Origin of the sequence: Streptomyces neyagawaensis, assembly GCF_023516595.1 — a bacterium.
GTDB lineage: Bacteria > Actinomycetota > Actinomycetes > Streptomycetales > Streptomycetaceae > Streptomyces > Streptomyces neyagawaensis.
Genome location: NZ_JAMGBG010000087.1, coordinates 1 through 48088, shown reverse-complemented (window position 1 = coordinate 48088; position 48088 = coordinate 1). Strand labels below are relative to the sequence as shown.

Annotated in this window: 32 protein-coding genes, 1 other RNA gene and 5 pseudogenes; 30 read left to right on the top strand and 8 right to left on the bottom strand. The window is 70.7% G+C overall.

What is annotated here, in order from left to right; genetic code table 11:
- The 3 genes and pseudogenes from M8J73_RS30625 to M8J73_RS30615 all read left to right on the top strand — a co-directional run.
- A pseudogene (locus tag M8J73_RS30625) lies at positions 1-479 on the top strand (serine/threonine protein kinase); the annotation flags it as partial.
- Positions 480-769: 290 nt separating this feature from the next.
- On the top strand, positions 770-1876 hold the full coding sequence (gene prfB, locus M8J73_RS30620; protein WP_055540005.1) for a peptide chain release factor 2: 1107 nt from the start codon (positions 770-772) through the stop codon (positions 1874-1876).
- 332 nt (positions 1877-2208) lie between these two features.
- Positions 2209-3108: a hypothetical protein gene (locus tag M8J73_RS30615; RefSeq protein WP_055540004.1), complete on the top strand. Its 900-nt coding sequence runs from the start codon at positions 2209-2211 to the stop codon at positions 3106-3108.
- 128 nt (positions 3109-3236) lie between these two features.
- Here the strand turns inward: M8J73_RS30615 and M8J73_RS30610 are convergent, their stop codons facing one another.
- On the bottom strand, positions 3237-3431 hold the full coding sequence (locus M8J73_RS30610) for a hypothetical protein (RefSeq protein WP_055518486.1): 195 nt from the start codon (positions 3429-3431) through the stop codon (positions 3237-3239).
- A 263-nt stretch (positions 3432-3694) separates the two neighbouring features.
- Here M8J73_RS30610 and ftsE point away from each other — a divergent pair, with 263 nt between their 5' ends.
- The 8 genes from ftsE to M8J73_RS30570 all read left to right on the top strand — a co-directional run bounded on the left by ftsE (position 3695) and on the right by M8J73_RS30570 (position 11808).
- Complete coding sequence (gene ftsE / locus M8J73_RS30605) at positions 3695-4384, top strand: cell division ATP-binding protein FtsE (RefSeq protein WP_009320785.1); 690 nt, start codon at positions 3695-3697, stop codon at positions 4382-4384.
- Positions 4385-4427: 43 nt separating this feature from the next.
- Positions 4428-5339, top strand: a complete 912-nt coding sequence (ftsX, locus tag M8J73_RS30600; RefSeq protein WP_055540003.1) for a permease-like cell division protein FtsX — start codon at positions 4428-4430, stop codon at positions 5337-5339.
- Between the two features lie 147 nt (positions 5340-5486).
- On the top strand, positions 5487-6071 hold the full coding sequence (locus tag M8J73_RS30595) for a hypothetical protein (RefSeq protein WP_055540002.1): 585 nt from the start codon (positions 5487-5489) through the stop codon (positions 6069-6071).
- Positions 6072-6187: 116 nt separating this feature from the next.
- The gene (locus tag M8J73_RS30590; RefSeq protein ID WP_055540001.1) at positions 6188-7381 is read left to right on the top strand and encodes a S41 family peptidase; all 1194 of its coding nucleotides are present in this window, start codon (positions 6188-6190) and stop codon (positions 7379-7381) included.
- 58 nt (positions 7382-7439) lie between these two features.
- Entirely contained in the window at positions 7440-7979 is a 540-nt protein-coding gene (smpB, locus tag M8J73_RS30585) for an SsrA-binding protein SmpB (protein WP_055540000.1), read from the top strand.
- A gap of 125 nt (positions 7980-8104) precedes the next feature.
- Positions 8105-8507: a transfer-messenger RNA gene (gene ssrA / locus M8J73_RS30580) on the top strand.
- A gap of 597 nt (positions 8508-9104) precedes the next feature.
- Complete coding sequence (locus M8J73_RS30575) at positions 9105-11291, top strand: hypothetical protein (RefSeq protein WP_157873183.1); 2187 nt, start codon at positions 9105-9107, stop codon at positions 11289-11291.
- A gap of 55 nt (positions 11292-11346) precedes the next feature.
- Positions 11347-11808, top strand: a complete 462-nt coding sequence (locus M8J73_RS30570) for a hypothetical protein (RefSeq protein WP_055539999.1) — start codon at positions 11347-11349, stop codon at positions 11806-11808.
- Positions 11809-11912: 104 nt separating this feature from the next.
- Here M8J73_RS30570 and M8J73_RS30565 read toward each other — a convergent pair whose 3' ends face one another.
- From M8J73_RS30565 to M8J73_RS30555, 3 genes are read right to left on the bottom strand one after another with little or no spacing between them, the layout of a single operon-like run.
- Positions 11913-12926, bottom strand: coding sequence for a LacI family DNA-binding transcriptional regulator (locus M8J73_RS30565; protein WP_055539998.1), 1014 nt, complete (start codon positions 12924-12926; stop codon positions 11913-11915).
- Positions 12923-15202 carry an alpha-xylosidase gene (gene yicI, locus M8J73_RS30560; RefSeq protein WP_055539997.1) on the bottom strand — a complete coding sequence of 760 codons (2280 nt, stop codon included), beginning with the start codon at positions 15200-15202 and terminating at the stop codon, positions 12923-12925. The genes M8J73_RS30565 and yicI overlap by 4 nt, the downstream gene beginning before the upstream one ends.
- A 25-nt stretch (positions 15203-15227) precedes the next feature.
- Positions 15228-15371, bottom strand: coding sequence for a hypothetical protein (locus M8J73_RS30555; RefSeq protein ID WP_157873182.1), 144 nt, complete (start codon positions 15369-15371; stop codon positions 15228-15230).
- 161 nt (positions 15372-15532) lie between these two features.
- Between M8J73_RS30555 and M8J73_RS30550 the strand changes: the two are divergent.
- Positions 15533-15994, top strand: a pseudogene (locus M8J73_RS30550) (IS200/IS605 family accessory protein TnpB-related protein); the annotation flags it as partial.
- A 2-nt stretch (positions 15995-15996) separates the two neighbouring features.
- Here the strand turns inward: M8J73_RS30550 and M8J73_RS30545 are convergent.
- Positions 15997-16239 (bottom strand): annotated as a pseudogene (locus M8J73_RS30545) (carbohydrate ABC transporter permease); the annotation flags it as partial.
- Between the two features lie 180 nt (positions 16240-16419).
- Entirely contained in the window at positions 16420-17892 is a 1473-nt protein-coding gene (locus M8J73_RS30540; RefSeq protein WP_249829320.1) for an MFS transporter, read from the bottom strand.
- An 84-nt stretch (positions 17893-17976) separates the two neighbouring features.
- Between M8J73_RS30540 and M8J73_RS30535 the strand changes: the two genes are divergently transcribed.
- The 9 genes and pseudogenes from M8J73_RS30535 to M8J73_RS30495 form a co-directional block, all read left to right on the top strand.
- Positions 17977-18951 carry a LysR family transcriptional regulator gene (locus tag M8J73_RS30535; RefSeq protein WP_055540802.1) on the top strand — a complete coding sequence of 325 codons (975 nt, stop codon included), beginning with the start codon at positions 17977-17979 and terminating at the stop codon, positions 18949-18951.
- Positions 18952-19107: 156 nt separating this feature from the next.
- Positions 19108-20151, top strand: coding sequence for a hypothetical protein (locus M8J73_RS30530; protein ID WP_107424054.1), 1044 nt, complete (start codon positions 19108-19110; stop codon positions 20149-20151).
- Complete coding sequence (locus M8J73_RS30525) at positions 20151-22454, top strand: bifunctional polysaccharide deacetylase/glycosyltransferase family 2 protein (protein ID WP_055540801.1); 2304 nt, start codon at positions 20151-20153, stop codon at positions 22452-22454. Before M8J73_RS30530 ends, M8J73_RS30525 begins: the two co-directional genes overlap by 1 nt.
- Positions 22451-23632 (top strand): acyltransferase family protein, encoded by a 1182-nt coding sequence (locus tag M8J73_RS30520; protein WP_055540800.1) that lies wholly within the window; start codon positions 22451-22453, stop codon positions 23630-23632. Before M8J73_RS30525 ends, M8J73_RS30520 begins: the two co-directional genes overlap by 4 nt.
- Before the next feature lie 190 nt (positions 23633-23822).
- Entirely contained in the window at positions 23823-24662 is an 840-nt protein-coding gene (locus M8J73_RS30515) for a hypothetical protein (RefSeq protein ID WP_055540799.1), read from the top strand.
- Between the two features lie 105 nt (positions 24663-24767).
- Positions 24768-25184 carry an ATP-binding protein gene (locus M8J73_RS30510; protein WP_249829319.1) on the top strand — a complete coding sequence of 139 codons (417 nt, stop codon included), beginning with the start codon at positions 24768-24770 and terminating at the stop codon, positions 25182-25184.
- Between the two features lie 99 nt (positions 25185-25283).
- On the top strand, positions 25284-25553 hold the full coding sequence (locus M8J73_RS30505; RefSeq protein WP_055541444.1) for a hypothetical protein: 270 nt from the start codon (positions 25284-25286) through the stop codon (positions 25551-25553).
- Positions 25554-25583: 30 nt separating this feature from the next.
- On the top strand, positions 25584-25874 hold the full coding sequence (locus M8J73_RS30500) for a hypothetical protein (protein ID WP_055541443.1): 291 nt from the start codon (positions 25584-25586) through the stop codon (positions 25872-25874).
- A gap of 189 nt (positions 25875-26063) precedes the next feature.
- A pseudogene (locus tag M8J73_RS30495) lies at positions 26064-26543 on the top strand (GtrA family protein); the annotation flags it as partial.
- Between the two features lie 246 nt (positions 26544-26789).
- Here the strand turns inward: M8J73_RS30495 and M8J73_RS30490 are convergent.
- Positions 26790-28697, bottom strand: a complete 1908-nt coding sequence (locus M8J73_RS30490) for an acyl-CoA dehydrogenase family protein (protein ID WP_079055113.1) — start codon at positions 28695-28697, stop codon at positions 26790-26792.
- Between the two features lie 438 nt (positions 28698-29135).
- On the opposite strand from M8J73_RS30490, the gene M8J73_RS30485 reads away from it, so the two are divergent.
- The 3 genes from M8J73_RS30485 to M8J73_RS30475 all read left to right on the top strand — a co-directional run bounded on the left by M8J73_RS30485 (position 29136) and on the right by M8J73_RS30475 (position 32302).
- Positions 29136-29813, top strand: a complete 678-nt coding sequence (locus tag M8J73_RS30485) for a ScbR family autoregulator-binding transcription factor (RefSeq protein WP_055541442.1) — start codon at positions 29136-29138, stop codon at positions 29811-29813.
- 225 nt (positions 29814-30038) lie between these two features.
- Positions 30039-31268: a cytochrome P450 family protein gene (locus tag M8J73_RS30480; RefSeq protein WP_055541441.1), complete on the top strand. Its 1230-nt coding sequence runs from the start codon at positions 30039-30041 to the stop codon at positions 31266-31268.
- A gap of 368 nt (positions 31269-31636) precedes the next feature.
- Positions 31637-32302 carry a ScbR family autoregulator-binding transcription factor gene (locus M8J73_RS30475; protein ID WP_249829318.1) on the top strand — a complete coding sequence of 222 codons (666 nt, stop codon included), beginning with the start codon at positions 31637-31639 and terminating at the stop codon, positions 32300-32302.
- A gap of 342 nt (positions 32303-32644) precedes the next feature.
- Here M8J73_RS30475 and M8J73_RS30470 read toward each other — a convergent pair whose 3' ends face one another.
- Entirely contained in the window at positions 32645-33265 is a 621-nt protein-coding gene (locus M8J73_RS30470; protein ID WP_055538579.1) for a ScbR family autoregulator-binding transcription factor, read from the bottom strand.
- 509 nt (positions 33266-33774) lie between these two features.
- Here M8J73_RS30470 and M8J73_RS30465 point away from each other — a divergent pair.
- From M8J73_RS30465 to M8J73_RS30440, 6 genes and pseudogenes are all read left to right on the top strand, one after another.
- Positions 33775-34887, top strand: a complete 1113-nt coding sequence (locus M8J73_RS30465) for a ParB/RepB/Spo0J family partition protein (RefSeq protein WP_079054812.1) — start codon at positions 33775-33777, stop codon at positions 34885-34887.
- Between the two features lie 198 nt (positions 34888-35085).
- Positions 35086-35913 carry a thioesterase II family protein gene (locus M8J73_RS30460; protein WP_079054811.1) on the top strand — a complete coding sequence of 276 codons (828 nt, stop codon included), beginning with the start codon at positions 35086-35088 and terminating at the stop codon, positions 35911-35913.
- Positions 35910-39917, top strand: coding sequence for an SDR family NAD(P)-dependent oxidoreductase (locus M8J73_RS30455; RefSeq protein ID WP_055538578.1), 4008 nt, complete (start codon positions 35910-35912; stop codon positions 39915-39917). Before M8J73_RS30460 ends, M8J73_RS30455 begins: the two co-directional genes overlap by 4 nt.
- Positions 39914-40921: a condensation domain-containing protein gene (locus M8J73_RS30450; protein WP_249829317.1), complete on the top strand. Its 1008-nt coding sequence runs from the start codon at positions 39914-39916 to the stop codon at positions 40919-40921. Before M8J73_RS30455 ends, M8J73_RS30450 begins: the two co-directional genes overlap by 4 nt.
- A gap of 236 nt (positions 40922-41157) precedes the next feature.
- Positions 41158-44778: pseudogene (locus M8J73_RS30445) on the top strand (acyl carrier protein); the annotation flags it as partial.
- A gap of 6 nt (positions 44779-44784) precedes the next feature.
- Positions 44785-48088, top strand: a 3304-nt coding sequence (locus tag M8J73_RS30440) for a non-ribosomal peptide synthetase (protein ID WP_249829315.1), incomplete at its 3' end; no start/stop codon positions are given.

Sequence of the window (48088 nt, the reverse complement as noted above, 5' to 3'; positions counted from 1 at the left end):
CGGCCTCACGGCTGCGGGCGTCGGAGCTGGCGGCACGGCTGCGGGAGCAGCTGCCGCTGCTGGCCGGGATGCCGCCGCTGGACGTCGACGAGCCGGGCACGGAGGCGCAGGACGCGTACGAGGAGACGCCGGCGGAGGCGGCCGCCCCGCGGGAGCGGGTGCGGCGGGGTGCCGTGCCGCTGGTGCCGGGCGCGAAGCCGGACTCCAACCGGGACACCCACACGTCGATGCGGGTGCCGGCGCCCGACGAGCTGGCCGGGGGTGCGCACGGGACCGCGCGGGTGCCCCGGGCGGCGGGGGCGCCCCGGCCGGGGTCCGCGCGGAACCGGGCGACCGCCCGTCGCCGCCGGATCACGCTCGGCGCGGCGGCGGTCGCGCTGATCGCCGCGGTGGGGGTGGGGACGTGGGCGGTCACCTCCGGGGACGAGGAGGGCGGGGCACCGACCGACACGAAGAACTCAGCGCCGGGTTCTCCCTGACCGGGCGCCCGGTGGCTCGGGGGTGCGAGGGTCGTTGGCGGGTGCGGGTGGTGTGTGGTTTCTCGCGCAGTTCCCCGCGCCCCTGAAGGCTTGGGCCTGCGGCCCGGCCTTCATCAGGTGGCGCCGTTGAAAAGCACGGGGCGCGGCCCCGGCCGCTTTTCAGGGGCGCGGGGAACTGCGCGACCAGCCCCCACTCACCCGTACCCGCCAAAACCACCCGTACCCCCGAGCCATGAGGCGCTCGCGGCCACCCGGGAGGGATCCGTTGCCGTAGCCGTTACGCTGGGGGCGTGGCAGTCGTCGATGTATCCGAAGAGCTGAAGTCCCTCTCGTCGACCATGGAGTCGATCGAGGCCGTTTTGGACCTCGACAAGCTGAGGGCAGAGATCGCCGTGCTCGAGGAGCAGGCGGCCGCGCCGTCCCTGTGGGACAACCCGGACGAGGCGCAGAAGATCACCAGCAAGCTGAGCCACCTCCAGGCCGAGGTCAGGAAGGCGGACGCGCTCCGAGGTCGCATCGACGACCTCGCGGTCCTCTTCGAGATGGCCGAGGAGGAGGACGACCCGGACACCCGCGCCGAGGCCGAGGCGGAGCTCGCCTCCGTGAAGAAGGCCCTCGACGAGATGGAGGTCCGCACGCTTCTCTCCGGCGAGTACGACTCCCGTGAGGCGCTCGTCAACATCCGCGCCGAGGCCGGTGGCGTCGACGCCGCCGACTTCGCGGAGAAGCTCCAGCGGATGTATCTGCGCTGGGCCGAGCAGCACGGCTACAAGACGGAGATCTACGAGACGTCGTACGCCGAAGAGGCCGGCATCAAGTCGACCACCTTCGCCGTGCAGGTCCCCTACGCCTACGGCACCCTCTCCGTCGAGCAGGGCACGCACCGCCTCGTGCGCATCTCGCCCTTCGACAACCAGGGCCGCCGCCAGACCTCCTTCGCGGGCGTCGAGATCCTCCCCGTGGTCGAGCAGACCGACCACATCGAGATCGACGAGTCCGAACTGCGCGTGGACGTGTACCGGTCGTCCGGCCCCGGCGGCCAGGGTGTCAACACCACCGACTCGGCGGTGCGCCTCACCCACATCCCCACCGGCATCGTCGTCTCCTGCCAGAACGAGCGCTCGCAGATCCAGAACAAGGCGACCGCGATGAACGTCCTCCAGGCCAAGCTGCTGGAGCGCCGCCGGCAGGAGGAGCAGGCCAAGATGGACGCCCTCAAGGGCGACGGCGGCAACTCCTGGGGCAACCAGATGCGTTCCTACGTGCTGCACCCGTACCAGATGGTCAAGGACCTGCGTACGGAGCACGAGGTCGGCAACCCCGAGGCCGTGTTCAACGGCGAGATCGACGGCTTCCTCGAGGCCGGAATTCGCTGGCGCAAGCAGCAGGAGAAGTAAGAGGCGCGACCGCGCCCCAACCCCCGGACAATTTCAGCGCTTTGTCGATAAGGCAACTGCCATCCACGCGATGGCAGTTGCCTTGTCTGTTGGGGGATGTCTGGGTTTTACGTCACACTCACACGACGTTGTCGCGGTCAAATCCGATCAACAGGACATCGCGTACGCAACGACCTTGACGTTGCTTCGAAAACTGGGAAGGCTGACGCGTGGCATGCGCATTACTGGGACGCATGTGAACCGGGGGATCTTGCAGGCTACCGACTGCCCCCGCTGATCGCGGCCCCGGGCGCTGCTCCAATTACTGATGAGCTACTGGGGGTAGCAGCCATATGACGAAGAAGACGCGGATCCGCGTGGCGCGAATAGCCGCGGGTGCCGTGATCGCCGCCGGCGCGTCGCTGACCGCCGCGGGTGCCGCTTCCGCGCTCGACCTCGGCGTCGGTATCGGCGTCAACACCGGCAACGGCGTCTCCGCCGACGTCGGTGTCTCGGTCGACACCGAGGGTGACACGGACGGCACGTCCATCGGTGCCACGCAGGGCACGACCGGTACCGCGGGTACCACCGGCACGACCGGCACGACCGGTACGAGCGGTGACACCGGCACGACCGGTACGAGCGGTGACACCGGTACCACCGGTACGAGCGGTGACACGGGCACCACCGGCACGACGGGCACCACTGGTACCACCGGCACCACTGGTACGAGCGGTGACACCGGCACGACCGGTACCACGGGCACCACCGGCACGACGGGCACCACCGGCACCGACGGTGGCAACGGCAACTCCGGTGGTAACGGCAACTCGGGCGGCAATGGCAACTCGGGCGGTAACGGCAACTCCGGTGGTAACGGCAACTCGGGTGGTAACGGCAACTCGGGTGGCAACAGCTCCACCGGTGGCAACGGCAACTCCGGTGGCAACAGCTCCACCGGTGGTGACTCCACCTCGGGTGGCGGTTCCTCCACCACCGGCGGCGGTGACGCCACCTCCGGCGGTACCGAGCCCGACGGCGGCAACGACGAGGTCGTCCAGGAAGAGGGCTCCTCGCAGCTGACCGACACCGGCTCCGAGACCGAGGCTCAGGGCTCCGGGAGCGGTGAGCTGGCCGAGACGGGTGCCGCCGAGACCACGTTCCTGCTGGTCGGCGCCGCCACGATGATCGTCGGCGGTATCGGCTTCCGCCTGCTGCCCCGCCTGATGGGCGGTCGCGGCGCCGCCGCCTGATCCCTCGCGGTCACGCACGGCACCCCATACGTTCGAAGGCCCGGGGCGGCAAGCCCCGGGCCTTCGTCGTGTCCGGTCACGTCGGCGGGGCGCACCCGCCGGTCACTCATGCGTCCGCCGGCGTCACCCTAGGCGGTCGTCTGGTGTGCGAGCAGCGCCAGCGCCGTTATCAGGATCGCCAGGAGGGCGATCAGGGTCATCGGGCTCAGGCCCGCGAACGGATTCTCCTGCTGGAGCCGCTCGCGACTGGCCCGGCACACATGGCAGCGGCCCTCGGCGACGGGCGATGCGCAGTTCGCGCACACCAACCGGTCGTACGTCATGCGCCTCGCCCTCCTTGCAATGGCCTCACACACACCTCAACGCTTCGCGGAACCGGTGCGTTCCGCTGATTCGCCGGTCCCCTCCTACTCCACTGTGCCAGGTTCCCCCGGTGCGTGCGCGGGCGCCCGGAAAAGGGGCGGGTGCCGTTCGTCGCACGGCGCCGGAATCGCCGAGGTCACTCGGGCAGTTCCCCGCGCCCCTCACGAGGACGGGTAGCGGTACAGTCTCGACCATCCATTCCCCGACGGCCTGTGGTGCATCCGTGATCCGATTCGACAACGTGTCCAAGGTCTACCCGAAGCAGACCCGCCCCGCCCTCAGGGATGTGTCCCTGGAGGTCGAGAAGGGCGAGTTCGTGTTCCTCGTGGGGTCCTCCGGCTCCGGAAAGTCCACCTTCCTGCGGCTGATCCTCCGCGAGGAGCGGTGCAGCCAGGGTCAGGTGCATGTGCTGGGCAAGGATCTCGCGCGCCTGTCCAACTGGAAGGTGCCGCAGATGCGCCGCCAGCTGGGGACGGTGTTCCAGGACTTCCGGCTGCTGCCGAACAAGACGGTCGGCGAGAACGTCGCCTTCGCGCAGGAGGTCATCGGGAAGTCGCGTGGCGAGATCCGCAAGTCCGTGCCGCAGGTGCTGGAGCTGGTCGGCCTCGGCGGCAAGGAGGAGCGGATGCCGGGCGAGCTGTCCGGTGGTGAGCAGCAGCGCGTCGCCATCGCGCGGGCCTTCGTGAACCGGCCCAAGCTGCTGATCGCCGACGAGCCCACCGGCAACCTCGACCCGCAGACCTCCGTCGGCATCATGAAGCTGCTCGACCGGATCAACCGGACGGGTACGACCGTGGTCATGGCCACCCACGACCAGAACATCGTGGACCAGATGCGCAAGCGCGTCATCGAGCTGGAGAAGGGCCGTCTCGTCCGCGACCAGGCGCGCGGCGTCTACGGCTACCAGCACTGACCACTGCTCGACGACCGTCCACGGAAAGGCTTGACCAGACGCCATGCGCGCGCAGTTCGTCCTGTCGGAGATCGGTGTGGGTCTCCGCCGCAATCTCACGATGACTTTCGCGGTCGTCATCTCGGTGGCCCTCTCCCTCGCCCTGTTCGGCGGCTCCCTGCTGATGCGGGACCAGGTCAGCTCGATGAAGGGCTACTGGTACGACAAGGTCCAGGTGTCGATCTTCCTGTGCAACAAGGCGGACGCGGAGGCGGACGCCAACTGCTCCAAGGGCGCCGTCACCTCGGAGCAGAAGCAGCAGATCAAGAGCGACCTGGGCAAGCTCGACATCGTCGAGCAGGTCTACTACGAGTCGGCGGACCAGGCCTACAAGCACTACAAGGAGCAGTTCAAGGACTCCCCGCTGGCCGCGTCGCTCACCCCGGACCAGATGCAGGAGTCGTACCGGATCAAGCTGAAGGACCCGGAGAAGTACAAGGTGATCGACACCGCGTTCTCCGGGCGGGCCGGTGTCCAGTCGGTCGAGGACCAGCGGGACGTGCTGGAGAACCTGTTCAACCTGCTCGGCGGCATGAATGTCGCGGCGCTCGGGGTGATGGGTCTGATGCTGGTCGTGGCGCTGCTGCTGATCGTCAACACGGTGCGTGTCTCCGCGTTCAGCCGTCGGCGGGAGATCGGAATCATGCGGCTCGTGGGCGCGTCCGGTTTCTACATCCAGGCGCCGTTCATCATGGAGGCCGCGATCGCGGGCCTGATCGGCGCGGGCTTCGCCGGGACGCTGATCGTCGGCGGCAAGTACTTCCTGATCGACCAGTGGCTCGCGGAGAAGATCCCGCTGGTCAACTTCATCGGCTGGGACGTCGTGCTGACCAAGCTGCCGCTGGTCCTGGCGATCGGACTGCTCATGCCGGCCATGGCCGCGTTCGTTGCGCTACGGAAGTACCTCCGGGTCTGACGCCCGTTGCACGATCATGACGATCTAGGCACACGATGGCGATTACCTGCGCGAATCTTGATCGTTAAGCTCGTTCCGACCGATCGCGCTCCCGGCGGACCTCCGGTTCCCGGGAGCAATGACAGTGAACGAGGGGAACGAGCGATCATGTACGCACTCAACGGGGGCGCAGGCAAGCGGATGGCCGGTACGGTGGTGGCGACCGCCATCGGGGCGGCCCTGCTGCTGCCGGCCGTACCCGCCTCGGCCGCACCGGCCGCGCCGGCCGCGTCGACGGCTCCGGCCGTCGCCGCGAAGGGCGGCGAGTACAAGTACCACTACACGTACCGGGTCATCCGCAAGACGACGCCCGCCGAGGTGTCGTTCAAGAAGATGAACAAGATCATGAACGGTGTGTTCCCGATCAAGGGCATGCCGAAGACGGTCAAGAAGAATCAGAAGATCTGTCTGAAGATGGTCAAGGACTGCAACCCGGTGCGCGTCACCGCGGTCGGCAAGACCTACTTCACCCTCAAGTCGCTCCCCGGGCATCTGGAGGGGGCCGGCAAGATCATCACCTTCAAGCTGGTGAAGAAGAACGGCTACCTCGTCCTCGACGTGTCCGCCCACGGCCCCAAGGCCGTCTGGCAGAAGCACCCCATCACCGACAAGTCCAACCGGCTCTTCGCCAGGGGCATGTGGGGCGCGTACGCGGTGAACCTGGCCAAGGCCGCCGAGTACAACCTGGTGTGACCGGACGGGAAGAAGTGTGCCGCACGTCACGGCATATCTGATGGTGTGACGCACGCCAATGGGGCCGTACCGGCAAGGACCGCTACGGCCCCTCCCGTTGTCCTAGACTCGCCGACATGTCAGGCCGCGACCTGTTCTCCCAGCCCCGCCGCATCCGCCGCGGGGCGGCCCTGACATTGGTCTTCGCGAGCGTGCTCGCCACCGGCGCCGCGACCGGCTCCTTCGAGGACCCGTACCGCAAGGACGACGCCTCCGGCGCGCCCCGCTCCGCCCCGGCCGCCCGGCAGCAGGACGTGGCCGAGGCCGCCGCCGAGGCCATGGCCGAGGGCACCTCCCCCGTGGAGGCCGCCGAGCGGGCCGTCAGCCGCAGCGGCGACCGCTGGGGGGCGGTCTACTCCGAGGGCGAGTACGAGGAGTTCCAGGAAGCCCTCGACGGCGAGTACACCGGCGTCGGGCTGTGGGCGCGGTTGCGGCGCGACGGCCGGGTCGAGATCACCCGTGTCCAGGACGGCTCGCCCGCCGCCCGCGCCGGGATCCGCGCCGGGGACCGGCTCGTCAGCGTCGACGGCGAGAAGGTCGACGGCCGCCCCGTCACGGACGTCGTCTCCTTACTGCGCGGCGACGCGATCGACGGGGAAGAGGACACCGCCGAGGACGCCGCCGCCGGTACGAAGGTGTCGCTGGGTCTGCAGCGCTCCACCCGGACCTGGCAGGAGACCCTGCGCAGGGCCCGACTGTCCACCGAGGACGTCACCGTCAGCAGCCTCGCCGACGGGATCACCGTGATCAAGGTCGACGCGTTCACCAAGGGCTCGGGTGACATGGTGCGCGCGGCCGTCGAGCAGGCCGCCGACGCGACCGGGTTCGTGCTCGACCTGCGCGGCAACTCCGGCGGACTGGTCGCCGAGGCCGTCACTGCCTCCTCCGCCTTCCTCGACGGCGGCCTCGTCGCCACCTACGACGTCAACGGCGAACAGCGCGCCCTGCACGCGGACGCCGGCGGCGACAGCACCAGACCGCTGGTCGCGCTCGTCGACGGCGGCACGATGAGCGCGGCCGAACTGCTCACCGGAGCGCTCCAGGACCGCGGCCGCGCGGTGGTCGTGGGCTCCCGCACCTTCGGCAAGGGCTCCGTGCAGATGCCGAGCCGCCTCCCCGACGGGTCCGTCGCCGAGCTGACCGTCGGCCACTACCGCACCCCCTCCGGCCGCGGCGTCGACGGCCGGGGCATCACCCCCGACCTGGACGCCGACGACGACGCCCTCCAGCGGGCCGAGACGGTGCTGAGCGGACTCGGCGAGTACGAGTAATCGGCTTTCCCCGGCACCCCCGCGTAGTGCGAAAATGGACGGCACTATGAGCAAGGGAATGTACGTACCCAAGGAGTCGCAGCCCAAGCAGGGCGGGGCGGCCGCCAAGGCGAGGGACGGCGAGAAGGGCGGCAAGCGCAAGATCGTCGCCCAGAACAAGAAGGCCCGCCACGACTACGCGATCATCGACACCTACGAGGCCGGGCTCGTCCTGACCGGCACCGAGGTGAAGTCGCTGCGTGAGGGCCGGACCTCGCTGACCGACGGCTTCGTCCAGATCGACCGGGGAGAGGCGTGGCTGCACAACGCGCACATCCCCGAGTACCACCAGGGCAGCTGGACCAACCACTCCGCGCGCCGCAAGCGGAAGCTGCTGCTGCACCGCGAGGAGATCGACAAGCTGGAGTCCAAGGCGCAGGAGACGGGGCACACGATCGTGCCGCTCTCCCTGTACTTCAAGGACGGCCGCGCCAAGGCGGAGATCGCGCTCGCCCGAGGCAAGAAGGAGTACGACAAGCGGCAGACCCTGCGGGAGAAGCAGGACCGGCGGGAGTCGGACCGCGCCATCGCCGCGGCGAAGCGCAAGCAGCGGGCGTAGCCGGGGCGACGCGCGCGTGGCCGCCGGGAATACGGTGGCATGCGCTCGCGTTGTTCACGTACGATGGCATCCGCACCTCACAGCGGGTGCGAGAGCCCTCCTCGGAGGGGTTGAAAACACAACATGGGGATGATCGGTTTCGACAGCGGATGTCGAAGCAGGGGAAGCGTGTCGAGGAAGCGGCCATGATCTCGTAAACCACAGGCCGAAAAAAATAATCGCCACTGTTAAGAGCGATTCTCCCGAGCAGCGCTTCGCTCTCGCCGCCTGATCTCAGGTAGCGAGACCGAGCCTCTCATTTAAAGGGAGTGTCAGCCCGGGGCTGTTCCCGACCCGGATCCTGGCATCAGCTAGGGGACTAAACCTTGATCCCGGTCACGGGGTGAAGAGGGAAATCAAACAGTGACTGAGCCCGTCGGCGACTTGTTCGCGTGATCGCCGGGGCTGAGAAACTCATAGCGAACTGCACACGGAGAAGCCCTGATTCCGCACCGTTGGACGCGGGTTCGATTCCCGCCATCTCCACAATTCCCATGTGACGCATGAACAGCGGGGCCCGGTGGTCGACCAGACCACCGGGCCCCGCTGCGTTGTGTCCTGAGGCCCGTCACGGGTGCCTCCGGCTTCGGCCCCTTGGCTTTGCCGGCTTCGGTCTTGAGCCAGCACATCGGTGCTCTCGGGGAAGGTCGTGCCGCGGACTTGATACAGGAGCCTGGATCACCTGGCAGACCCGAGCGCCGCGACCCCTATGAACTCGACCTCAGTAAATGGGCCCTCAGTGTCACTCTCCTGAACTCGCGGCGTTGACCGACATGTTGACGATCCTTCAGTAGCTCAAGACTTGCTCAACACCCTGTCGATGCACCTGCTCGGCAGAGTACATTCTGTGATCGCCAGCAACTCTTCGCCTGCATGCCCTGCCAGCAAGTGATGTCGCGCCAGGGTATGGATGCACCGTTGGCGTGCGTCTCCTCGGATCTGTGTCATGTGTTCTGTATGTGCGACCCTCCGCCAATCGAGCCAAGGGAAGTCGTGTCAAAAAAGGTTAGCGGTAGAAACAGCGAAGAAGTCTTCCGGGTACTGTGCGTGGCATTTTTGTTGGGGGGTGCACTCACCGTCCCCTCCGTGCTCGGTGCCGCGTCGGCAGTTGCAGCCGAATGCCCATCAAGTGTGGCAACCTATGTTATCGAGGTGCCGCCGGGACCTGTCTTGCCCGCCAAAAGTGCGCCTCGCACGCTGCGTAAGTACCTTGACTGGGAGCCCAAGAGCGGTAACGCCAGCGGCGTCTTCTTCGATACCGAAAAGACCGCGACTGTACCGGGTGACAGCAGGCTCTTCTCTGCCGGTAGTGGGGTGATCTACGAAATCACAGCATCCGGAAGTCTCAAGTCCTACAAGGATCAGACCGCTGTGGGCGGCTCCTTGCTGGCGCCCGCAAAGACGTACGATGTAAACTGGACGAACTTCCGGAAGGTTTGGGCGGTTGGCAAGTTGCTGTTCGGCCAGGCCGAAAGCGGCGAGATCACCGTTTACTCGCAGAGTGATCCCTCGACGGGTGCCGGAACGATCTCCGAGCTGACGGTCAAGATCTCCGCCACGAGCCCGGGAGCGGTGGCCATAAAGAACGCCGACGGCGTATGGGCAGTTGGAAAGACCATCTACACTCTGACAGACGGTCAAATACAGGCTTGGCCCTTTATGGCGAGCGAAACCATGACTTCCCCGCCCAGGGTGACGAGGGTGGCGCTGGGTACACCGAAGATCATAGCCACAGGACTTACAGGCGCCGTGCAGGCATGGAGCCCGGGCCCGGGAACCATCAACACGAGCACGGGTTCCCGAGACTACTCCGGCACCATCAAGGGCTACACCGGAACAGACAGTCTGGCCCTCGCTAACGCCGAGATCGCAACCGGTATCTATGGGCAGGTCTTTGCCGACACAGCGGACTGCTTGGCGGACGCTACAGGCGAGCGCCCCTACTTCGGCAGTCGTCCGGAGGAGCCGGATGTGCCTGCGGCGGTGCCCGACTCCACTCCTGAGCCACAACCAGCACCACGGGACGCCCAAACGGTTAGCGGCCGATTCGTCCAGGGCGACGGACGGCCGGCCGCGGGTCTCGACGTGGTCATTGAAGCCGGTGATCTCGTTCCCGACGAGGTCGGTGCGACCACCACGCTGCCTGTCCTCGGGAAAACCACCACGCGTGAAGACGGTTCCTGGTCCTTCACCATTCCCGATACTCTTCCTTCCGGCGTGCGGAACGTGGTAGAGGAGAACGGTGGCGCTTTGAACGTTACGGCCACGGCCACGGGTGTGACTGCCACCGGTGTGATCATGTCGGCTTCGAAGTTCACGACCGCAGCACCGGAAACGGCCCCCACTGCCATGCAAGCCTCAGTCGCAACAGCGTCAGAGGAAGCACCCGACGCGAGTTCACTTCTGCCGCAGGCTCCCGACAACGGCAACGATTTGGAACCGTCCGAGCTCGCTACTGATGCGAGCTGGGGTTCAATTCAGGACAAATACACAGTCGATGCCATTGGTGATGACCCGCTACCGGAGTGGCAGGACCCGGCCGGCGCCCCGCCCAAGGATTACAACCCCTACATCATGAACGGAACGGATGTCGGGGGGATGGAGATCACTCCGTTCCTGGGCGGGTGTGAAAGAAAAACCAAGACGCTCAAGAAGTACATCAAGTACACGGTGGTGGCAGAAGGGCATGCCTACTGGGATGCCAAGGCGTCAGTGGATTATGACGAGAAGATGACGGCGAACATCGAGGCTGCCGTATCCTCGCCGGGTGGAAAGTACAAGATATCGGGATCGAAGAGCGTCGGAAACTCCTTTGGGTACTCGACCGGGTACACGAATCAAGGCCCATATTTCGGCAAGCAGTGGAAGGTTCCGATCGAGTACAAGAAGGTCAAGGTGACCATCAAGTGCGGCGGCACGAGCGTCTCCCACAAGGAGATCCTGGCAACCAAGTACAAGGTGCCGTCCGGTGGGGCAACAGGGAAGTATGGCAAGAATGTCAGCGCCAAGGATGGTGGCGATGACTTCAAGAAGTCGCCCAAGAGGAATCGCGCTTACGTGGAGCCTGGAGCGTACTTTCAGCTGTCGAAGGGGCGTAGTGTGAAGTTCTCGGCCGCGGTGACGATTGATGGTCTGGTGCTCAGTGCCTCGTCTCAGCTTGACCGTGAGCACAAGCAGCGCGTAACAGCAGGAAACCTGACGTCGGCTCGACACTACATCTGGGGTAAAAATGGTCCTGTCTCAGGTAAGCCGGGCGTTTTCTATTCCTGGTAAATTCGCTGCCCTTGCGGTTTCTGTGCTCTTTGTTGCGGGGTGTTCCTCGCAGGATGTGCAGAAGTCTCAGGGAACTGCTCTCGAGGGTGGCGCGCAGACGAACGGGACTGTTGGAAGCGAGAACGCGAAGGCGGGGGACACGTGGTGGTTCGCACTCCCGGTTCCCGCCAACAAGTCCGCCGAGCCGATCGAAATAACCGGTGCATCCCTGGTGGAGGTGCCTCGGGGAATCAAGGTTCTGAAGTACGGCGCCTACAGTCTCGAGGACACCGAGGGGCTGGCTCTCCTTGTAAAGGAAGGCAGTAAGCTCACTCCGCGGTTCGAGGCGCTCAAAGACTACTCAACCGGTTCCGTGAAAGTCGCTCCGCACGCATCGAGCGACATCTACTACCTGGCGAAGCTGAAAATCGTCAGCCTTCCCGGAGGTAGCGCCCGCTACTGCAAGTTCGATTACCGTCAGGGCGGTCGGGAGTTCACCCAGACGCTGGATTGCGAAGTCGAGCTCACCGGAAAGTAGAGGAAGGTGGAGCATGGCCGGCTTCGGGGAGGCGTGAGGCCCCGAAGCCGGCCATGCCGCGTCGTTCGCCCGAGCCGTCGGCTCCCGGCCCGCCGACCCGCCCCTCAGCCCGTCGGCCGACGGGCCGTGCTCGCCCGTGGGGTCAGGCGGGCGGGGAGCAGGGTGGCCTCGGGGACGGGGGCGCCGTCGAGCTTCTTCATCAGCAGGGCCACGGCCTGTTCGCCCAGCTCGGTCGACGGGATCGCGACCGACGTGAGGGGGAGACGCAGCGACGTGGCCAGGTCCTCGGGGCACAGGGCAGTGATCGAGAGGTCGGCCGGGACGCGGAGACCGAGGTGCTCGAAGGCGTCCAGCAGGGGGTCCAGGACGGCCTCGTTGTGGACCACCACGCCGGTGAGGGCGGGGTGCTCGCGCAGCAGCCGCTCGGCGACCTCGCGGGCCGCCGCGGGCGTGGCCTCGCACGGGTGGACCGTGGACGTCATGCCGTGGCGGGTGGCGGCGGCCGTGAAGCCCTGGAGGACCCGCTGCGCGAACGACGTCCGACGGACGTACACCTCGGGGGGTGAGCCGATCAGGCCCACGACCCGGTGGCCCAGACCGGCCAGATGGTCCACGCACAACTCGCCCGCCGCCCGGAAGTCCAGGTCGATGCAGGTCAGCCCGTCCGCCGAGGCGGGGAACCCGATCAGCACGGAAGGGCGGTCCAGGGTACGGAGCAACGGTAGCCGGGGGTCGCGGAGTTGGATGTCCATCACGATCAGCGCGTCGACGAGGGCCGTGTCCGCGACCCGGCGCAGCCCTTCCTCGCCCTCCTCCTGGGTCAGCAGCAGCACATCGTGGTCGTGCGCGCGGGCCGACGTCACCACCGACACCGCGAAGCCCATCACCACCGGCACATGGATCCCGGCCCGCAACGGCACCACCATCGCCAGCACGTTCGACTTGCTGCTGGCCAGGGCGCGGGCACCCGCGTGCGGGCGGTAGCCCAGCTCGCGGATGGACGCCTCCACCCGTGCCCTGGTCTCCGCGGAGATCGGGCGCTTCCCGCTCAGCGCGTACGACACGGTGCTGGGGGAGACCCCCGCGTGCCGGGCGACATCCGTGATCTTCACCGTCACCGCGATCCCCCGCCTTCCGGGCCCGGCTCCAGCTCCATCGTCAGGAAGCCCGTGCCGGACGCCGCCCGGACCTCCCGCCCGTCCGCCCACAGGCGCCACGGGGCCCTCGGGGTGCCGCACGAGGCCCGCAGGACGTTCCCCTCCCGTACGACGGTGAACGTCACGTCGCCCACCGGGACGGTCACCTGGGCGCCGTGGGCGAGGCCGTACGCGCGCAGGGTGACGCCGTCGGCGTGGTCGTAGTCCGGGCGGTCCGTCACCGCGCCCACCGGGATCACGGCGCCCGGGCGCACCAGCAGCGGCAGGCTCAGGAAGTCGTGACGTTCGCGGACCCAGCGGGGGCCGGTGACCGTCCCGCCGGTGAGGTAGTGGGTCCAGGTGCCCTCGGGGACGTAGTACGACACGTCGCCCTCGTCGCTGAAGACGGGCGCCACGAGGAGGTCGGGGCCGAGCATGTACTGGCGGTCCAGCGGGGCGCAGCCGGGGTCGTCGGGGAACTCCAGGACCATCGCGCGCATCATCGGCACGCCCTCGTCGTGGGCGGCGCGCGCGGCCTCGTACAGGTAGGGCATCAGACCCAGCTTGAGGTGGGTGAACGTCCGCAGGACGTCCACCGATTCGTCGTCGAAGAGCCAGGGGACCCGGTACGACGACGAACCGTGCAGCCGGCTGTGGGAGGACAGCAGACCGAAGGCGATCCACCGTTTGAACAGCGCGGGTGTCGGGGTGCCCTCGAAGCCGCCGATGTCATGGCTCCAGTAACCGAAGCCCGACAGGCCCAGCGACAGACCGCCCCGCAGCGACTCGGCCATCGCCTCGTACGTCGACTCGCAGTCGCCACCCCAGTGGACGGGGAAGCGCTGGCTGCCGGTGGTCGCGGAGCGGGCGAAGAGGACCGCGTCGCCCTCGCCGCGGTGCTTGCGCAGGACGTCGAAGACGGTGCGGTTGTAGAGGTAGGTGTAGTAGTTGTGCATCCGCTCGGGGTCGGTGCCGTCGGACCAGGTCACGTCGAGCGGGACCCGCTCGCCGAAGTCGGTCTTGAAGCAGTCGACGCCCTGGGCGAGCAGGGCCTCCAGCTTCGACGCGTACCACTGGCGGGCGGCGGGGCTGGTGAAGTCGACGAGGGCCATGCCGGGCTGCCACAGGTCCCACTGCCAGACCCCGCCGTCGGGTCTGCGGAGCAGATGCCCGAGCGCCCTGCCCTCGGCGAACAGCGGTGAGCGCTGGGCGATGTACGGGTTGATCCAGACGGAGATCCGCAGGCCCCGGCGTTTGAGGCGGGCCAGCATGCCCTCCGGGTCGGGGAAGACCCGCGGGTCCCACGCGAAGTCGCACCACTGGAACTCGCGCATCCAGAAGCAGTCGAAGTGGAACACGGACAGCGGCAGCCGGCGCTCCCGCATGCCCTCGATGAAGGAGGTCACCGTCTCCTCGTCGTAGGAGGTGGTGAACGAGGTCGACAGCCACAGGCCGAAGGACCAGGCGGGCGGCAGGGCCGGGCGGCCGGTGAGGGCCGTGTACTTGCGGAGGATCTCCTTCGGGGTGGGCCCGTAGATGACGTAGTACGTCAGCCGCTGGGTCTCCGCGCTGAACTGGACCCTCGACACCACCTCGGAGGCCACCTCGAAGGACACCTTGCCGGGGTGGTCGACGAAGACGCCGTAGCCTGCGTCGGTCAGGTAGAACGGCACGTTCTTGTAGGCCTGTTCGGTGGCCGTGCCGCCGTCGGCGTTCCAGACGTCGACGACCTGGCCGTTCTTCACGAGCGGGCCGAAGCGTTCGCCGAGGCCGTAGACGGAGGTGCCGACGCCGAGGTTGAGCTGCTCGCGCAGATGGTGGGCGCCGGACCCGTCCCGCATGATGCCCATGGACTTGGGGCCGCTGGTGGTGAGGGTGCGGCCGTGGGCGAGGAAGTCGACGCGCCAGGAGCCGGTGCGGGCCACGCGCACCGAGAGGGCGCCGGCGGTGAGGGTGGCGTGCTCGTCGTCGCATGCGGTGTGCGGGGTGAACTCCTCGGTGGTGAGCTCGAAGTCGGGGCCGCGGGGCGGCTCGCCCTCGAAGTGGGTGAGGGTGATGCCGATGACGTCGGGCATAGGGGCGTGGGCGCTGATGGTCACGACGGGTCCCTTCAGCAGGTCGCCGCGGTGGCGGACGGGCCGGGTGGGGGCGTGGATCTCCAGGGCGCCCGCGTCGGTGGCGGTGACGTCGAGCGCCTGGACCGGGTGGGCCGCGGTGACGCCCTCCCGCAGCAGCCAGTAGCCGTCGGTGAACTTCATGTGGGGGCTCTCCTTATGTCACGGCCTACTTCACGGCTCCCACGGCGATGCCGCGGGTGAGGGTTGTGAGCTGCTCGTCGCGCTCGGCCCGTCGGGGGTGGCGGTCCGTGACCGGCTCAGGCGCCTGGCCGCCGAGGACGAGCATGTTCTCCGTCTGGTCGGCGATCATCTGGGCGAGCCGGCCTCGCGGGTCTGAAGGCCCGGTGCGCGGTGGGTCTGGACCGTGACGCCGTGGGGTGGGCCGCGCGTGAGCGGTCGTTGACGGGGGTGTCGTCCTCCCGTTGGGTCGGTTCGATCACGAAGGCCACGCATGATCAGTGGACGCTGGCCCGGCGCCGCAGGCTGATCTCCGGCATGCCTGTGGCCAGGCTGTGGGCACGGCTGGTGTCGATGGCGGCCGGTCTCGGCATTCCCGTCGTGGCCGTCGACCTCGCCTACACCGGTAAGTGGGGTGCTCAGCGCTGGCAACAACCCCTTACCGGCAAGACAAGGAAGACCACTCGCCACGACGCGGCCGCCGTGGCGATCGGAAGGCGCGCCCTGGGACACCCCGTCCGGCGACGGACGGCACCGCCCCCACACGACCGGAGTGATCGTGCGGGGCATCGGACCGTCCGGGCCCGACCGGGCATCCCGGGGCGTGAGGGAACCCGCCCCCGCGTTCCCGGACCACGGATACGATCCGTGCCGCCCGGACGCGGAGCGAACGCGGGCGACCAGGGCACCCAACACCGTTCGGGGCGTCCGGCCGAGCATGAGTTCTGGCAACAGGACTCACTCCCGCTCGGTATGAGGAGGGTGCGCTGGAAGACGAGCAAGAAGACGAGCGCGGGCAGGACACCGAGGAGGGCCGCGGCGTTGGTCATCGTGGCGTGCATCAGCCGCTGTCCCTGGAAGCCGACGAGGGCCACCGACACGGTCTGGTTGTCGTTGGAGATCAGCATCACCAGCGGGAGCAGGAACTCGTTCCACGTCCAGATGAAGAAGAGCCACGTGTTCGCGCCGTCGATGTGGGCCACCTCGACGATCTCGCGGGGGGCGGGTGCTCTCCTCGTTCGTGCCGCGCTGTTCCGCCGCCGTCGTACGCCGTCGTGCCGTCAACATCCAGTGCCTCCGGGGGAGTCGGATGGTTCTCGGTGCGCTCCGCAGTCGAATCGTTTCGACGAGTCACGTCGAAGCGCTTCGACGGGCGAAGGTAAAGGTGGGGCGTGAACACGTCAATGGGGTGTGCGGAAAACGGCCGGACGCCGTTTCGACACGGCCAGGGACAGCGCCAGGGCCAGCGTGGCGGCGGCCGCCGGCACGGCGAAGCCGGTGGTGGCCGGGCCTGGACCGTGGTCGACCATCCAGCCACCGAGCGCGGAGCCGCCGGCGATGCCGCCGAGGAGTCCGGTGACCGCGAGGGTCATGCCCTCGTTCAACTGGCCCTCGGGGGTGCGCTCCTGGATCAGGGACATCGCCGTGACCATGGTGGGCGCGGTGGCCATGCCGGCCACCAGGAGGGCGGGGGCGAGCGCGAGGAGCGAGCCGGTGGACGAGGCGGTGAGCCACGGCAGGGTCATCAGGGCCGCCATGGCGGCCAGGCAGAGCGGGAAGCGGCGGTCGGCGGAACGGGTCACCCGTATCGCGCCGAACGCCAGCCCCGCCGCGCAGGAGCCGGCCGCCTGGAGGCCCAGGACCAGGCCCGCCGCGGAGGCGTCGCCGCGCGCGTCGGGGTGGGCGACCGTGACGACCTCCAGGGAGCCGAAGACGGCGCCCATCGCGAGGAAGACGGCGAGGAGGGAGGGGACGCCGGGGGCGCGGACGGGGGACCTCGCGGCCGTGCGGCCGCTCGGCGGCGGCTCGGTGGCGCGCTGGACGGCGAAGACCAGGACGCCGGTCAGGACGACGATGCCGCCGAACAGGGTGCCGGCCTCGGGGAACAGGGAGGTGCACAGGAACGCGGCGATGACGGGGCCGACCATGAAGCACAGTTCGTCGGCGGCCTGTTCGAAGGAGTTCGCGGTGTGCAGGGCCGCCGGGTCGTCCTTCAGGAGGTGGGCCCAGCGGGCGCGGGCCATGCCGCCGGTGTTGGGGACGGTGGCGGTGGCGGCGTAGGAGGCGAAGAGGGTCCAGGTCGGGGCGTTCCAGTGGACGCAGGCGATCAGGGAGAGACCGCCGAGGAGGGCGAGGGCGGTGGCCGGGACGGCGACGCGGGCCTGGCCGTGGCGGTCGACGAGGCGGGCGGTGAGGGGGGCGACCAGGGCGGTGGCGGCGAGGCCGGTGGCGACTACGGCGCCGGCGAGGGCGTAGGAGTCGCGGGCGGGGGCGATCATCAGGATCGCGCTCACGCTGAACATGCCCATGGGGAGGCGGGCGAGGAGGGAGCCGACAGTGAAGGCGCGGGTGCCGGGGATGTGGAAGAGGTGGCGGTAGGAGGGGGTACGGGTGCGTTCTTGGGTGCGTGGGAGGGTGCGGGTGCGTTTTGGGGCGCCTGAGGGGGTGGGGGTGCTGGTGCTTCGGCGGGTGTGGGTGTGTTGTGGCTGGTCGCGCCCACGCGGCGGAGCCGCATGTGTCACCGCCCCGCGCTCCTTGGGTCGGCTGGGTTTCGAGTTGGCTTCCTCGTGTCCCTGAGGGCGGCGGGGGGTGAAGTCCACTGCCACCAGCTGGTCGGCGGTGACGGTCAGGAGGGGTGTCGGGCGTTGCGGCATGTGTTCCACCGTCGCGCGGTTCTTGATCCACCGTCCAACACCTACTCCGTGGTGATTCACGCACCCTGGTTGTAAGTTCGGCGGATGTCCCTCGCTTCCGATGCTGTCGCGCCGCGGCTGCTGCGTGCCTTTCTCGCTGTTGTCGACGAACTGCACTTCACCCGGGCCGCCGCCCGGCTCTACGTCGCCCAGCAGGCGCTCAGCCGGGATGTGCGGCGGCTGGAGCGGGAGCTGGGCGTGGAGCTGTTCGTGCGGACGACCCGGCAGGTGGCGCTGACGCCCGACGGGGAGCGGCTGGTGCCGTACGCGCGGCGCGTGCTGGAGGCGCAGGACGCGCTCGTGGGGGCGTTCAAGCAGGCACGGCCGTTGCTGGTGGACCTGAACTCGCCGGGGCTCGCCACCGGCGTGCGGGTGCTGCGGCGGGCCCGGGAGCTGGTGCCCGACGTGGAGTTGCTGGCGCGCTACGAGAGCGGGCTCACGCATGCCGCCGCCGAGATCCTCGCCGGGCGGCTGGACGTGTCGTTCGGGAGGTTCGCGGGGCTGGACCCGGCGGTGCGGGCCCGGCTGGAACAACAGCCCGTGCGGTACGAGCCGATGGCGGTGATCCTGCCCGAGGACCACCGGCTTACCGCGCTGGACGCCGTGCCGCTGGCGGAGCTGAGGGGCGAGACCGTGTACGCGGGTGCCGGCAATCCTCGCACGCCGGAGTGGACGGAGCTGGCGCGGGAGCTGTTCGCGGGGCGGGGGATCGAGGTCGCGCCCGCGGCGCCCCTCGTGGTGGGCGAGGAGGAGTTCGCGCGGGTCATGGCCAAGACGCGGACGCCCGTGCTGGCGGTGGTGGACTTCCCGCCCATGCCGCGCAGTGTGCTGCGGCCCCTCGTCGACCCCGTCCCGCTGTCCCCCGTCTCGCTGGTGTGGCGGAAGGGGTTCACGCATCCGGGGCTCGATGCCCTGCGGCGGGCCGCCACCGAACGAGCGAGCGCGGAAGTATGGCTTTCATATCCGCAGGACGGGTGGATTCCGGCCACAGATGCACTCATCATGATGAGTTTCATCTGATAGCACGCATGTCATATCTCTCCCCTCCTCTACATTCGGGCCCCCGGGTGCGTGTGATGGGCGGGGCGCCCCGGATCGGGTGGGGGTCCGGTCCGGTACAGGAAAGTGCGAGAGTCCGGCATCGAACACGCATCCGCAACCCGTGGGGGGAAGCGCGTGCACGTGGAGAACTGGCCGAAAGGCACCCAGCCGGAGCGGTCCGACGGCGACAGCCGAGACCAACACCGGTGTGACGTCGAGGGCGGCCTCGGTACCGACCCGTTCGCCCGGACCGGCGCCGCCGGTGACGAGGTGGTGTGGCCCGAGGCCGTCGGCAGAACGGGATCCGTGCCCCGGCCGTCGACCGCCTTCGCCGGTGTGCCCCGGCAACCCGACGCAGCCGGGCGCGAGGCCGACCGGCCCGGCACCGTGGCGTCCCCCTGGGAGCAGCCCGACCAGCCCGGCCGCAACCACGACCCGCACGAGGTGACCGTCCAACTCGACGGCGTCGGACGGGAACTGGACGGGCCGGGCAGGCACCCGGGCAAGGACCCGGACAAGGCCGGCCAGCCCGACGGACCGGTCTTCGTCGACGAGTCGGGGCGCCGCCGCAACCGGTACCGCAAGCTCGGCATCGCGGTCGGCACCGTCTGCGCCGCGTACGCCGTCGTCATCGTCGGCACGCTGGTGTCGGGCAACTCGGACGCGCCCTGGCTGCCGATGCCGATGCAGAAGGACGAGGCGCCGGCGGACAAGGTGGACACCCCGCCGCAGCCGGCCGAGTCGTCCGACGTCGCCGACACCGCCGAGGGGGTCGTGCCGCCGCCGAGCGCGGGGTCGGTCTCCCCGGGAGTGACACCCGCGCCGGGCCGCGGTGACTTCCGCGGTGACGCCCGCGACGACGGGAAGAAGAAGGCACCGGAGGCCTCCGCGAGCGCCCGGCCCACCGGCGGCGCGAGCGCCGGACCGCAGCCGAAGCCGACCACCGGCGTGAAGGACCCCGAGCCTTCGGCCTCCGCGTCCCAGCCGGCCGGCGGCGGCTCCAGCCCCACGCCCACCCCGACGCCCACACCCTCCGAGTCCAGCGGCCCCGCTCCCGGCACGGGATCCGGCACGGACACCGTCGCCGCCGAGGGTCCCCCGACCCCGGCACCGGTCGAGCCCGCCACCGCGGCACCGGAGAGTCCGCAGGAACCGCAGCCCTCGGAGACCCCCGCATAATGACCCGCTTCAGGCGCGGCGGCACGCCTTCGCGTGCCGCCGCCAAGCGCCGTACCCGCACACCCCGTACGCCCGAGACCGCCGACGGCACGGCCACAAGCCCCCCGAAGGGCTCGTCGAAGCGCCCGCCGAAGCGCCGGACCGTGCGGCTGCCGCTCCGCCACATCCTGCCGTGCCTGTTCCTCGTCGCCCTGATGGCGATGCTGATGCTGCGCGGCTACGTGCACAGCGAGATCCTCGCCGACCACCGGATCCGTCCGCCCGTGTCGAACGACCGGGTGCCGCAGCGGATCCTCGACGGCGGCCCGGTGATCGACACCCGCTCGGGCCGTGCGACCAGCCTCGACGTACCCGACCGCGAACTGGTCCTCACATTCGACGACGGCCCCGACCCCGTCTGGACGCCCAAGGTCCTCGACGTGCTGAGGAAGCACGACGCGCACGCCGTCTTCTTCATCACCGGCACCATGGCCTCCCGCTACCCGGACCTGGTGCGGCGCATGGTCGCCGAGGGCCACGAGATCGGGCTGCACACCTTCAACCACCCCGATCTCTCGCTCCAGTCCAAGGGCCGCATCGACTGGGAGCTGTCCCAGAACCAGATGGCGCTCGCGGGCGCCGCGGGCATCCGGACCTCGCTGTTCCGGCCGCCGTACTCGTCGTTCTCGGGCCGTATGGACAACCGGTCCTGGCCGGTGACGCAGTACATCGGCAGCCGCGGCTACATCACCGTCGTCAGCGACACCGACAGCGAGGACTGGAGCAGGCCCGGCGTCGACGAGATCATCCGCCGGGCCACACCGAAGGCCGGCGAGGGCGCGATCGTGCTGATGCACGACTCCGGCGGCGACCGCTCGCAGACCGTCGCCGCGCTCGACCGGTTCATCCTCCAACTGCGCGACCAGGGCTACGCGTTCCCCACCCTCACCGGGGCGCTCGACGCGCCCAGCGCGCACACCGAGGTCACCGGGCTCGGCCTGTGGAAGGGCAAGGCGTGGGTGGCGCTCGTCCAGGCGTCCGAGCGGATCACGGGTGTCCTCGTCGTGGCCCTCTCGGTCGTCGGCGTCCTCGTCCTCGCCCGCTTCGGCCTGATGCTGATCCTGTCGGTGTGCCACGCCCGCAAGGTCCGCCGCCGGAACTTCCGCTGGGGCCCCGACGGCCCCGTCACCGAACCGGTGTCCGTCCTCGTGCCCGCGTACAACGAGGCCAAGTGCATCGAGAAGACCGTCCGTTCGCTGGTGGCCAGTGACCACCCCATCGAGGTCCTCGTCATCGACGACGGGTCCAGCGACGGCACCGCCCGGATCGTCGAGGAGCTGGGCCGGGACCTGCCCGACGTACGGGTCGTGCGGCAGCTCAACGCGGGCAAGCCCGCCGCCCTCAACCGGGGCATCGCCAACGCCCGCCACGACCTGATCGTGATGATGGACGGCGACACGGTCTTCGAACCGTCCACCGTCCGCGAACTGGTCCAGCCGTTCGCCGACCCGCGCGTCGGCGCCGTCGCCGGGAACGCGAAGGTCGGCAACCGGGACACCCTCATCGGCGCCTGGCAGCACATCGAGTACGTGATGGGCTTCAACCTCGACCGCCGCATGTACGACGTCCTGCGCTGCATGCCCACCATTCCCGGTGCCGTCGGCGCCTTCCGCCGCGAGGCCCTCGAACGGGTCGGCGGCATGAGCGAGGACACCCTCGCCGAGGACACCGACATCACCATGGCCATGCACCGCGACGGCTGGCACGTCGTCTACGCGGAGAAGGCCCGCGCCTGGACCGAGGCGCCCGAATCCGTGCAGCAGCTGTGGTCGCAGCGCTACCGCTGGTGCTACGGCACCATGCAGGCGATCTGGAAGCACCGCAGGGCCCTCTTCGAGCGGGGCCCCTCGGGCCGCTTCGGACGTGTGGGCCTGCCGCTGGTGTCGCTGTTCATGGTGGTCGCGCCCCTGCTGGCCCCGCTCATCGACGTGTTCCTCCTGTACGGGCTGGTGTTCGGCCCGACGGAGAAGACGATCGGCGCGTGGTTCGGCGTCCTCTGCGTCCAGGCCGTGTGCGCGGCGTACGCCTTCCACCTCGACAAGGAACGCATGACCCACCTGATCTCCCTGCCGCTGCAACAACTCCTCTACCGCCAGCTGATGTACGTCGTCCTGCTCCAGTCGTGGATCACCGCCCTGACCGGCGGCCGGCTGCGCTGGCAGAAGCTGCGGCGCACGGGCGCGGTCGGACTGCCGGGTGAGCCCGGCGGGGCGGGCGCGGCGACCGCAGAGTCGAAGCCGCGTGAAGGGAGCCCGGTCGGATGAGCACCCTGACGCAGACCACGACGGAGGAGACCCCGAAGGCGCCGCCCGCGCCCGCCCGCGACCGCTACTTCGACTTCCTGCGGGCCCTCGCCATCTTCCGCGTGGTCCTCTACCACCTCACCGGCTGGGCCTGGCTGCCCCTCGTCTTCCCCTCCATGGGCGTGATGTTCGCCCTCGCCGGCAACCTCATGGCCCGCTCGCTGAAGCGTCCGGCCCTCCAGGTCGTCAAGGGCCGGCTCCGCCGGCTGCTGCCGCCCATCTGGCTGCTGGGCGTGATCGGCGTGACCGGCATGGTGGCCCAGGGCTGGGCACCCGACGCGGAGGGACATCCCGCGTGGTGGTGGTTCCACCTCACGTTCTGGATCCTCCCGATCAGCGACCCGCCGTACGCCGAGGGCCTGCCCGGCGTGCACGGCTTCATCGGCGCCGACTGGGCCGTCGAACTCGCCGGGCCCCTCTGGTACGTCCGCGCCTACCTCTGGTACGTCGTCCTGTCCCCGGTGCTGCTGCGCGCGTTGCGCGCGGTGCCCGTGGTGACGCTCCTCTTCCCGATCGTCCTGTCGGCCGCGTTCGAACTGGGCTATCTGTCCCTGCCCGGCGAGCGCTTCGCGTCGGGGCTCACGGACTTCAGCACCTTCGGCGCCTGCTGGATCCTCGGCATGGCCCACCAGGAGGGCATCCTCAGGCGCCTGCCCCGATACATCGTCCCCTCCGTCGCCCCGGCCGTGGCCCTGACGGGCCTCTGGTACGCCCTGAACCACGACTTCGGCAACGGCAACGACCTGGACGCCATGCCGTTCGCCCAGGCGCTGTACTCCCTCGGCACGGTGGCGCTGCTGCTCCACCTCAGCCCGTCATGGTCCGAGTGGCCGCGCCGGCTGCGCCGCTGGGACGGGGTGATCACCTTCCTCAACTCCCGTGCGGTGACGATCTATCTGTGGCACAACACGTGCATCCTCGTCGCCGCGACCCAGTGGGACCGGCTGTGGTCGGTGGTGGTCCTCGAACAGAACGTGCCCTGGCTGCTGGAGAGCGTCTGGCCCGTGCTGGCCCTCACCTGGGTGCTGATCGTCGGCTGTGTCGTCGCCTTCGGCTGGGCGGAGGACCTGGCGGCCCGCCGCCGACCGAGACTGTGGCCGAACGGCGGCCGGACCGGTCGGAGCGCGCGCAGGCACTGACCGGCCCCTGGGGGCGGTGTCGTTGGTGTCGCCGCCCCGTCGCTCCGCCGTCCCCCGTCCTCCCATGTATTGACCCCGTAACCAACCGGGATACGCACTTGCGTACGACTGAGCTGGTGATGGATGTTGGGCTCGCTGGAGGCAGGCGTTCCTTGCCTCGCCGAAGCGACCCGAGGAGTGACACCCGCCGATGACTCAGCCTCCCGGCCGGCCGCCGTACGACGGTTACGGGGCCCAGCAGCCGCAGCAACCGCCGTACCCGGGGCCGTACGGGCCCCCGCAGGGGGCGTCCGGTCAGGCTCTCGGTCAGCCCGGCCCCCCGCCGAACCCCTACACGACGGCCCCGCAGCAGCCGTACGGCGCCGGTCAGCCGCCCTACGGCGCGCCGGGCATGCCGGGCGCCCCCGGAGCGCCCGGCGCACCGAACTACGGTCAGCAGTACGGCGGCTACCCCCCGCCCCCGCCCTCCGGGGGCAACGGCGGCAAGATCGCGCTCATCGTGGTCGCCGCGGTGGCCGCCCTCGCGGTGATCGGCGGCGGGATCTTCCTGCTCACCTCCGACGACGGCGACGACACCACGGCCAAGCCCCGGCAGAGCGTGTCGGCGCGGGCCGACGAGTCGAAGACGCCCACCTCCGAGCCCACCGAGGAGTACACCCCGACCCCCGAGGACACCGACGCCGGCGGCGACGCGTCCACGGCGCCCCGCACGGGTGTCGAGGGCCAGTGGCAGGACGATGAGGCGCGCACCCTGACGATCGGCAAGGAGCAGTCCTCCGGCGACCTCCAGGGCCAGCACCCGCTGTCCTACATCGACATGGTCGGCGGCAAGGGCATCCTGACGGGAGTCGGCAAGTACCGCGACGAGAACAACTTCCGCATGGCGCTGCGGCCGATGGCCTCGGAGGACGTGGACGACAAGGACATCACCTTCGCCACGGTCCGCCGTTCCGGCAACGACGTCGTCATCACCTGGGAGGACGGCGGCGGCACGGACAAGCTGAGCTACGTGGGGGAGGCGTCGGGCTGACGGCCACGCTCCGCTTTGAGCGCACGTACGAGGTGACTGAACGGCCCCGGGCTCGTGGCGAGCACGGGGCCGGGCGCGTCGCTCTCGTGGAGGAGGAGAGCGCCGGTGGGGTGGGCGGCGCCCAGAGCCGCCCGGATCGCTCGGGTGACCGTGCGGGCGATCCTCACCAGCCATGGTCGTGGCGAACTTCTGGACCTCACCGAGCTGTTGACCTCGGAGCTTGTCTGCAACGCGTACCGGCACACGAAGGGGCCCTCCTCGGTGCGGCTGGTCGCCCTGCACGGTGGTCGACTGCGCGTCCTCGTGTGGGACGGGAGCCCGTACGTGGAGCCCTCGCTCGGCGAGGTGGGCGACGGCCCCTGCGTGCCCTCGCCGCCGGTGTCGGATGTCGAGCGTGGGCGGGGTCTCTTCCTCGTCCGGCAGTGCGCGGACCGGCGGAGGTGCTGGCCGTTGGAGGGCGGGAACCTCGGGCGGGGCGGGGGCAAGCCGATGCGGTTCGAGGTGGGTGGGGAGGTCGCGTGAGGGCGCTCGGGCCGGTCGACGTGCGGGCGGCGGGCCACCGGGTCATCGTGGGGGGAGAGGCGAAAGCTTCCTCGCCGCCATCCACCTTGGGAGGGCAACGTGGAGCAGTACGACCTGACAGAGGCCCAGAAGAAGGCCTTCGCGGAGAACGAGGCCGACTTCCGCAAGTTCGACGACCAGTTGCGTGACGTCCGGGAAGCCGCGCGAGCGCGCCTGAGGGGCAGCGGGTGGGATCCCGGCCCCGGATCCGAGGACGCCATTCGGTGTCTGTCGTGCCCGTGCCCCGACTTCCAGGCCGGCGGCCCCCAGGGCAAATGCAAGCGGGCCAGCTGCCGGCATTTCCTGATCGACCACGACCTGCCCATCTGAACGCGGGCAATCGCCGGTACGGAGGTGGCCATGAAGACCAAGCCTGCCTGTGGACCCGAGCGCGACCCGGAGTTCTTCGACGAGATCGACAAGGTCTTCGCCCGGCATCCCGAAGCCGCCCGCAGGTACGCGATGCGCTGCCTGAGGCGTGAACTCGATGTGCTGAAGATCGACTTCAGCAAGCAGGTGGCGCTGTCGCGGGTCGAGGACGGCCGGATCATCACCGAGTTCTACGACCGGGACGACGACGAAGTGCGCTCCTCCCACCATGCCTGTTGCCAGTGGCACCAAGGTCACTGCTACGAGCAGTGCCTGGAGTAGGAGTTCAAGGCTCCTGGTTCAAGTCTCCTTTTAGTGAACCCGGTTGTCATGTGTCCGCAGGCGGGCAGAGCGACCGCCTGCGGCACACCGTACCCCCTTGCGAACAGTGTGCGCGTCAACGTACGCTGTTCTTAACGACGCACGCCGTACGTACGCGGTGGGCCGCCATGAGGGGACGGAAGGTTCGTGATGGAGCAGACGGAGCACATGACGCGCCAACTCCCCGAGTCCTCCCGGCCGTTCTCCTCGTTCGTGCGGTTCGTCGCGTGCGGCGGTGGAGTCGGCGTCCTGTCCAGCGGGGCCGTCGCGCTGCTGGCCGCGCTGCTGCCGTGGGCCGTCGCGAACGCGGTCGTCACGGTCGTGTCGACCGTCCTGGCCACCGAGCTGCACGCCCGCTTCACCTTCGGCGCCGGGCGCCGGGCCGGACGGCGGGAGCACCTCCAGTCGGCCGGGTCGGCGGCCGCCGCGTACGGCGTGACCTGCGCGGCCATGGCCGTCCTGCACCTCGTGCACTCCGCCCCCGGTCTCCTCGTCGAGCAGGCCGTCTACCTGAGCGCGAGCGCGCTGGCCGGGGTCGGGCGGTTCGTGGTGCTCCGCGTCGTCGTGTTCGCCGCGGGGAAGCCGGCCGCGGCGACGGGCGGCCGGCTCCCCGTGGTGGCCCGGGGCGCCGGGCACCCGATCCGCCGCCCGCGCCCCGCCGTCACCTCGCTGTCGTACGGGTGGACCGACTGGTCCGCTTGGATCCGCCCCGCGGTCCTCTCCTCCCTGCCGGACAACTGGCAGGAGTGGGTGCGTCCCCAGACCGTTCCGGGTGCGTACGGTCGCTGGACCACGGTCGGTTCGTGGTCGCCGTGCACGGCTCAGTGACGGTCGACGGGGTGATCTCCGTGAGCTGGGGGGCCTTGCCTCGGCCTGTCAGCCCGCGAGGGCCGGCAGTGGCGCGGCGTCGTCGACGATCGAGGAGCCGTTCGCGAGGGGGATGGCCGACAGGACCTCGTCGGGGATGTCGAACGCCTCGACCAGAGTCGTCATGTGCGGCGCCAGGGCGGCGATGACGGCGTCGACGGCCTGTGGGAGCTCACGCACGTGCCGTACGGCCAGATGCCCCTCGGCCAGCAGGTCACCGGTGTGCTGGCGGATCCGGCGCAGCAGGAACAGCCGGCACAGGCCGTCCAGGAGGAAGCGGGCGGTGGGGTCCGCGGCATGCTCGGCCGCCGTGCGCAGGGCGTCGGCGGCCCGGGTCTCGGCGTGCGCCGCGACCATGGTGAGCGCGGCCTCGCTGGCGCCGTTCCAACGCGCGACCGGGTTGCCGGACGGGCCCTCGCGCAGGGCGACGCGGGCGCGTGCCCGCCACAGCGACTCGGCGGCGGCGAGCAGGCCGCGCAGGAAGTCCACGTCATCGAGGTCGCCGTCCGTGGCGGGGGTCTCGGTCTTCTCGGCCGTGTCGGTGCGGTGCCCGAGGACCATCTCCGCGGCGGCCTTCACCCAGATCACCAGGTTGTCGCCCTCCGCGGTGATGGTGCCCTCGTTGTCCGCCTGCAGGCCGGCCAGGGCGTTGACCGCGAACAGGCCCTGCGCTCCGCAGCGTTCCCGGCACTCGGTCATCACGTCACGGGCCTGCCAGGTGATCCAGCCCTTGGCGACGGCCACCAGACGTTCCGCGTCGTCCCGGTCCGCGGCGGTGTGCTCGGTCCACCGGGTCACGGCCTCGCGGTGCAGGAACGTCATGGCGTAGGTCTGGGCGAGCGCGTTCAGCAGGCGCCCGTGGTGGCTGCGGTGGGCGACCAGCGGGATGCGCTCGCCCGCCCGCGGGCCGCTGATGTGACGCAGGTGGGCGTGCCGGACCGCGATGGCCAGTGCGGTGCGGGAGGCGCCGACGGCCGCGGCGCTCATGCACAGCTTCCCCGTGGTGACCCGGCCGATCGAACGCAGGAACCGCTTGCGCCGGTTGCCCACATTGCTGTCGAGGGTGCCGTCCGGGGCCAGTTGGCCGTGCTCGGCCTCCAGGAGTGCCGCCCGGTCCAGCCGCACCTGGTCGAACGAGGTGAGGCAGTGGTCCACCGGGCTGCCCGCCCGCTCCGGGAGCGCCCGCACCTCGACACCCGGGAGGTGGCCCTTCTCGTCGCTCAGCGGGGTGAGGAAGAGGAAGACACCCCGGTCCTCGCCGCCGACGATCAACCTGGCGGCGACCACCGCGCTCTTGGGGCCGCCGATCAGGCTGGTGTTCGGCATGAACTTCCGGGCGCCGGGAGTGGGGGTGTGCAGGACGAAACCGCCGGTCGACGGATCGAAGGTCGCCGTGGTCTCCAGGGCGGCGGCATCGTTGCCATGGGCCAGCTCCGTGCAGAGGAACGTGCCCGTGCGGCGCAGCGTCGTGAAGTCGGACAGGTTCCGCCCATAGCCGTCGTGGTCGAGGATGCTGCCCAGGAACAAGTTGTAGTGAATGCTCGACAAGGTGCACAGCCCGCTGTCGACGAACCCTGTCCACTCGTGCAGCGCGGCCAGGCGCGCCGGGTCCGAGGCGAGGGACTCCGGGTTGTCGACCGCCGCGTTGACCAGCTGGAGACGGTCGTAGGACAGCTCGGTCCGGGTGAGGGGAGCGAGATCACGACGGCGGGAGAACGCCTCGGTGCGGATCAGCTTGCGCCAGGGCTCGTGCACCCTGCCGCGGTTCTGCCGGTCGAAGAGGAGATGGGCCAGATCCGCGGTGGTGAGCGAGTGCGGGCCGAAATGGTCAGTGGCGGCCGGCGACTGGGCAACGGGGTCGGTTTCTTCTGCGTCTCTGCTACCAGAGGCATTCTTGTGGAACGTCAGCAAGGCCATGGTCAAGACCTCTTCCCCCTGTTTTGGAACCCTGTTGATGGGAACGCAAGCCAAGAAGATACGGACCAACCGGTTTCTATTCAAGACCACCTTGGCTGGTTTACGGGTTCTTCATGTTCCACGGTGTGAGACGCAGCGTGACGGCGTCGGGTTCGCCGGGTCGGCGAGCTGAAGCTGAAGTTCCGCCTATGACGTGCCCTTTTACCTCCGGAGGCGGAGGTTCGGCGGATCTGGCACGAGGCGAAGTTGAGGGGTTGAAAAACCGGGCCGCCGGTTTTATTGTTGCTTTCGCCGGTCGGTTTCGAGGGAGTGACGGCCATCGAGTCTGCCGGTGATCCACCGCTCTTGTCGCGCACACTGCCTACGGAGTGTTACCGGTGCTAGCATACGAACCTGACGGTTTTTTTGTGCTCGTCGGGGGGTGCTTGGAGGTGTGTGGTGGCGCAGCAGGAACGAGCGATCAGGACGCGGGAGAAGATTCTCCTCGCAGCGGCTGAGGTTTTCGACGAGGTCGGGTATGACGCGGCCACGATCTCCGAGATCCTCAAGCGCTCGGGGGTGACCAAGGGTGCGCTGTACTTCCACTTCTCCTCCAAGGAGGAGTTGGCACAGGCGGTGCTCGCCAACCAGCTCGCGTCGGTGCCCCCGGCGCCGCCCCAGGACCTGGTGCTGCAGCAGGGGCTCGACGAGACGCTGGTGCTCGCGTATCTGCTCGCGAAGGGGGACCCGATGGTCCGAGGCAGTATCCGGCTCACCGTCGACCAGGTGGCGCCGGGTGACGGCCTGGATCGCAGGATCCCCATGCAGGGCTGGATCGATCACAACGTAGACCTCCTTGGGAAGGCGAAACAAAGCGGGGAAGTGCTGCCCCACATCGACGTCGACGCGGTCGCGCGGATGTTCGTCGGCGCCTTCACCGGGGTGCAGATGCTCTCGAAGATCATGACCGGGCACGCGGACATGACGGACCGGGTGATGGACCTCTATCGCCATCTGATGACCTCCATCGCGGTCCCCGCCGTGCTCGTACGGCTCGACTTCTCGCCGGACCGCGGGGAGAGGGTCTACGAGGCCGCCCTGAAACTGCGCGAGGCGGGGCAACCCGCGTCGGTCTGAGAGCTCCGAACAAAAGGGAAGTCCGATCAGCTCGCGGCGAGCGTGCGTGCCAGACGCCGCGAGCCGGGCTCCCCTTTTGTTCGGAGCTCTGAGAGGCATCCGCCCCACGGGCAGTCCGTCACCGGTCCATCAAGGGGGAGATGGAGAAGGGACCCGGTCCCTTCCGTGCGCACGCACTGGACAGGGTCGCTGACGGCCCGAAACCGACTGGACGGAGTGCACCAGATGCAAGCAACTGCCTGCCCGTACGCCCTCGACGCCTCCGGGACCGACCTCCCCGGGGAATCCGCGATGCTGCGGGAGCGGGGACCGGCGGTCGAGGTGGAGCTGCCGGGCGGGGTCGTCGCCTGGGCGGTGCTGCGGCAGCGCAACGTCGAGAAGCTGCTGACCGACCCGCGGGTGTCCAAGGACGCCCGGCAGCACTGGCCGGACTTCATCGAGGGGCGCATCACGGCCGACTGGCCGCTGTACCCCTGGGTGGCCAACAAGAACATGCTGTTCGCCTACGGGCCCGAACACACCCGGCTGCGCCGCCTGGTGGCGCACGCCTTCACCGGTCGGCGCACCGAGGCCATGAGGCCCCGGGTGGAGCGGCTCACCACGGAGCTGCTGGACGACCTCGCGGCCCTGCCCGCCGGCCAGGAGGTGGACCTCCGGGACACCTACGCCAAACTGCTGCCGATGCGGGTGATCTGCGAACTCTTCGGGGTCGCCCGGGGGGCCGACACCGATGCCCTGTCCGCGGCGATGCACACGGTGTTCAGCACCACGGTCAGCGCCGAAGAGATGGAGGCGGCCCGGATGCGGGCGTTCGGCCTGCTGTCCGCCCTCGTGGCGGCCAAGCGCGCGGAGCCCGGCGACGACCTGACCTCCCTGCTCATCGAGGCCCGCGACGACGGCAACCGGCTCAGCGAGGAAGAACTCCTCGGCACCCTCTTCCTTGTGCTCACCGGCGGCCAGGACAGCGCCCGTACGCTCCTCGCCAACGCCGTCGCCGCGCTGCTTACCCACCCCGACCAGCTCGCCCGCATCCGCGCCGGCCGCGCCACCTGGGAGGACGCGGTCGACGAGGCGGCGCGCACGCACACCCCCGGCGCCTACTCGCCGATGCGTTTCGCCGTCGAGGACATCGACCTGGACGGTGTCACCATCAAGAAGGGCGACGCCATCATCGTCAACTTCGCGGCGGGCGGGCTGGAGCCCGAACTGCACGGGAAGGACGCCGCGGACTTCGACGTCCTGCGCACCGACCGCGACCTGCTCGCCTACGGCCACGGGGTGCACCGCTGCCTCGGTGCCGCGCTCGGCAGGATGGAGGTCACCATCGGTCTCGCGGGCCTCTTCGAGCGGTTCCCCGACATGCGGCTCACCCGTCCCGTCGAGGAGCTGGCACCGGTGCCGAGCTTCCTGATCAACGGCTACGCCTCCGTCCCGGTGGTGCTCCGCCCCGAGTGAATCGCCGCACCCCACGGGGGTGTTGACGCAGAGTGATGAACCCGCCCCGCGGCCGATTCGGCCGCGGGGCGTTGTCGTGCCAGGCGTGCGCGCCGTCGTGTGTGTTGTCTGGGCACTGGTGGTCTGTGTGCCGACGTGTGGCTTGTCGACGGTTCCTGGGGAGAGGTGACGAATTCGGTGCGGGGCGAGGCCTGTTCCGTGTACATAACGTCATGGGGTGTGCACCTATAGTCGACTCATTTCAGGGGCCATCTAGAAACCGCGAAGGCGGTTTGATAATCTCCTCGGGTGAGGGAAGGGCTTGCTGGCCCGCGGGGGCGTCCCGAGCGTCGGTCCGCCTGGTCCCCTGCGTGATAACGGAGCGCCCCATGGCCAAACAGGAGCGCGCGGTGCGCACGCGCAACGCGCTCATCGAGTCCGCCGCCGAGCTGTTCGACCGGGAAGGCTTCGAAACGGCGTCCCTGTCCATGATCAGCGCCAGGGCCGGGGTCAGCAGCGGGGCGCTGCACTTCCACTTCGCCAGCAAGGCGGACCTCGCCGACGCGGTCGGCCAGGCGGCGGCCCTGCGACTGGGCCGCATCACCGCCCAGGACGCCGGCGACACGTTGCAGTCCCTCATCGACGCCACCTACGCCCTCGTGCGGGCGCTCGGTCAGGACGCCGTGCTGCGCGCCGGGTTCGACCTGGGCGACGGGGTCGGTCGGGTGCGGTCCGGTGCCGGGCTGCGTCGGGCCTGGCAGGAGTGGGTGGAGGAAGTGCTGGCCAAGGCGGATATGGAGGGGGCCCTCGCGCACGGGGTCTCCGCGGAGGACGCGGCCGCGGTGGTCGTCGCGGCGACCGCCGGCCTCGAATCCCTCGGCCGGCACGATCCGCGCTGGCTCACCGCGGATTCGTTGTCCCGCTTCTGGCGGCTGCTGCTGCCCCGGGTGGCGTGTACGTCCAGGCTGGGGACGCTGCGGCCGTCGGGGAGTGGGGGGAGGGTGCGAGGGGAGGGGGCGGGCGTATGGGGTACGGGCAGGGGCGGGGGCGCCTGATGGCTCGGGGGCGTGTGTGTGCGTCGGCGGGTGCGGGTGGGTGGGGGGTGTTCGCGCAGTTCCCCGCGCCCCTGAAGCCACGGGCCTGGCGGCCCGGCCTTCATCCTGAGAAGCGGCGTCCGGGGCTGCGCCCCGTGCCTTTCGACAGTGCGATCCGCTGAAGGCCGGGCCTTCAGGGCCGAACCTCAGGGCCGAACCTCAGGGCGGAGCCTTCAGGGCAAAGCCTTCACGGCCGAGCCTTCAGGGGGAGGACGGGCCGTAGGCCCGTTCCCTCAGGGGCGCGGGGAACTGCGCGACAAGCCACAACGGACCCGCATCCGCCAATGCAACCCGGTCCCCGAGTCACTGGGCGCCCGGTCCAGGCGACAGCCGGCTCAGCGCCCCCGGCGCCGCCAGGCGGGGCAGCGTGACGCGCCAGACGCGGGTGAGTGTCGTGGGGGAGAGCCACTCGGGATCGGTGCGGCCCAGGACCTCCAGACCAGTCGTCGCCGCGACCACGGACGCCGTCGCATCGGCGCGGGAGACGCCTCCGGCGAGCAGGTCCCGGGCCGCCGCCTCGGTGAGCAACCCATGGACGCAGGCCCGCCACTCCGCTCCCAGATCCACCTCCGTCCGGCACGCCTCGTCGCCGCTCAGCCGTGAGCCGGCCCGCGCCACCACGTCCTGGCGGAGCCGCTCGGCCAAGGCGTACGAGGCGTCGGTGAGGCGTTGCAGGGGGTCGAGGCCGGGCCGCCGGGTCGCGGTGCGGGCCGCCCGCCGCAGGTTCTCCGCGGCCACTGCCTGAACCGTCGCGGCCACGGCCGCCTTGTTCTCGAAGTGGAAGTGCAGTGCTCCGGGGCTCACCCCGGCGCCGGCACTGATCTCGGCCAGCTTCGCCCGCGCGTACCCGTGCCGCTCGAAGATCTCCGCGGCCGAGCGCACGAGGGCATGTCGGGTGTGCAGGGCGCGTTCCTGTTTCAGCACGGTGGGCTCCCCTCCGGGGCCTTGTCGATGTCGATGTCGGTGCCAGTGTCTCCCGACTATAAAACCAACCATGCGGTTTCTTTTCTACCCCGCCTTATCGGTTCGATTCCGGCAAGTAGGGCGCCCTCTCGTGGCGAGGTGCGACGGAAGCGTGCATTCAGCTACGGCGGCGGAGCGTGCCGGATCCCGATGTTGCAAACCAGCAGCGCGGTATGTTTCTATCGAAGGGAAGCGACGGGCTCGGGGTGATCCCCCGGGGAAATCGCCCGTTTCCGCGCTGAAACAGACTCCCGCAGCCGCGCCTACATCCCCCGAGGCGCGGCTGCGGGCCGTTTTCGTTCCTGTTTGTCAGCTTCTGGTCCGGACGTGCGGTGCGCGTGGTCGTGAGGAAACCGGCCACGAGGGGGGTAAAAAAATCCGCGCGCCTGGTATGTTTCTGGGGACGGTTGAGAGGGCCACGGGGGAAAGCAGAGCTGTGGCCCGCCCGTACGGGGAGGAGCGAACACGTCATGAACGTCTCAGGCGCTCACGTCGAAACCACTGACCGCCGGGAGGGGCCCAGGCCGGGCCTGCGTCTGGCCGTCGCGGCGGGCGCCGGGGTGCCGCAGCCCGGCGCCGCCCCCGCAGGGGACCGCGGGGGACCGGCCGGCGACCGAGGGGGCCGGACGCGGCGGACGGGCGTCGTGGACGTCGACGCGCTCCGCGCGTCCGACTCCCCCCGGCTCGGCGGCGAGAACCGCGACCATGTGCGCACCCTCGCCGAGCAGGAGGAACCGCTGCCGCCGATCCTGGTCCACCACCCGACGATGCGGGTCATCGACGGGATGCACCGGCTCGCCGCGGCCCGGCTGCGCGGTGCCACGACCATCGAGGTCGAGTACTTCGACGGTGACGAGGACGAGGTCTTCGCCCTGTCCGTCGAGCTGAACATCGCGCACGGCCTGCCCCTGTCCCAGGCCGACCGCGCGGCGGCGGCCGAGCGCATCCTCACCACCCACCCGTACTGGTCCGACCGCCGTATCGCCTCCAACGCGGGGCTCGCGCCGAGCACGGTCGCGGCGATCCGGCGCCGTTCAACGAGCCGAACCGACCAGTTGAACGCGCCCCGCGTCGGCCGGGACGGCCGGGTACGGCCGCTTCAGGCGACCGAGGGGCGGCTGCGGGCCAGCCAGGTCATCGCCGCGAACCCCACGGCGTCGCTCCGCGAGATCGCCGAGCGGGCCGGTATCGCCACGGCCACGGCGAAGGACGTACGGGACCGGATCCGCCGCGGGCAGGACCCGGTGCCGCAGGCGCCGCCCGCCAGGCGGGTCGCCGCGCGGGACGAACCGGGGCGCGGGGCCGGGCAGGCCGCCGGCGGCGCTCGTGGAACGGCGCATCTGTCGGCGGCGGCGATCGGGTTGATCCTGCCGAACATCTGCAAGGACCCGTCGCTGCGGACCGAGGCGGGGCGGATGCTGCTGCAGATGCTCAGCGTCCACTCGATCGGCGACGAGGCGAAGTGGCAGCGGCTGGCGCGGAGTGTGCCGGGGCATCGGGCGCCGGTGCTGGCGCAGGCGGCGCGGCGGTGTGCCGACCACTGGCTGCGGCTGGCCAATGAGTTGGAGATGCGGCGGGGTTGAGTTTTCGCGCCTTGCCGCCGTGGGGGGTTTCTCGCGGTGCGGGTGCGGGTTGTTCGTGGCTGGTCGCGCCCACGCGGCGGAGCCGCATGGTGTCAGCGCCCCGCGCCCTCAGGGCCGATTGCGGGCGGCGTGGAATTCAAGGCGCGCCTCTTTTCCGGCGAGCTTTTTCGAAGTGCACCTTCTTATGGAGGAAACCCCATGACTGATCATCCCGATCTTCTTGTCGAGACCCCCTGGATCTGGCGGGCCCGGCGGCCCCGGGCCCGGACGCGGCTCATTTGTTTTCCGCATGCCGGGGCCGGGGCCGGGGCCTACGGGGAGTGGGCGCGGTTGCTGCCGGCGGAGGTCGAGCTGGCCGCCGTGCAGTTGCCGGGGCGGCAGAACCGGATCGCCGAGGACCCGGTGACCGAGGTGGGCCCCCTGGTGAAAGTGCTGACGCAGGCGCTGCGGCCCTTCCTCGACGGGGACTTCGCCTTCTTCGGGCACTCCGGCGGCGCGGCGCTCGCGTACGAGGTCGCCAAGGCGCTGCGGGAGAAGGGCGGGCCCCGGCCGAGCCGGCTGTTCCTGTCCGCGCAGCCCGCGCCCGGCACCGTCGGCCGGATCCCGGTGATGCACACCCTCTCCGACGAGGAACTCGGCGCCGAGGTCGTCCGGCTGGGCGGGATCGAGCCCGAGATCGCCGAGGACGAGGAGGTCATGGAGGGCCTGCTGCCCACGCTGCGCGCCGACTTCACCCTCTGGGAGCGGCACCGGGTGGAACCGGGGGAGCCGCTGGACACCCCGATCACCGTGCTCAGCGGCGACGCGGACCCGCGGGCGCCCAAGGACACCCTCTACGGCTGGGCCGCGCACACCACCGGCGCCTTCCACACCCGGTTCTATCCGGGCGGCCACTTCTACTTCCTCCACGACCCGACCGAACTGGTCGCCCACCTCAGCCAGGTCCTCACCGGCCAGGCCCCCACCGGCCCGTCCCACGCCGCGTCCTCCCGGCCGGCACCCGAACTCGCGGGGAGCGCGCGATGACCCACACACCCGACCTCACCCCCGACCTCACCCCGGGCCTCGATCCCGCCGTCGCCGCCCGCCTCGCCACCGCCACACGGGCGATACCGGGCGTGCGCGACGCCGCCGTCGTCGTACGGCAGGGAGCACGGACCGTCGACAGCGGAGGAGAGGGCGCGGGCACGCCCCAGACGCCGCAGACAGCACAAACATCACAGGCACCGCAGACATCAACCGCACCGCAGGCGGCGTCGGCGTCGCCCTCCGAGCGGCCCTCCTCCGAGACCTTCGGCGGTGAGCTGCGCATCCCCGAGGGGGCGCCCACCACCCTTCAGGAAGGGCTGCGGCAGGCCGCCGAACTCGCCCCCGAGCAGGGCACCCTGTATCTGCGCAAGGGCAGCGAGCCCGACCTCCAGACCTACGCCGAACTCCTCGTCGAGGCGGAGCGGGTGCTCGCCGGGCTACGGGCGGCCGGGCTCGTCCCCGGTGACGCGGCCCTCTTCCAGTTCGGGGACCACCGGGCGTACATGACCGCCTTCTGGGCCTGTGTGCTCGGCGGGTTCGTGCCGACGCCGGTGGCCGTGGCGACGACGTACGAGAGCCACAACGAGACCACCCGCAAGCTGCACAACGCCTGGCAGCTGCTCGACCGGCCCGTGATCCTCACGGACCGGGCGACCGCGCCGGCGCTCGGCGCGCTGCACACCCTGTGGGGCGAGCCGGACCTGCGGATCCTCCGCGTCGGTGAACTCCTCGGCCACGAACGGGACTCCGACTGGTTCGCGACGACCCCGGACTCGCCGGTGATCAACCTGCTCACCTCGGGCAGCACCGGCGTCCCCAAGTGCGTGCAGCACACCAACGCCTCCGTCGCCGCGCGCGAATGGGCGGTGATCCAGGCACGCGGTTACACCAGCGAGGACGTCAGCCTCATCTGGATGCCGCTCGACCACGTGACGATGGTCTACTACAACGTCCGCGACATGTTCCTGCGGTGCCGGCACATCAACGGGCGCATCGACGACGTCCTCGGCGACCCGCTGCTCTGGCTGGACTGGATCGACCGGTACGGCGTCACCAACACCTGGGCGCCGAACTTCGCGTACAACCTGGTCAACGAGTGCGCCGACGAGGTCGGCCGGCGGAGCTGGGACCTGTCGCGGATGCGGGAGTTCGTCAACGCGGGCGAGCCCGTCGTCGCCACCACCAGCCACCGCTTCCTCGAACTGCTCGCCCCGCACGGGCTGCGCGCGGACGCGATGGTGCCGTGCTGGGGGATGTCCGAGACCTGCTCCGGCGTCACCTACACCCGGCAGAGCCGCGACGACCGGGAGCTGGGGACGGTCGTCGTCTCGCAGGCGTCCCTCGACGGCGACCTCGTCTACCAGTCGGTCGACGGCAAGGGCGCCGACGCGGTCGCGTTCACCGAGGTCGGCGGGCCCATCCCCGGCGTGACCGTCCGCGTCGTCGACGACCAGGGGCGGACGCTGCCCCAGGACCGGGTCGGCGAACTCCAGATCCGCGGTGTGACGATGCTGCGGCACTACCACGGCAACGCCGAGGCCAATCGGGACGCGTTCACCGACGACGGCTGGTTCCGCACCGGGGACCTCGCCTTCGTGCGGGACGGGTCGCTCGTCATCGCCGGGCGCAAGAAGGACCAGATCATCGTGCGGGGCGCCAACTTCGTCGCGCACGAACTGGAGAGCGTCGTCGAACAGGTCGAGGGCGTACGCGTCACGTTCTCGGCGGCGGCCGGGGTCCGCGAGCCCGGCGAGGGCTCCGACCGACTGGTGATCTTCTTCGTGCCGGCGCGCTGGGACGCCGAGTCGCTCGCCCGCACCTTCCAGGACGTACGGGCCGCGCTGGTCCGGGAGGCGGGGATCGCCCCCGACGTGGTCGTGCCCGTCACGGACACCGAGTTCCCGAAGACCGCGAGCGGCAAGATCCAGCGGGCCGCGCTCGTCGCCGACCTGCGCGCCGGACGGTTCGCCGACCGCATCGCCGACGAGGAGGACGAGACCGAGGACGCCGGTACGTGGTTCTTCCGCCGGCAGTGGTCGCGGCTGCCCGCCGCGCAGGCCCCCGCCGACAGCGGCTCCTCGCGGCTGGTGTTCTCCGCCGACTGCGGCACACGGGTCGTGTTCGCCGAGGAGGAGCAGCTCGCCGCGCTCGGCCTGGACGACGAACCCGCCGTGGTCGTCGGCCGGGGCCGCTCCTTCGCCGAGGTCGACCTCGACCGCTACCGGGTCGCGCCCGGCGACCCCGAGGACCTGCGCCGGGTCCTCACCGACGTCACCGCGCACTACGGGCCCATCGACTCGGTGGTGTTCGCCTGGCCGCTCGACGGCAAGGACGACGAGCCCACCGCCCGGATCACCGCCGTCAGCACCCAGCTCACCGCGCTGATGGGCGTGCTCGACGAGTTCGGCGCCCCGCTGCTGCTCGTCCTCACCGAGGGCGCCGCCCATGTACGGCCCGGCGACCGCGTCGACCTCGGCGTGTGCGCCCTGCCGGGGCTGATCCGCACGGCCGCCGCCGAGAACCCGCTGATCACCGTGCGGCAGCTCGACCTGCCCGCCGACCGCGCCCAGTGGGCCCGCGCCGTACGCACCGAACTCGCCGACCCCACCCACACCGGGGTGGTCGCCGCACGCGAGGGCCTGCGCTGGCAGCCCCGGCTGCGCCCCGTCGACGACGAGACCGAGGCCGAGGTCGCGCCGCCGCTGGTGCCGGGCGGGCTGTACCTGGTCACCGGCGGTCTCGGCGGGATCGCGAGCGACCTCGCCGGCTACCTGCTGGCCGCCTACGGCGCCCGGCTGCTGCTGGTGGGCCGGTCGCCCGCCGAGGGCGCGAAGGCGGCCCGGCTGCGGGACCTCACCGACCTCGGCGAGGTCACCTACCGCCAGGCCGACATCACCGACCCCGAGCAGCTGAACGCCGCGGTGACCGCCGCCGAGCAGCGTTGGGGACGCCCCCTCGACGGCGTCCTCCACCTGGCCGCAGCCGACGTCTCCGAGCAGTGGCAGAACCTCGAACGGCACACCCTGGCCCGCGAGTCCGAGGACGGGTTCCGTGCCCAGTACGCGGCCAAGGTCGCCGGCACGCTCGCCCTCGCCGATGTCCTGGAGAGCCGCCCGGAGGCGTCCCTGGTCCTCTTCGGCTCGGTGAACGGCGAGTTCGGCGGGCACTCCTTCGGCGCGTACTCCGCCGCCAACGCGTTCCTCGTGGGCTTCGCCGACCACTGGCACCACGAGCGCGGCCGGGACGTGCGCTGCCTCGCCTGGAGCATGTGGGACGACGTCGGCATGAGCCAGGGGCAGTCCACGGCGCCCGCACGCCGGCGCGGCTTCCGGGCGATCGACCCCGAACGGGGCCTGCGCTGCTTCCTCACGGCGACGGCACTGCCGTACCACTACCAGCTCATCGGGCTCGACGCGCGGAACCCCTTCGTCGTGGGCGAGCTGGCGCCGGACGAGCTGAGCGTGCGCGAGGTGCTGGTCGCGTACACCACCGACGCGGAGGAGGGCGCCGACCCGGCCGCCGTGCACGCGGCGCTCGCGCCCGCGCTCGCCGACCTGCCGGTGCCGGTACGGCTCCTGGAGGTCAGCCGTATCCCCAAGGACGGCAGCGGGGCCGTCGACACGACCCAGCTGCTGCTCGACATGGCGCCGCGCCGGGCGGCCCTCGGCCGGCGGACGCAGACCCCGCCGGAGGGGGAGCTGGAGCAGCGGATCGCCGCGATCTGGTCCGACGTGCTCGGGCAGCAGACCGTCGGCCGCGACGAGTCCTTCTTCGACCTCGGCGGCAACTCCCTGCGCGCGACCCGCCTGCTGGCCCGCGTCGACACGGAACTCGCTGTCCGCCTCAGCACCCACGAGCTGTACGAGAACCCGACGGTCGAGGGAATGGCGACGAGGGTGGCGGCGGCCACGGCGGCCACCGAGGCGGCCACGGCGGCGACCGAGGCGGTCGCGGTGACGACCGAGGCGGTCACGCCGACAGCGGCGGGAGCCGCGCGATGACCCGGCGGAGCCCGGCACTCTTACCGGAGGCGGCGGGGGCGGCTTCACCGGCCGTCCCGGCGCGGGTGGTCCCGCCCGCGGTCCCGCGGCGATCGGCGGCACCGGCGCCTTCCCCGACGGCGTCCGCCCCGGCGCCCCCGGCACCGGCGGACGCCCCGCCCACCCTCCTCCCCGCCCCCGACACCGGTCCGGCGCAGCTCGTCGTCCATCTGGGCGGGTGGGTGGATGCCGTGCGGATGCGGGGCGCCGTCAAGGGGGTGCTGGACCGGGGCGGGCGGAAGCCGTTCTGGCGGGAGCTGGACCTCGGGGCGCTGACCGTCGGCGAGCGGACCGACGCGCTGGACGGCCTGCTCGCCGCGGACCGGGGGAGCGTGGGGTCCCCCGGTCCGCCGGAGCGGGCCGCACTCGTCCGGCTGGCCTGGGAGCGGCATCTGCTGGTGCTCACCGCCCGGCAGCAGCACCACGACGAGGGCACCCTGCGCGCCCTGCTGCGGGACCTGCTGCGCTCGTACGCCGTTCCCGGCACCGTGCGCGCCCGGGGCGCCGAGCCGCCGACCGAGGAGACCGAGGTCCCGCTGACCGCGGCGGACGCCGGCCGGCTCACCCTGCGGGCCCTGGGGCTCGGCGTCGACCTGGAGACCGTCGTACGCGGCGCCTGGACGGTGGTCCTCGCGGGCGCCGCCGGACGCCGGGAGGCCGTGCTCGGCGGCGCCGACCTCTGCGTCCCGCCCCCCGGCGCCCCCGTGCCCGCCGCCGGGCGGGTCACCGTCACCGGCGTCCGGGCGATCCAGCACGGGCAGCCGCCGCTGACCCTCGTCATGCGCGCCGACCCCGGCCCGCTGGAGCTGCGGCTGCGCGGCCGGCGCGGACTGTTCGGGACCGAGGCCGCGCGGGACACCGCCGACCGGCTCGCGGGCGTCCTGCGACGGCTCGCGAACGATTCCCGGGCGGGCGTCTCGCACGCCGGTGAATTCACCGTCCAAGCGGCTCAATTGGTCGGTTGAACAACCTTGTTGGCCAATTAAGCGGCCGATTAGGGTCGTTGCAATCCCCTTTCAATCCCTTGCAATCCTCTTGCGATCCCCCTTTGTTTCGTCTTTTTCCTTGCGGTTCGCGGACTTGTGTTCCGCATTCGCGAAATTCCCGGAGTACGGGAAATCCAGTGAGAGAAGAGGTGTGGAAATTGACCGGCCAACAGCGCTCCGCGGAGGTGGAGTCGGCCCGTCAGGCAGTCGGCGCCGAACGCGCCCTGGTTCTGGAGGAGTTCAACGACACCGGCCGTGAGCTGCCGGTCACCACACTCGTCGCCCTCATCGAGGAGCAGGTCCGGCGCACCCCGGACGCGACGGCCCTGGTCTTCGGCTCCGAGACCCTGACGTACGCCGAGTTCAACGCCCGCGCCAACCGGCTCGCCCACCATCTGGCCGCCCTCGGCGTCACCCCCGGCACCCCGGTCGCGGTGGCCGTACCGCGCTCCCTGGAGCTGCTGGTCACCCTGGTCGCGGTGGTGAAGGCGGGCGGCGCCTATCTGCCGCTGGACCCCGACTACCCGGCCGACCGGCTCGCCTACATGCTGGAGCACACCGGCCCGGCCTGTGTCGTCGCCGACACCGCCGGGCGGGTGCCGGTGCCGGACGGCATCACCGTCGTCGCCCTCGACGACACCTCCCTCGACGGCCGCCCGGACACCGATCCCACGCCGGCCGTCACACCCGCCCACCCGGCGTACATCATCTTCACCTCGGGCTCCACCGGCCGCCCCAAGGGCGTCGTCGTCCCGCACGGCGCGATCGACAACCGGCTGCGGTGGATGCAGGCGGAGTACCCGCTCACCGCCGCCGACCGGGTGCTCCAGAAGACGCCGTCCGGGTTCGACGTGTCCGTGTGGGAGTTCTTCTGGGCGCTGCGGGAGGGCGCGGCGATCGTCGTCGCGGAACCCGGCGGCCACAAGGACCCCGCGTATCTGGCCCGGACCATCCGCGAACAGTCCGTCACCACCTGCCACTTCGTGCCGTCGATGCTCCAGGTGTTCCTCGCCGGGCTCGACGGGCCCGACGCGTCCGGCTGCACGGGCCTGCGCCGGGTCTTCTGCTCCGGCGAGGCCCTGCCCCGCGAGGCGGTACGGGAGTTCGGCCGGCTGCTGCCGGGCGTGGAGCTGCACAACCTGTACGGGCCGACCGAGGCCGCCGTCGACGTCACGTACCACCCCTGCGACACCGCCGCCGACGGGCCCGTACCGATCGGGAAGCCGGTGTGGAACACCCGGCTGTACGTCCTCGACGCCGGGCTGCGGCCCGTCGCGGTCGGCGAGCCCGGCGAGCTGTACCTCGCGGGCGTCCAGCTGGCGAGCGCCTACCTGGGCCGCCCCGAGATCACCGCCGACCGCTTCCTCGCCGACCCGTACGGGCCCGCCGGGACGCGGATGTACCGCACCGGCGACCTCGCCCGGTGGACCGCCGACGGTGAGGTCGAGTACCTCGGGCGCACCGACCACCAGGTCAAGCTGCGCGGGCTGCGCATCGAACTCGGCGAGATCGAGTCCGTGCTGCTCGCCCACCCGGCCGTACGGCAGGCCGCGGTCGTCGCCCACGAGGGGCGGCAACTGGTCGCCTACCTGGTCGCGGACGGCGGCCCGGCCGACGCGGCGCCCGGCGCCGGTGTCACCGCCGACGAGCTGAAGGCCCTGGCCGCCGAGCGGCTGCCCGAGTTCATGGTCCCGGCGTCCTTCATGTTCCTCGACACGCTTCCGCTGTCGCCCAACGGCAAGCTAGACCGCAAGGCGCTGCCCGAGCCGGTGTTCACCGCAGGGGAGTACCGGGAGCCCCAGGGCGAGCGGGAGCGCATCCTCGCCGAGGTCTACGCCCAGGTGCTGGGCCTCGACCGGGTCGGCGCCGACGACGACTTCCTCGCCATCGGCGGTGACTCGCTGCGCTCCGTCAAGGTGGTCGCCGAGGCCCGCGCCCGGGGCCTGGAGATCACCCAGCGGCAGCTGCTCACCCACCGCACGGTGGCGCGGCTCGCCCCGCACGCGGGCACCCCCGCCGAGACGTACGATGACGTGTCGGGCCCCCTGGTCCAGCTGGGCGACGAGGATCTGGCCGCCTTCCGCGAGCGCCACCCGAACCTGTCCGACGTATGGCCGCTGACGCCGATGCAGTCCGGGATGCTGTTCGAGTCGATGCTCAGCGACAGCGGCTACGACGCGTACCGCATGCAGACGGTGTTCACCTTCTCCGGCCGGGTCGACCCCGCGCGGATGCGGGAGGCCGGGCAGGGGCTGCTGGACCGGCACCCCGCGCTGCGCGTCGCCTTCGCCCCGGACACCCAGGGCGATCTGGTGCAACTGGTGGTGGACGGCGTCCAGCTCCCCTGGCAGGAGCTGGACCTGAGGACACTGGTGCCCGAGGAGCGGGAGGAGGCGTTCGAGCGGTTCCTCGCCGAGGACCAGGCCGTGCCCTTCGACCTCGCCACCCCGCCCCTGGTGCGGATGACGCTGATCCGGCTGGGCGCCGAACAGGCCGCGCTCGTCCTCACCCTGCACCACGCGCTCCTCGACGGCTGGTCCGAGCCGGTCCTCGCCCGGGACCTGCTCCGCCTGTACGCCTCCCACGGCCATCAGGCGCCCCTGCCGCCGGTGCGCGGCTTCCGCGACCACCTCGCGTGGCTGGCCCGGCAGGACCAGCGGGAGGCGGCGGAGGCATGGGCCGCCGAACTCGCCGGTGTGGACCGCCCGACGCTGCTCGCCGGCACGGCCGTCGCCCGCGACGAGGCGTCCGGCTCCGAGGTCGGCACCGCGACCGTCTCCCTCACCGACGAGGAGGCCGCCTCGCTGGTCCGGCGCGCCGGGGAGCTGGGCGTCACCCTCAACACCCTGGTGCAGGGTGCCTGGGCCGTCGTCCTCGGCCGGCTCACCGGACGCGACGACGTGCTGTTCGGGGCGACCGTCTCCGGCCGGCCGCCGGGGCTGCCCGGTGTCGAGTCGATGGTCGGGCTGTTCATCAACACCCTGCCCGTACGTGTGCGGTACGCCCCCGAGGACGGTCTCGGCACCCTGCTGACCGGCCTCCAGGAGCGGCAGACCGAGCTCCTCGACCACCACCACCAGTCCCTGAGCGGGTTGTACGAGGCCACCGGTCTCGGCGCCCTCTTCGACACGCTGCTCGTCTACCAGGCGTTCCCCGCCGACGAGTCCGCGCTCGCCGAGGCCGCTGCCGCCGCCCGCCTCACCCTCGACGGGACCCGTTCGCTCGGCGGCTCCAACTACCCGCTCACCCTGATCGCCGACACCGAACCCCGGCTGCGGCTCACCTTCCAGTACCAGCGGGGTGTGCTCGACCGGGCCACCGCCGACCGGATCGCCGGAGGCCTCCACACCGTGCTCCGCGCCCTGGCCGCCGACCCGGCCCACCCGGTGGGCGCCCTGGACCTGGGCGAGCCGATCGTCGCGGCGGACACCGTGATGGACAGCAAGGCGGGCCCCGCGGCGGACAGCGCCACCGACAGCACGGCGGCCAGCGCGACGGACAGCGCGACGGCGGCCACCGCCGACTCCGGTCCCCTCCCCCCGGCCCAACAGGCCCTGCGGGACCTGTTCGCGGACGTCCTCGGCACCGAGCCCGAACGGATCGGCGTCCACGACAACTTCTTCAACCTGGGTGTGACCTCGCTGCTCGCGACGCGGATCAAGAGCCGCATCCGTAAGCAGCTCGGTGCCGAGGTGTCCATCAAGACGATCTTCTCCAGCCCCACCCTCGCCCAGCTCGCCGACCACATCACGGCCGCCCCCGCGGCCGCCGGATCCGCCGGATCCCCCGCGTCCAGCCCGAGCAGGCCCCGTCTGCGCAGAATGAACAAGGAGTAGTCCGAAGTGATCCCGTTGTCGTTTGCCCAGCGTCGGCTCTGGTTCATCGACCGCTTCGAGGGCCCCTCTGCCACCTACAACGTGCCCCTCGCCCTCCACCTCACCGGAGAGCTCGACACCCGCGCCCTCGCCGCCTCGATCCGCGATGTGATCGGCCGCCACGAGAGCCTGCGCACGATCCTCTACGACGAGGACGGCGTCCCCTACCAGCGAATACTTCCGCCGGAGGAGATCCGGCCCGACATCCCCGTCGTGGACGTCGAGCCCGAGCGGCTCCCCGAGGCCATCGCCGAGGCCGTCTCGTACACCTTCGACCTGTACGCCGAGATCCCCGTGCGCGCCCGCATCCTGCGGCAGGCCCCGGACCGGCACGTCCTGCTGCTGCTGTTCCACCACATCGCCGCCGACGGCGAGTCCGGCGCCCCGCTGCTGCGGGACCTGAGCCTCGCCTACCGGGCCCGCCGCGAGGGTCGCGCCCCCGACTTCCCCGAACTGCCCGTCCAGTACGCCGACTACGCGCTCTGGCAGCGGGAGCTTCTCGGCGACGAGAACGACCCCGACAGCCTGGTCTCCCGCCAGCTCGCCCACTGGGAGGACGAGCTGGCCGGCCTGGCGCAGCCGCTCCAGCTGCCCCTGGACCGCACCCGCCCCTCGGTGGCCAGCCACCGCGGCGACACCGTCGAGTTCGAGCTGGAGCCGGAACTCCTCGCCCAGGTCGAGGAGCTGGCCACCGAGCGCGGACTGAGCGTGTCGATGGTCCTCCAGTCCGTCCTCGCCGTGCTGCTCCAGCAGCTCGGCGGCGGCGACGACATCCCGATCGGCTCCCCGATCGCGGGCCGCGGCGACGAGGACCTCGCCGACCTGGTCGGCTTCTTCGTCAACACCTGGGTGCTGCGGGTCCGCCTGGACGGCAACCCCACCTTCGAGGACGTCCTGGAGCAGGTCCGCGAGCGGGCCCTGAACGCCTACGACAACCAGGACGCCCCCTTCGAGATGCTGGTGGACCGGCTCAGCCCCGAGCGCTCCACCGCCTACAACCCGCTGTTCCAGGTGCTGTTCGCCTGGCAGAACATCACCCGCCCCGAGCTGGACCTGCCCGGCCTGGAGGCCCGCCTCGACTTCGAGCAGCTCGACACCAAGACCTCCAAGTTCGATCTGGAGTTCAACATCGCCCGGCACCACGACGGGCAGGGCGCGCGCGGCACCATCGAGTACGCCCTCGACCTGTTCGACCGGTCCACCGCCGAGGCCGTCGGCGCCCGCTTCGTCCGCGTCCTGCGGCAACTGATGGCCGACCCGGCCCTCCCGGTCGGCGCCGTCGACACCCTGGACCCGGCCGAGCGCCGACGCTTCCTCGTCGAGATGAACGCCACCGCCGAGCAGACCCCGATGGTCACCCTGGCCCGGCTGGTCGAGGAGCAGGTCGCCCTCAGCCCCGACGCCGAGGCCGTCGTCCACGAGGGCACCTCCCTGACGTACGGCGAGCTGAACGCCCGCGCCAACCGGCTGGCCCACGTCCTCGTCGAGCACGGCGTCGGCCCCGAGACGATCGTCGCGCTGTCCCTGCCCCGCTCCCTCGACCTCGTCGTGGCGCTGCTCGCGGTGCTGAAGTCCGGCGGCGCCTATCTGCCGATCGACCCCAAGTACCCGAGCCACCGCCTGGAGTACATCCTCGGCGAGGCCCGCCCGCACCTGGTCCTCACCGACTCCGCCACGGTCTCCGTGCTGCCGGAGACGAACGCCCCGAAGCTGTACGTCGACGAGCTGGACCTGTCCGGGCAGCCGGCCGGGAACCTCGCCGGCGGCGCCCACCCGCACAACCTGGCGTACGTCATGTACACCTCGGGCTCGACGGGCACCCCGAAGGGCGTCTCCCTCTCCCACCACAACATCGTCAACGGCGTCCTCCAGCTCGCCGAGCGCGTCGACATGGGCAAGGACTCGCGGACCCTCGCGGGCACCTCCATCAACTTCGACGTGTCGGTCTTCGAGATCTTCACGACGCTCACCCACGGCGGCACCGTCGAACTCGTCCGCGACGTCCTCGTCCTCGGCGAGCGCGCGGCCCGGGGCGAGGGCTGGCACGGCAGCCTCGTCAGCACCGTCCCGTCCGTCTTCGCCGAGCTGATGGACCACATCGCGGACACCACCAGCGTCGACACCCTCGTCTTCGCGGGCGAGGCGCTCTCCTCGACGCTCGCCGCCCGGGTCCGCGAGGCGTTCCCCGACGTAACGATCGTCAACGCCTACGGCCAGACCGAGAGCTTCTACGCCACCGCGTTCGCCATCGACGAGAGCCGCCGCTGGCACGGCGAGGGCAGCGCGCCCATCGGCACCCCGCTGGGCAACATGCGCGTCTACGTCCTCGGCCCCGGCCTCACCCCCGTACCGCAGGGCGTGGCGGGCGAGCTGTACGTCGCCGGCAACGTGGCGCGCGGCTACCACGGCCGCGCCGAGCTGACCGCCGACCGCTTCGTGGCCGACCCGTACGGGCCGCCCGGCTCCCGCATGTACCGCACGGGCGACCTCGCCCGCTGGAACGCCGACGGGCAGCTGGAGTACCTCGGCCGCGGCGACACCCAGGTCAAGGTGCGCGGCTTCCGCATCGAGCCCGGCGAGGTCGAGGCCGCGCTGACCGCGCACCCCGGCATCGCCCAGGCCGCCGTCGTCGCCCGCGCCCACGGCACCACCAAGCAGCTCGTCGGCTATGTCGTGCCCGCCTACAGCAGCGACTCCACCAGCACCGACCTGCGCGCCGGCGTCGAGACCGCCGATCTGCGGGCCTTCGTGGGGCAGCGGCTCCCGGACTTCATGGTCCCGTCCGCGTTCGTCGTCCTCGACCGCCTGCCGCTCGCCCCGAACGGCAAGCTCGACCGCAAGGCGCTGCCCGAGCCGGAGTTCACCGCGGGCGCCTACCGGGCCCCCGGCACCGAGCGCGAGCGCATCCTCGCCGAGGTGTACGCCGAGGTCCTCGGCCTCGAACGCGTCGGCGTCGACGACGACTTCTTCGCCGTGGGCGGCGACTCCATCCGCTCCATCCAGGTCGTCTCCCGCGCCCGCGCCCAGGGCGTCGAGGTCACCCCCCGGCAGATCTTCGAGCGCCGGACGGCCGCGGAGCTGGCCGCCGTCGCCTCCGAGCAGTCGACGGCCTCCGTCGTCCTGGAGGAGTACGAGGGCGGCGGCACCGGCGAGTTCCCGCTGCTGCCGATCGCCGAGTACATGCTCGAACTCGGCGGCTCCCACGACCGCTTCTCCATGGCCGTCCTCGCCGAACTCCCGCTCGGTATCGACCGTGCCGGCCTGGTCGCCA

Excerpts from the sequence above, each read along its gene's own strand:
- M8J73_RS30555 (WP_157873182.1), bottom strand. The coding sequence starts at position 15,371 with ATGATCGCCGACCAGACGGAGAACATGCTCGTCCTCGGCGGCCAGGCG.
- M8J73_RS30590 (WP_055540001.1), top strand. The coding sequence starts at position 6,188 with ATGTCAGGCCGCGACCTGTTCTCCCAGCCCCGCCGCATCCGCCGCGGG.
- M8J73_RS30450 (WP_249829317.1), top strand. The coding sequence starts at position 39,914 with ATGACCCGGCGGAGCCCGGCACTCTTACCGGAGGCGGCGGGGGCGGCT.
- yicI (WP_055539997.1), bottom strand. The coding sequence starts at position 15,202 with ATGAAGTTCACCGACGGCTACTGGCTGCTGCGGGAGGGCGTCACCGCG.
- M8J73_RS30615 (WP_055540004.1), top strand. The coding sequence starts at position 2,209 with ATGACGAAGAAGACGCGGATCCGCGTGGCGCGAATAGCCGCGGGTGCC.
- M8J73_RS30480 (WP_055541441.1), top strand. The coding sequence starts at position 30,039 with ATGCAAGCAACTGCCTGCCCGTACGCCCTCGACGCCTCCGGGACCGAC.
- M8J73_RS30460 (WP_079054811.1), top strand. The coding sequence starts at position 35,086 with ATGACTGATCATCCCGATCTTCTTGTCGAGACCCCCTGGATCTGGCGG.
- M8J73_RS30535 (WP_055540802.1), top strand. The coding sequence starts at position 17,977 with ATGTCCCTCGCTTCCGATGCTGTCGCGCCGCGGCTGCTGCGTGCCTTT.
- M8J73_RS30490 (WP_079055113.1), bottom strand. The coding sequence starts at position 28,697 with ATGGCCTTGCTGACGTTCCACAAGAATGCCTCTGGTAGCAGAGACGCA.
- M8J73_RS30610 (WP_055518486.1), bottom strand. The coding sequence starts at position 3,431 with ATGACGTACGACCGGTTGGTGTGCGCGAACTGCGCATCGCCCGTCGCC.
- M8J73_RS30465 (WP_079054812.1), top strand. The coding sequence starts at position 33,775 with ATGAACGTCTCAGGCGCTCACGTCGAAACCACTGACCGCCGGGAGGGG.
- M8J73_RS30595 (WP_055540002.1), top strand. The coding sequence starts at position 5,487 with ATGTACGCACTCAACGGGGGCGCAGGCAAGCGGATGGCCGGTACGGTG.
- M8J73_RS30515 (WP_055540799.1), top strand. The coding sequence starts at position 23,823 with ATGACTCAGCCTCCCGGCCGGCCGCCGTACGACGGTTACGGGGCCCAG.
- smpB (WP_055540000.1), top strand. The coding sequence starts at position 7,440 with ATGTACGTACCCAAGGAGTCGCAGCCCAAGCAGGGCGGGGCGGCCGCC.
- M8J73_RS30500 (WP_055541443.1), top strand. The coding sequence starts at position 25,584 with ATGAAGACCAAGCCTGCCTGTGGACCCGAGCGCGACCCGGAGTTCTTC.
- M8J73_RS30520 (WP_055540800.1), top strand. The coding sequence starts at position 22,451 with ATGAGCACCCTGACGCAGACCACGACGGAGGAGACCCCGAAGGCGCCG.
- M8J73_RS30455 (WP_055538578.1), top strand. The coding sequence starts at position 35,910 with ATGACCCACACACCCGACCTCACCCCCGACCTCACCCCGGGCCTCGAT.
- M8J73_RS30525 (WP_055540801.1), top strand. The coding sequence starts at position 20,151 with ATGACCCGCTTCAGGCGCGGCGGCACGCCTTCGCGTGCCGCCGCCAAG.
- M8J73_RS30540 (WP_249829320.1), bottom strand. The coding sequence starts at position 17,892 with ATGCCGCAACGCCCGACACCCCTCCTGACCGTCACCGCCGACCAGCTG.
- ftsX (WP_055540003.1), top strand. The coding sequence starts at position 4,428 with ATGCGCGCGCAGTTCGTCCTGTCGGAGATCGGTGTGGGTCTCCGCCGC.
- M8J73_RS30475 (WP_249829318.1), top strand. The coding sequence starts at position 31,637 with ATGGCCAAACAGGAGCGCGCGGTGCGCACGCGCAACGCGCTCATCGAG.